This is a genomic window from Bradyrhizobium sp. B097 (genome assembly GCF_038957035.1).
Taxonomy (GTDB): domain Bacteria; phylum Pseudomonadota; class Alphaproteobacteria; order Rhizobiales; family Xanthobacteraceae; genus Bradyrhizobium.
Window position 1 is genome coordinate 8,936,266 of sequence record NZ_CP152412.1, and the last position, 57,075, is coordinate 8,993,340.

The 57,075-nt window shown below is 63.8% G+C and carries 49 protein-coding genes, 1 tRNA gene and 2 pseudogenes (2 of these 52 cut by a window edge); 23 read left to right on the forward strand and 29 right to left on the reverse strand.

Going from position 1 to position 57,075, the window contains the following annotated elements; translation table 11 throughout:
• Positions 1-586, forward strand: partial view of a vWA domain-containing protein gene (locus AAFG07_RS41115; protein WP_342725238.1) — the 3' portion only. Its footprint begins 533 nt before the window's first position; the window shows 586 of its 1,119 coding nt (coding positions 534-1,119); its start codon lies off the left edge, out of view; it ends in the stop codon at positions 584-586.
• 212 nt (positions 587-798) lie between these two features.
• On the opposite strand, the gene AAFG07_RS41120 is transcribed toward AAFG07_RS41115, so the two are convergent.
• Both AAFG07_RS41120 and AAFG07_RS41125 read right to left on the reverse strand, forming a co-directional pair.
• Positions 799-2,415: an alpha-amylase family glycosyl hydrolase gene (locus AAFG07_RS41120; RefSeq protein ID WP_342725239.1), complete on the reverse strand. Its 1,617-nt coding sequence runs from the start codon at positions 2,413-2,415 to the stop codon at positions 799-801.
• 107 nt (positions 2,416-2,522) lie between these two features.
• A complete protein-coding gene (locus AAFG07_RS41125) occupies positions 2,523-3,335 on the reverse strand; it encodes an RMD1 family protein (RefSeq protein ID WP_092120381.1) in 813 nt (270 codons plus the stop codon).
• A 169-nt stretch (positions 3,336-3,504) separates the two neighbouring features.
• Here AAFG07_RS41125 and AAFG07_RS41130 point away from each other — a divergent pair, with 169 nt between their 5' ends.
• Positions 3,505-4,173, forward strand: coding sequence for an MBL fold metallo-hydrolase (locus tag AAFG07_RS41130; RefSeq protein WP_092120384.1), 669 nt, complete (start codon positions 3,505-3,507; stop codon positions 4,171-4,173).
• Here the strand turns inward: AAFG07_RS41130 and AAFG07_RS41135 are convergent, their stop codons facing one another.
• A complete protein-coding gene (locus AAFG07_RS41135) occupies positions 4,174-5,349 on the reverse strand; it encodes a PHB depolymerase family esterase (protein WP_342725240.1) in 1,176 nt (391 codons plus the stop codon).
• Between the two features lie 209 nt (positions 5,350-5,558).
• Positions 5,559-6,965: an MFS transporter gene (locus AAFG07_RS41140; protein WP_342725241.1), complete on the reverse strand. Its 1,407-nt coding sequence runs from the start codon at positions 6,963-6,965 to the stop codon at positions 5,559-5,561.
• Between the two features lie 299 nt (positions 6,966-7,264).
• On the opposite strand from AAFG07_RS41140, the gene AAFG07_RS41145 reads away from it, so the two are divergent.
• Complete coding sequence (locus AAFG07_RS41145) at positions 7,265-8,506, forward strand: LLM class flavin-dependent oxidoreductase (RefSeq protein ID WP_176534773.1); 1,242 nt, start codon at positions 7,265-7,267, stop codon at positions 8,504-8,506.
• 422 nt (positions 8,507-8,928) lie between these two features.
• Here the strand turns inward: AAFG07_RS41145 and AAFG07_RS41150 are convergent, their stop codons facing one another.
• The gene (locus AAFG07_RS41150; RefSeq protein ID WP_342725242.1) at positions 8,929-9,837 is read right to left on the reverse strand and encodes a LysR family transcriptional regulator; all 909 of its coding nucleotides are present in this window, start codon (positions 9,835-9,837) and stop codon (positions 8,929-8,931) included.
• Positions 9,838-10,015: 178 nt separating this feature from the next.
• On the opposite strand from AAFG07_RS41150, the gene AAFG07_RS41155 reads away from it, so the two are divergent.
• The 8 genes from AAFG07_RS41155 (at position 10,016) to AAFG07_RS41190 (ending at position 15,801) form a co-directional block, all read left to right on the forward strand.
• Positions 10,016-10,762, forward strand: coding sequence for a glucose 1-dehydrogenase (locus AAFG07_RS41155; RefSeq protein WP_342725243.1), 747 nt, complete (start codon positions 10,016-10,018; stop codon positions 10,760-10,762).
• Positions 10,763-10,797: 35 nt separating this feature from the next.
• A complete protein-coding gene (locus AAFG07_RS41160; RefSeq protein WP_342725244.1) occupies positions 10,798-11,544 on the forward strand; it encodes an SDR family oxidoreductase in 747 nt (248 codons plus the stop codon).
• A 15-nt stretch (positions 11,545-11,559) separates the two neighbouring features.
• On the forward strand, positions 11,560-12,192 hold the full coding sequence (locus AAFG07_RS41165) for a glutathione S-transferase (protein ID WP_342725245.1): 633 nt from the start codon (positions 11,560-11,562) through the stop codon (positions 12,190-12,192).
• 117 nt (positions 12,193-12,309) lie between these two features.
• Positions 12,310-12,759, forward strand: coding sequence for an ester cyclase (locus tag AAFG07_RS41170; RefSeq protein WP_092120396.1), 450 nt, complete (start codon positions 12,310-12,312; stop codon positions 12,757-12,759).
• A gap of 237 nt (positions 12,760-12,996) precedes the next feature.
• The gene (gene ada / locus AAFG07_RS41175) at positions 12,997-14,109 is read left to right on the forward strand and encodes a bifunctional DNA-binding transcriptional regulator/O6-methylguanine-DNA methyltransferase Ada (protein ID WP_342725246.1); all 1,113 of its coding nucleotides are present in this window, start codon (positions 12,997-12,999) and stop codon (positions 14,107-14,109) included.
• Between the two features lie 169 nt (positions 14,110-14,278).
• Positions 14,279-14,524: a hypothetical protein gene (locus AAFG07_RS41180; protein WP_342725247.1), complete on the forward strand. Its 246-nt coding sequence runs from the start codon at positions 14,279-14,281 to the stop codon at positions 14,522-14,524.
• A gap of 167 nt (positions 14,525-14,691) precedes the next feature.
• A complete protein-coding gene (locus tag AAFG07_RS41185; RefSeq protein ID WP_342725248.1) occupies positions 14,692-15,252 on the forward strand; it encodes a methylated-DNA--[protein]-cysteine S-methyltransferase in 561 nt (186 codons plus the stop codon).
• Between the two features lie 57 nt (positions 15,253-15,309).
• Positions 15,310-15,801: a hypothetical protein gene (locus AAFG07_RS41190; protein ID WP_342725249.1), complete on the forward strand. Its 492-nt coding sequence runs from the start codon at positions 15,310-15,312 to the stop codon at positions 15,799-15,801.
• Between the two features lie 442 nt (positions 15,802-16,243).
• Here AAFG07_RS41190 and AAFG07_RS41195 read toward each other — a convergent pair whose 3' ends face one another.
• Both AAFG07_RS41195 and AAFG07_RS41200 read right to left on the reverse strand, forming a co-directional pair.
• Positions 16,244-17,308, reverse strand: coding sequence for an adenylate/guanylate cyclase domain-containing protein (locus tag AAFG07_RS41195; RefSeq protein WP_342725250.1), 1,065 nt, complete (start codon positions 17,306-17,308; stop codon positions 16,244-16,246).
• 42 nt (positions 17,309-17,350) lie between these two features.
• Positions 17,351-18,190 carry a glucose 1-dehydrogenase gene (locus AAFG07_RS41200; RefSeq protein WP_342725251.1) on the reverse strand — a complete coding sequence of 280 codons (840 nt, stop codon included), beginning with the start codon at positions 18,188-18,190 and terminating at the stop codon, positions 17,351-17,353.
• A gap of 175 nt (positions 18,191-18,365) precedes the next feature.
• Here AAFG07_RS41200 and AAFG07_RS41205 point away from each other — a divergent pair, with 175 nt between their 5' ends.
• A complete protein-coding gene (locus AAFG07_RS41205; RefSeq protein ID WP_342725252.1) occupies positions 18,366-19,328 on the forward strand; it encodes an HWE histidine kinase domain-containing protein in 963 nt (320 codons plus the stop codon).
• A gap of 213 nt (positions 19,329-19,541) precedes the next feature.
• A complete protein-coding gene (locus tag AAFG07_RS41210) occupies positions 19,542-21,314 on the forward strand; it encodes an EAL domain-containing protein (RefSeq protein ID WP_342725253.1) in 1,773 nt (590 codons plus the stop codon).
• 645 nt (positions 21,315-21,959) lie between these two features.
• Here AAFG07_RS41210 and AAFG07_RS41215 read toward each other — a convergent pair.
• Positions 21,960-22,601, reverse strand: a complete 642-nt coding sequence (locus tag AAFG07_RS41215; RefSeq protein ID WP_342725254.1) for a carboxymuconolactone decarboxylase — start codon at positions 22,599-22,601, stop codon at positions 21,960-21,962.
• 267 nt (positions 22,602-22,868) lie between these two features.
• Between AAFG07_RS41215 and AAFG07_RS41220 the strand changes: the two genes are divergently transcribed.
• Positions 22,869-23,273 (forward strand): YccF domain-containing protein, encoded by a 405-nt coding sequence (locus AAFG07_RS41220; RefSeq protein WP_342725255.1) that lies wholly within the window; start codon positions 22,869-22,871, stop codon positions 23,271-23,273.
• A 33-nt stretch (positions 23,274-23,306) separates the two neighbouring features.
• Here the strand turns inward: AAFG07_RS41220 and AAFG07_RS41225 are convergent, their stop codons facing one another.
• Positions 23,307-23,981, reverse strand: coding sequence for a CerR family C-terminal domain-containing protein (locus AAFG07_RS41225; RefSeq protein ID WP_342725256.1), 675 nt, complete (start codon positions 23,979-23,981; stop codon positions 23,307-23,309).
• Positions 23,982-24,072: 91 nt separating this feature from the next.
• On the opposite strand from AAFG07_RS41225, the gene AAFG07_RS41230 reads away from it, so the two are divergent.
• Entirely contained in the window at positions 24,073-25,416 is a 1,344-nt protein-coding gene (locus tag AAFG07_RS41230; protein WP_342725257.1) for an oxygenase MpaB family protein, read from the forward strand.
• A 416-nt stretch (positions 25,417-25,832) separates the two neighbouring features.
• Here AAFG07_RS41230 and AAFG07_RS41235 read toward each other — a convergent pair.
• Positions 25,833-26,589: pseudogene (locus AAFG07_RS41235) on the reverse strand (alpha/beta hydrolase).
• 99 nt (positions 26,590-26,688) lie between these two features.
• Positions 26,689-27,762: an LLM class flavin-dependent oxidoreductase gene (locus tag AAFG07_RS41240; RefSeq protein WP_342725258.1), complete on the reverse strand. Its 1,074-nt coding sequence runs from the start codon at positions 27,760-27,762 to the stop codon at positions 26,689-26,691.
• Between the two features lie 127 nt (positions 27,763-27,889).
• Between AAFG07_RS41240 and AAFG07_RS41245 the strand changes: the two genes are divergently transcribed.
• Positions 27,890-27,966: transfer RNA gene (locus AAFG07_RS41245), tRNA-Arg, on the forward strand.
• Here AAFG07_RS41245 and AAFG07_RS41250 read toward each other — a convergent pair.
• Entirely contained in the window at positions 27,937-29,571 is a 1,635-nt protein-coding gene (locus AAFG07_RS41250; RefSeq protein WP_342725259.1) for a recombinase family protein, read from the reverse strand. The two genes, AAFG07_RS41245 and AAFG07_RS41250, sit on opposite strands and share 30 nt — an antisense overlap.
• A gap of 1,290 nt (positions 29,572-30,861) precedes the next feature.
• Here AAFG07_RS41250 and AAFG07_RS41255 point away from each other — a divergent pair.
• Entirely contained in the window at positions 30,862-31,182 is a 321-nt protein-coding gene (locus tag AAFG07_RS41255; protein WP_342725260.1) for a hypothetical protein, read from the forward strand.
• Between the two features lie 19 nt (positions 31,183-31,201).
• Here AAFG07_RS41255 and AAFG07_RS41260 read toward each other — a convergent pair whose 3' ends face one another.
• Positions 31,202-31,543 (reverse strand): hypothetical protein, encoded by a 342-nt coding sequence (locus tag AAFG07_RS41260; RefSeq protein ID WP_342725261.1) that lies wholly within the window; start codon positions 31,541-31,543, stop codon positions 31,202-31,204.
• Positions 31,544-32,446: 903 nt separating this feature from the next.
• On the opposite strand from AAFG07_RS41260, the gene AAFG07_RS41265 reads away from it, so the two are divergent.
• Positions 32,447-32,671 carry a hypothetical protein gene (locus tag AAFG07_RS41265; RefSeq protein WP_342725262.1) on the forward strand — a complete coding sequence of 75 codons (225 nt, stop codon included), beginning with the start codon at positions 32,447-32,449 and terminating at the stop codon, positions 32,669-32,671.
• Between the two features lie 376 nt (positions 32,672-33,047).
• On the opposite strand, the gene istB is transcribed toward AAFG07_RS41265, so the two are convergent.
• Together istB and istA are read right to left on the reverse strand one after the other, a co-directional pair.
• Complete coding sequence (gene istB / locus AAFG07_RS41270; protein ID WP_176539598.1) at positions 33,048-33,911, reverse strand: IS21-like element helper ATPase IstB; 864 nt, start codon at positions 33,909-33,911, stop codon at positions 33,048-33,050.
• Between the two features lie 8 nt (positions 33,912-33,919).
• A pseudogene (istA, locus tag AAFG07_RS41275) lies at positions 33,920-35,410 on the reverse strand (IS21 family transposase); the annotation flags it as partial.
• A 439-nt stretch (positions 35,411-35,849) separates the two neighbouring features.
• Between istA and AAFG07_RS41280 the strand changes: the two are divergent.
• Positions 35,850-36,317 carry an MAPEG family protein gene (locus AAFG07_RS41280; protein ID WP_342725263.1) on the forward strand — a complete coding sequence of 156 codons (468 nt, stop codon included), beginning with the start codon at positions 35,850-35,852 and terminating at the stop codon, positions 36,315-36,317.
• Between the two features lie 3 nt (positions 36,318-36,320).
• Here the strand turns inward: AAFG07_RS41280 and AAFG07_RS41285 are convergent, their stop codons facing one another.
• Positions 36,321-38,318 (reverse strand): BTAD domain-containing putative transcriptional regulator, encoded by a 1,998-nt coding sequence (locus AAFG07_RS41285; protein ID WP_342725264.1) that lies wholly within the window; start codon positions 38,316-38,318, stop codon positions 36,321-36,323.
• 597 nt (positions 38,319-38,915) lie between these two features.
• On the opposite strand from AAFG07_RS41285, the gene AAFG07_RS41290 reads away from it, so the two are divergent.
• A complete protein-coding gene (locus tag AAFG07_RS41290; RefSeq protein WP_342725265.1) occupies positions 38,916-39,068 on the forward strand; it encodes a hypothetical protein in 153 nt (50 codons plus the stop codon).
• Positions 39,069-39,248: 180 nt separating this feature from the next.
• On the opposite strand, the gene AAFG07_RS41295 is transcribed toward AAFG07_RS41290, so the two are convergent.
• From AAFG07_RS41295 to AAFG07_RS41320, 6 genes are all read right to left on the reverse strand, one after another.
• Positions 39,249-39,668: a CBS domain-containing protein gene (locus AAFG07_RS41295; RefSeq protein WP_342725266.1), complete on the reverse strand. Its 420-nt coding sequence runs from the start codon at positions 39,666-39,668 to the stop codon at positions 39,249-39,251.
• Between the two features lie 122 nt (positions 39,669-39,790).
• The gene (locus AAFG07_RS41300) at positions 39,791-40,261 is read right to left on the reverse strand and encodes a YbaK/EbsC family protein (protein WP_342725267.1); all 471 of its coding nucleotides are present in this window, start codon (positions 40,259-40,261) and stop codon (positions 39,791-39,793) included.
• A 199-nt stretch (positions 40,262-40,460) separates the two neighbouring features.
• Complete coding sequence (locus AAFG07_RS41305; protein WP_342725268.1) at positions 40,461-41,273, reverse strand: pentapeptide repeat-containing protein; 813 nt, start codon at positions 41,271-41,273, stop codon at positions 40,461-40,463.
• 185 nt (positions 41,274-41,458) lie between these two features.
• Complete coding sequence (locus AAFG07_RS41310; RefSeq protein ID WP_342725269.1) at positions 41,459-41,881, reverse strand: PaaI family thioesterase; 423 nt, start codon at positions 41,879-41,881, stop codon at positions 41,459-41,461.
• Positions 41,882-41,906: 25 nt separating this feature from the next.
• Positions 41,907-43,145, reverse strand: a complete 1,239-nt coding sequence (locus tag AAFG07_RS41315) for a CoA transferase (RefSeq protein ID WP_342725270.1) — start codon at positions 43,143-43,145, stop codon at positions 41,907-41,909.
• The gene (locus AAFG07_RS41320; RefSeq protein WP_342725271.1) at positions 43,132-43,833 is read right to left on the reverse strand and encodes a haloacid dehalogenase type II; all 702 of its coding nucleotides are present in this window, start codon (positions 43,831-43,833) and stop codon (positions 43,132-43,134) included. The genes AAFG07_RS41315 and AAFG07_RS41320 overlap by 14 nt, the downstream gene beginning before the upstream one ends.
• Positions 43,834-43,928: 95 nt before the next feature.
• Between AAFG07_RS41320 and AAFG07_RS41325 the strand changes: the two genes are divergently transcribed.
• Positions 43,929-44,831 carry a LysR family transcriptional regulator gene (locus tag AAFG07_RS41325; RefSeq protein WP_342725272.1) on the forward strand — a complete coding sequence of 301 codons (903 nt, stop codon included), beginning with the start codon at positions 43,929-43,931 and terminating at the stop codon, positions 44,829-44,831.
• 210 nt (positions 44,832-45,041) lie between these two features.
• Here AAFG07_RS41325 and AAFG07_RS41330 read toward each other — a convergent pair whose 3' ends face one another.
• A complete protein-coding gene (locus AAFG07_RS41330) occupies positions 45,042-46,451 on the reverse strand; it encodes an MFS transporter (protein ID WP_342725273.1) in 1,410 nt (469 codons plus the stop codon).
• A gap of 377 nt (positions 46,452-46,828) precedes the next feature.
• On the opposite strand from AAFG07_RS41330, the gene AAFG07_RS41335 reads away from it, so the two are divergent.
• Complete coding sequence (locus tag AAFG07_RS41335) at positions 46,829-48,175, forward strand: hypothetical protein (protein ID WP_342725274.1); 1,347 nt, start codon at positions 46,829-46,831, stop codon at positions 48,173-48,175.
• Positions 48,176-48,293: 118 nt separating this feature from the next.
• Here the strand turns inward: AAFG07_RS41335 and AAFG07_RS41340 are convergent, their stop codons facing one another.
• The 4 genes from AAFG07_RS41340 to bioB form a co-directional block, all read right to left on the reverse strand.
• The gene (locus AAFG07_RS41340; protein ID WP_342725275.1) at positions 48,294-49,556 is read right to left on the reverse strand and encodes an adenosylmethionine--8-amino-7-oxononanoate transaminase; all 1,263 of its coding nucleotides are present in this window, start codon (positions 49,554-49,556) and stop codon (positions 48,294-48,296) included.
• Positions 49,553-50,185, reverse strand: a complete 633-nt coding sequence (gene bioD / locus AAFG07_RS41345; RefSeq protein ID WP_342725276.1) for a dethiobiotin synthase — start codon at positions 50,183-50,185, stop codon at positions 49,553-49,555. The genes AAFG07_RS41340 and bioD overlap by 4 nt, the downstream gene beginning before the upstream one ends.
• Entirely contained in the window at positions 50,182-51,336 is a 1,155-nt protein-coding gene (locus AAFG07_RS41350; protein ID WP_342725277.1) for an 8-amino-7-oxononanoate synthase, read from the reverse strand. Before AAFG07_RS41350 ends, bioD begins: the two co-directional genes overlap by 4 nt.
• A 64-nt stretch (positions 51,337-51,400) precedes the next feature.
• Complete coding sequence (gene bioB, locus AAFG07_RS41355; protein WP_342725278.1) at positions 51,401-52,396, reverse strand: biotin synthase BioB; 996 nt, start codon at positions 52,394-52,396, stop codon at positions 51,401-51,403.
• Positions 52,397-52,518: 122 nt separating this feature from the next.
• Here bioB and AAFG07_RS41360 point away from each other — a divergent pair, with 122 nt between their 5' ends.
• The gene (locus AAFG07_RS41360; RefSeq protein ID WP_342725279.1) at positions 52,519-53,157 is read left to right on the forward strand and encodes a GntR family transcriptional regulator; all 639 of its coding nucleotides are present in this window, start codon (positions 52,519-52,521) and stop codon (positions 53,155-53,157) included.
• A 188-nt stretch (positions 53,158-53,345) separates the two neighbouring features.
• Here the strand turns inward: AAFG07_RS41360 and greA are convergent, their stop codons facing one another.
• On the reverse strand, positions 53,346-53,828 hold the full coding sequence (gene greA, locus AAFG07_RS41365) for a transcription elongation factor GreA (protein WP_342729396.1): 483 nt from the start codon (positions 53,826-53,828) through the stop codon (positions 53,346-53,348).
• A gap of 116 nt (positions 53,829-53,944) precedes the next feature.
• On the reverse strand, positions 53,945-57,075 hold the 3' portion of the coding sequence (locus tag AAFG07_RS41370; RefSeq protein ID WP_342725280.1) for a multidrug efflux RND transporter permease subunit. It continues 16 nt past the right edge of the window; 3,131 of the gene's 3,147 nt are visible here — the last part of the coding sequence; the start codon falls outside the window, past its right edge; the stop codon is at positions 53,945-53,947.

A 57,075-nucleotide genomic window follows, 5' to 3' on the forward strand; every position in this document is an offset into this window, starting at 1 on the left:
CGGCAACGCGCAGGATACCGAGCGGGTGTGGCGCGATATCGCGCAGAACGGCAACGGCGAATTCATCCCGATCCCGCAGGATGGCGGCCAGATCGTCACCATCGAGACGCCGTTCGACGAGGACATCATCATCCTGCAGCGCGAGATCAACGGCACCGTGATCCCCTACGGCCCGCGCGCGTTGCAGAAGCGCACCGAATCCAAGACCCAGCAGCTGGCCAGCGTCGCCGCAGCTTCGCCGGCGCGCGCCTCGGAGATGGCAAGCTTCATCAACAAGCGCGCCAAGGTGACGTCAGAAGCGGTCACCGGCGACGGCGATCTGGTCGCCGACGTCGCGGCCGGCCGCAACGACATTGCCAAGGTTGGGGATGAGGATCTGCCCGACAATCTCCGTGCCATGAAGCCGGAGGCGCGCGGCGCCGAGATCGACAAGCAGATCGCCCAGCGCAAGGCGCTGAACGAGAAGCTCGCCGCGCTGGTCGCCAAGCGCGACAAATATGTCGCCGAGCACGGCAAGAGCGCGCCGAAGGCAGCATCGTTCGATCGCGTGGTCGAGGATACGCTGAAGGCACAGATCAAGCGGTAGGGGTTGGTCGCAGGCTCTCTCCATTCCCTCCCCCGCTTGCGGGGGAGGGGCAGGGTGGGGGCTCTCGCTGCGGTGGGACCGGAATTGTCAGCAAGGAATCGTGCCCGCTACGCGCGGCGGGATATTCGCAACCAAGCATCAACAGCCCCAATGTGGAGCGACCCCCACCCTCCCCCGCAAGCGGGAGAGGGAGCCCAGCCGATCTGCTTACCTCACTCGCTCGCGACATCCAGCGGCGGCCCGAGGATCACGCCTTCATTGCCGCGCAGGTCGAGGACGCCTTCGACCTTCTCGCCCTGCCGGTCCATGAAGGTCGACAGCAGAACCTCGTTGCTGAAGCCGATGGCGCTGGAGGAGACCGACGCGGGGGCCGCGCCGAAATTCAGCGCGATCACGGCGACGCCCTCGGCGCTGCGCCGCCGATAGAGCAGGACATCGCCGTGCGCCGCGACCGGCTCGTAGCTGCCATGAACGAGCTGCGGCAGCTTTCGCCGCAACGCGATCAGCGCCTTGTAGAGGTTGAGGATCGACGCGCCGTCGGCCTCGAGGCTTGCGACATTGTCGCTTGCGAAATCCTGCGCCAGCGGCAGCCACGGCCTTGCGGTCGAGAACCCGGCATAGCGCTCGGCGCTCCATTGCATCGGGGTGCGGCAGCCGTCGCGGCCGACGCCGATATCAGGCACGTTCTTCTCGAAGGGATCACGCACCTCGCTGGGGGCGATCGCAACCTGGCGCATACCGATCTCGTCGCCGTAGTAGAGCGTCGGCGTGCCGCGCAGCGTCAGCAGCAGCATCGCGGCGACCGGCGCCTGCGCGGGCCCCACCCGGCTCGCCACCCGCGGCCGGTCGTGATTGCCGAGCACCCAGTTCGGCCATGCGCCCGGCGGCAGCGCCTTTTCGTAATCGGCAATGATCATCTCGACCGAGCGCGCGCTCCACAAGGTCGATAGCAGCGCGAAATTGAATGGCATCTGCGCGCCGCGCAGATCGTTGCCGTAATAGGCGACCAGGCGGTGCAGCGGCAGATAGATCTCGCCGATCAGCACCCGATTGTCGAACTCCTCGGTGACGCGGCGCATCTCGGTGATGACAGCATGCACTTCGAGCTGATCGGTCGAATATTGCGTCAGCACCTTCTCGTGCGGCGGCCGGCCCTCGCGATAATGCGGGTTCGGCGGATTGTCGCGGAATTCGGCATCCTTGATCAGGTGCCAGATCACGTCGACACGAAAACCGTCGACGCCCTTGTGCAACCAGAAGCGCATCACGTCGTAGATCGCGTCTCTCACCTCGCGATTGCGCCAGTTCAGATCGGGCTGCTGGGTCAGGAAGGCGTGATAGTAGTACTGGCCAGAGGCCTCGTCATACGTCCAGGCGCTGCCGCCGAACTCTGACAGCCAGTTGTTCGGTACACCGCCATCCGGCGCCGGATCGCGCCAGATGTACCAGTCGCGCTTCGGGCTATCGCGCGAGCTCTTCGCTTCGATGAACCACAGATGCTGATCGGATGTATGGTTCGGCACCAGGTCGAGGATCAGCTTGAGGCCGGAATCGTGCGCGGCCGCGACCAGCGCGTCGAAATCCTCCATCGTCCCGAACAGCGGGTCGATGCCATTGTAATCCGAGATGTCGTAACCGAAATCGGCCATTGGCGACGAGAAGATCGGCGACAGCCAGACCGCGTCGACGCCAAGCCGCGTCAAATAGGGCAGTCGCGCGATGATCCCCCTGAGATCGCCGACGCCATCGCCATCGCTATCCCCGAACGAGCGCGGATAGACCTGATAGAAGATGCCGCGCCGCCACCAGTCCCTGTCGTCCCGATCCATCCCGTCCCCCCAAGCTCGCAGCCCGGTTGAGGCCGCTCCGCGCCCCGGGGCGGCCTGTCGGTTCAGGGATGACGCATAATTCGGGACGGAAAAATGGCTGCAATGCGTCAGTGGCGGGCGATTGCGAGCTGATAGATGGTGATCAGCACCTCGAACAGGATCAGGAAGACGATGATCAGCTCCAGCCGCAGCGAGCGGCTGGTGTCGATGATATCGGTCAGCACCTGCGCGGTCTCGGCCACGACGGCGAGCTTGCGGTTCAGCGATTCCGCACGCTCCTTCAATTCGTACTCGTCCTCGAGGCGGGCATAGAGCCGCTCGAGATGCGGCTTGTCCCAGAGGATGTCGGGCTTCTCCGACACCTCGACCGGTCCAGCCACGCGATGCCGCACCAACAACGCGTTGCCGATGTGCTTGAGGATCGCGACACGGCCGCCACGGACCTGGCCGCCCTTGGCGAGCTCGCGCGCCAACGGCTCGGTCGTGTCGAAGACCGCCCGAACCTCACGCTCATGCCGCGCCAGCACCACACTCTTGGCCAGCGCTTCGCCGACCAGGATCAGCCGCTCCGGCGACAGGCTTTGCAGATAGATCGGGCCGCCCGGCGGAATCTGGTCTTCCCTGTCGGCCGCAAGCTCGATGATCGCAATCTCCTCCTCGCGCCGCGTAAACAATCCGGTCATGCGCGACTGCAGGCTGCGCAGGAATTCATCCTCCTCCAGCGCGTTGAGACCGATCAGAACGACGACGCCATAGCGGAACAGGATCGCCACACCATTGTCATTGACGCGAAACGCCAGCGGCGTCGTGGCCAGCACGTCGCCGCGCTCGAGGCCGGACGTGTTGATGCGGTCCGCGACGAAGAAGGCGCGGGCGGTGGTCCGAGGTCCGCCGAGCGGTGAGTTGGGGGCCTGGGTCATGAAGTTCCGGACTGCGAGGACTTAACGCATGATCGAGAGCAACCGTTTACCGGCCTGCTCACGAAGTGCCGGAGGTGACCTTATCACGGTCCGTTTTGGGATCACACGCCGGGGCCGACGCATTTCCCGAGCGTGTTGACGGCATTTTCCGGTAGCCTATGGTGCCCCCATGAACGAGACAACCGACACCAAGCCGAAGGCTGGCGCGATCATCGTGCCGGTGACGCTGTTCGAGCAGAACTGCACTATCATCTGGCACGAGCCGACCAAGAAGGCCGTGGTGATCGACCCCGGCGGCGACGTGCCGAAGATCCAGGCCGCGATCAAGCAGACCGGCGTGACGGTCGAGAAGATCTGGCTGACCCACGGCCATATCGATCATGTCGGCGGCGCCGCCGAATTGCGCGACGCGTTGCAGGTCAAGATCGAGGGCCCGCATATCGCGGACAAGTATCTGCTCGACAACGTCGTCTCGAGCGGCGAGCGCTTCGGCATGACCGGGGTGCGCAATTTCGGGCCAGACCGCTGGCTCGACGAGGGCGACCAGGTCTCGATCGGTGACCTCACCTTCGACATCCTGCACTGCCCCGGCCATTCACCGGGCAGCGTGGTGTTCTTCAACAAGGAGCTGCGCTTCGCCCATGTCGGCGACGTGCTGTTCGCCGGCTCGGTCGGGCGCACCGACCTGCCCGGCGGCAGCCACCCGACGCTGATCCAGTCGATCAAGGAGAAGCTGCTGCCGCTCGGCGACGATGTCGGCTTCATCTGCGGCCACGGCGCCGGATCGAGCATCGGCCAGGAGCGGATGACGAACCCGTTCCTGACCGGCGAGATGTAGCTACTTCATCAACCCGGCGGCAGTCAGCGCCCGCGTGATGACGCCGCCGACGTCGACACCCTTGCTCCGTCGCTTGCGCGGCCGGTCGCTCTTGCGGCCGGATACAGCCTCGGGCGCTTCGGCAGGCACGGGTATCGTCATCGAGATCGTGTCGGCGCGCTCGCGCGGGATTCCGGTCGGCGCGATATGCGGCTGACGGACCTTGTCGGTCAGACCGAAGAAGCTCGCGATGTGATACGACGAGGAGATCCCGGCCTCGATCAGGAACGCACCCTCCACGCCATAGCGCTCGTCATTGTCGGCCAGCCCGAGCGGTGTGCCGTGTGCCATGTCGGTGATGCTGAACGATTCGACCAGCGTTTCGCCATCGGCGTTCCACCAGACCTCGCGCGGATGGCCGTCGACATCCGCCTTCGACATCGCCGCAGGCGGCAGGCCGTGCACGTCGAGCCATTGCCGGACGATCGCATCGGCATTGCCGGGATGCACGGTGCGGTCGGCGCTGCCGTGCCACACCGAAATCCGCGGCCAGGCGCCGCTGTGCGTGGACGCGTTGCGGACGAGACCGCCGAGCTCGGGCGCGGACAGTGCGCTCGCATGCATCATCGCATGCAGCGCTTCGCGCAGATCGGTGGCGACGCCGAACGGCAGGCCGGCAATGACGGCGCCCGCCGCGAAGACATCCGGATAGGTCGCGAGCATGACCGAGGCCATCGCGCCACCGGCGGACAATCCCGTTACATAGATGCGCCGCGGGTCGATCTGATGCGCGCCGACCATGTGCGCGATCATCTGCCGGATCGAAGCGGCTTCGCCCTGCCCGCGCACGATGTCCTGCGGATTGAACCAGTTGAAGCAGGTGTTGCCGTTGTTGATCGCCTGCTGCTCCGGCATCAACAGCGCAAACCCGTAATGCTTCGCCAATGTCGACCAGCCGGCGCCGAGATCATAGGACGCAGCGGTCTGGCCGCAGCCATGCAGCACCACGACGAGCGCGGGCGACCGCGCCAGCTGCGCGGGCACGAACGAGTACATCTTCAGATCGCCGGGGTTGACGCCGAATTCGGTCGTCTCGACGAGCGGCGTCGGCACGGCCGGCGCAAGCGCGCCGAGACCGCTGAACGCGTTCATCTTCGGCAGATGACGCAAAAATTCGACGTTGTTGACCAGGGACAACAGCAACTCCTGAGGTGATTTGTTCTTCTGTGTCACCCGATCAGATAATTGCTGCACTGCAAAATGAAAAGGCCGTGTGCTGTCTTTCCCTGCGGAAATGTGAGAATCGGCGTTAACGCGTGATCGCACCGAGGACCGATCGAAATAGTTGCCGTAGCACCTTGTTCGAACGTGAACTTTTCGAAAGTCGGCGCCAGATCCTTGCGGATTCATGCGCTCGCGCGGCGCATCCATGACAGAAATGCGGCTGAAATAATGATCGACAGCACAAACAATGCGCATGCCGCAAACAGCGCCAGATGTGCTGATGTCGCACTTTCAACGGCGAAGAACACCGCGCCGATCGCGGCGACGCCGGCCGCGTTGCCGATCTGCGTCGTCGTGCCATACATGCCGGAGCCGGCGCCGGCACTCGCAGGCTTCACGCTCGACAGCACCGCGCTCGACAGCGGCGCCATCACCAGGCCCTGACCGTAGCCGAAGATCATCAACACCAGCGCTAGCAAGAGCGCCGCTGGCGATGCGATCGCCTGAACCGTCGCGACCAGCACACCGAGGCCAACGATCTGCAGCGCGCAGCCCTCGATCAGCACCAGCGTGCCGCGATGCCTCGCGCGCATGCCGCTGTGCCGCGAGGCAATCACGAAGGTCAGTGCCAGCGGCACGAACACCAGCCCGGCCTGCAATGGCGGGATCTGCAAGCCCTTCTGCATGAACATGGTCATGATCAGGTAGAAGGACAGGTTGGCAAAGAAGAAGAAGAACACCGCGACCAGGCCGCGCATGAAGGCGCGATCCGACAACAGCGACAGGTCGATCAGCGGCATGCCGCCGCGGCGCGCGACGCGTCGCTCGAGCCGCACGAAGGCCGCAATGATCGCGACGCCCACCGCCATCACCAGCCAAATCCACGCCGTCCAGTTGAGATCGTGACCGAACAGCAGCGGCCCGATCAGGCACAGCAGGCCTGCAAACAGCACGATCGCGCCGGGGATATCGAGCCGCGTGCCGGCACGCCGCGACACCGTCGGCATGATCTTCAGCGCGGCTGCGATGATGATGACGCCGAACGGCACGTTGACGAAGAACACCGTGCGCCAGCCGAGGCCGGCGAGATCGAGCGTCACCAGCACGCCGCCGAGCAGGAAGCCGGCCGCGCCGGCGAGCCCCAGCACGATGCCGTAGATGCCGAACGCTCGCGCACGGGCGGCATCGGAGAACAGCAGATGCAGCGTCGCCAATACCTGCGGCACCATCAGCGCCGCCGTCGCGCCCTGTGCCAGCCGGGCGATGATCAACTCGGGTCCGGATTGCGCGAGACCGCACCACAGCGAGGTCACCGAGAAGCCAGCGACGCCGGCGATGAACACGTTCCTTGTGCCGTGGATATCGCCGAGCCGGCCGCCGGTGACCACCAGCGTGGCATAGGCGATCAGATAGATCGCGATCACCGCCTCGATCTGCGCCGGCGTCGCGTGCAGCTCCGCCGCGATTGTCGGGATCGCGACGTTGACGATGAAGGCATCGACGCCGAACATGAACTGCGCGGCGACGACGATCGCAAGCACCCACCAGCGGCGGGAGGTCTCCGCGCGCGTCGAAACGATCTGGTGCATGTGCTGCGGTCCTGCCTGGAATGACGTTGCGGCCGACATCAGCAGATTCCGGTCATCCCATCGATTACCTCAGACGTAGGCGTTCATTCACGGGTGCGTCATCCATGGCCCGTCCTCCCATCCGCAGCACGGGCGCCAATTTGCGTTGATGCGCTGGGAAACATTCCGGAGGGCGGCAATCGCCGCCGATTTGCGCAACAACCATGCGGGCGCCGCAACCCCGGAGCATTGCCTTGCCTCCGGCCACCCCGTAGGTTGGCGGAAAGCCCCCGATAACAATCATCCGGAGAGAACGACCAATGGCGCGCCTCAAGTTCGGAGCCTTCCTCGCCCCGCATCACCCGATCGGCGAGCATCCGATGCTGCAATTCCGCCGCGACCTCGATTTCGTCGAACAGCTCGACGCGCTCGGTTACGACGAATTCTGGTGCGGCGAGCACCATTCTTCGGGCTGGGAGACGATCGCCTCGCCGGAAATGTTCCTGGCCGCCGCCGGCGAGCGCACCAAGCGCATCAAGCTCGGCACCGGCGTGATCTCGCTGCCCTATCACCACCCCTTCAACGTCGCACAGCGCATGGTGCAGCTCGACCACATGACCGGCGGCCGCGCCATCTTCGGCTCCGGCCCCGGCGCGCTTGCCTCCGACGCGCATACGCTCGGCATCGACCCGATGACCCAGCGCGACCGCCAGGACGAGGCGATCGCGGTGATCCGCCGCCTGTTCAACGGCGAGCGCGTTACCGCCAAGACCGACTGGTTCGAGATGCACGACGCCGCGTTGCAGATCCTGCCGCTGCAGGAGGACATGCCGTTCGTGGTGGCCTCGCAGATCTCGCCGTCGGGCATGACGCTCGCCGGCAAATACGGCATCGGCATCATCTCGCTCGGCTCGATGTCGACCCAGGGCCTGATGGCGCTGCCGCAGCAATGGCAGTTCGCCGAGGACGCCGCCAAGAAGGCCGGCACCACGGTGAGCCGTTCCAACTGGCGCGTGCTGCTGTCCTGGCACATCGCCGAGACCCGCGAGCAGGCGCGGCGCGAGGCCGGCGCCGGGCTGCTGCGCTGGCACAACGAATATAACGTCGGCACCTTGATGCGGCCGGGCCTGACCGCGTTCGCCTCGCCGGACGAAGCCGTCGACAAGACCGCCTTCGTCGAAGGTGCTGCCTCCACCATCGGCACGCCGGATGATCTGATCAAGATGATCAAGAACCTGGTCGACGTCTCCGGCGGCGTCGGCTCGATCATTGGCTTCGCCCATGACTGGGCCAATCCGGAAAACACCCGCCGCAGCTGGGACATGGTCGCGCGCTACGTCGTGCCGGAGATCAATGGCTATATCGACGGCCTGCGCAAGTCGCGCCAGTTCGTGATCGACAACCGCGCGGTGTTCGAGCGCGCCGGCCAGGCTGTCATGGCCAAGATCATGCAGAACGACAAGGCCGCCGCCGCGCTTCAGCATACCGGCACCGGCCGCGTCGCGATCCCGGCCGTGAATGCGCCCGACCTCGCAAAGGAAGCGGCGAAGCAGAAGGTGTGATTTGCCGCCCTTCCTAGAGGAAGAAAGAACTACAGCTCGCACCACATCCACCGTCGTCGTCCCGGCGAAAGCCGGGACCCATAACCACAGGATTGGGTTGGTGAGAAAAGCTGTGGCCCCAACGTCCCGCAACAATCACCTTCGGTGGTTATGGGTCCCGGCCTGCGCCGGGACGACACTGAATTTGTTGCACCATTTGTGAGTCATACTTCCGCATTCTCGCGACACGAATTGTCCGAGCTTTGCACTTCATTCCGCCCTCTCTCTTGAAGAGGGCGCAGGGAAAGCCGGGTGCCGATCGCCCGACGACGGAAGCGCTAATTTGCCCGTCAGGTTAGTTTGTCGCAGCTCGGCCAAAGCGGACACCTCGATCACGATCGAATTCCCCCGGCATTCCGAGACGGCGTCGTTCTCTCCCTACGCTATCGCCCCTCGCGCCCCAGCGCCTGAAACTTGATCTCGTCTACCCGCGAGAGCACGAACTGCAGCAACGGAGAACGGTTACCCTCATTGTACCCTATCACCAGATCGACCATGGGTGGCGCGCCCTGGATCGGTCGGCAGACGATGGTTTTCGGGATCAGGTTCTGCGCATAGAGCGGAAGAAGGCTGATGCCGCCGGTGGAGGCGATCAGCGAAATGGCCATGGCTAGATTTTCCGCTTGGTGCGCGGCTTCTATCGCCAACCCGTGACGCCTGAAGAAGTCAGCGATCGCCGCGCGCAGCGTTGGCGCCCTCAGCGGGGAAACGCCGATGTAGTTCAGCCCCGCCAGATCCTTCGGACGGACCGTGGAGCGCGCCGCAAGCGGATGGTCTCGTGGCATCAGGACCAGGATCGGGTCATGGCGGAGCAATTTGAACTGAAGACCCGCCGCGCTTTTCTCCGGACGCATGAACGCAAGGTCGATCTTGCCCCGTGCAAGTGCCGCGGCGAGGTCGGGAGAGTCCTCGCTACGGATGGTGATTTCCGTGCTGGGCAGCTTGCCGCGCAGGATATTCATGACCGCCGGAAGCCAGTCCATCTCGTAGCCGGTAAGAAACCCGATCGAGAAGGCCGATTTCGCCGGCTGGGCGGCGCGCCTCGCAGCTTCCGCGGCGGCCTCGACCTGCAGCAGAGCCACCCGCGCGTGATCAAGAAAAACCCGCCCCGATGGCGTCAGTTCGATGCCGCGCGGTCCGCGCACGAACAACTGCACACCGAGCTCCAGCTCAAGGTCGTGTATCTGGCGGCTCAGTGATGGCTGCGCGGTGTGCAGACGTTTTTGGGCCGCGACCGAGAGGCTGCCCTCCTCAGCCACGGCGACGAAATAACGGAGGTGTCGGAGCTCCATAGCTATCCCTCAAAAGTATAGCTCGAATCCTACGAAGTCTTTCTCAAACAAGCCAGTCCCTCCTAAATCTCCTGCCGTAGAAGCCGCTCTAGCGCGACAGCCTTCCGGGGGCTCCGCTGCGGACGGCCTCGCAAACCAGGCCGATCAAGCATATCGGTCGCATTGGCTGGAGAGTGATATGAGCAATCCCGTTGTCCTGATTACAGGTGCCCTTACCGGTATCGGCCGCGCCACGGCACTCGCCTTCGCCCGCGAAGGCGGCAACGTGGTTGTTTCCGGTCGCCATGACGATGCAGGCCGTGCGCTGGCGGATGAACTCCGTTCGCACGGCGTCGAAGCGGAATTCGTCCGCGCCGACGTCCGGCGCGAGAGCGACGTTTCGGCGTTGGTCGAGCAGACGATCAAGCGGTTCGGCCGGCTCGACGTGGCGGTCAACAACGCCGGCACGGAAGGCACGCCCGGCCCGGTGACTGAACAGACCGCAGAGAGCTACGCAGCAACGTTCGACACGAACGTCCTCGGAGTTCTCCTGTCGATGAAGCACGAACTCCGGGTCATGCAGCCACAAGGCTTCGGCAGCATCGTGAACATCTCGTCGACCATGGGGAGCCGCGGAGCGCCGAACGCATCCCTCTACGTCGCCAGCAAACATGCCGTCGAAGGCTTGACCAAATCCGCCGCGCTGGAGGCGGCTGCCTTCGGCGTTCGTGTCAACGCGATCGCACCCGGCCCGATCGAGACCGCGATGCTCGACAGGTTCACCGGCTCGGCCGATCGCAAGGCCGGGATGGTCGCGGGAATTCCGCTGAAGCGCGCGGGACGCCCCGAGGAGCTCGCGGACGCCATCCTGTTTGCAGCTTCGAGCAAGGCCTCGTTCGTCACCGGCCAGATCATCAGCGTCAATGGCGGCAAGACCGCAGCGTGAACACCCCCGATAGCAATCCAACCAGGAGAACGACCATGACAGACCTCATCAGCCGAACCGCTCTCGTTACCGGTGCCTCTCGGGGTATCGGCCGCGCCACCGCCCGCGCGCTCGCGCTCGCCGGCGCCCGCGTTATCGTTCACTACGGTAATTCCGCCGAGGATGCGCATTCCCTGGTCGCGGAAATTCGCGAAGCCGGTGGGCAGGCCGACGCCGTCGGCGCCGATTTATCCGCATCCGACGGCGCGCAGAGGCTCGCGGCCGAGGTGCGCAAGCTCGTCGTCGGCCAACTCGACATTCTCGTCGCCAACGCGGGAATTGCAGTACCCGCCACTATCGAAGCGCAGACCGTCGAGGATTTCGATCGCATGTTCGCGGTCAACGTCCGCGCGCCATTCTTCCTGGTGCAGCAGTTGCTCCCCTTGTTGGGCGACGGTTCCAGCATCGTGATGACGTCGTCATTGGCGGCGCGGGCCGCGGTCGGGCAGTTGTCGGCGTATTCCGCCACCAAAGGCGCGATCGACACGCTTGTGAAGCATTTCGCCTCGCTGCTCGGATCGCGCGGCATCCGCGTCAATGCCGTGGCACCGGGCATCATCGACACCGACATGTCGGAATTCGCCAAGACGGATGAGGGGCGCGATTACGCGCTCAAGATGCAAGCCCTGCAACGGATCGGTCATGCCGACGACGTCGCCGACGCGGTGACCTTTCTCGCTTCGAATTCCGCCCGCTGGGTGACCGGCGACACCATCCAGGTCGGCGGCGGCTCAAAGCTTTGACTTCGGGAGATGGCCATGAAGCTCTATCAGTCCTCCGGCTCACCCAACTCCCGCCGCGTCAGAATCTATCTCGCCGAGAAGGGCATAACGATGCCCTTCGTCCCGGTCGAGCTCGCCGCGCGCGAACAGTTCTCCGACGCCTACGCGGCAATCAACCCGCGACGCGTCGTACCCGCCCTCATGCTTGACGATGGGATAGTCATAGCGGAAGTGCCGGCGATCATCGGCTATCTCGAGGAAACGCATCCGGAGCCGCCGTTACTCGGAGGTTCGCCCAAGGAGAAGGCGACTGCCACCATGTGGGAGCGCCGGATGGAGCTGGAGGGCTTCGCGTCGGTCATGGAGACTGTGCGCAACGGTGCTCCCGGCCTCAAGGGGCGTGCGATCGCAGGTCCTCACGGCTACGATCAGATCCCCGAATTGGTCGTCCGCGGCCGGCGCCGGATCGCCGATTTCTACGGCGACCTCGAGGCACGGTTATCTGAAACGCCGTTCGTTGCGGGCGACACGTTCAGTATCGCCGACATCACGGCGATCGTCACAATCGACTTCGCTGGCAAGGCCCTCGGATTATCCACGCCAGAACACCACGGGGCGACGCGCCGATGGTACGATTCCGTCGCTTCGCGCTCCAGCATGACAGCGTAGACCTGGAATTCCACGACAAGAACCGGAGTTTGGCCGATTGGATTCAGACGTAGACGCTCTCCGGGGTCGCTGGCATCGCCAATGATCCCTGACGAGTCTGATCAAGGAGCCATCCGAATGAGCAAGCAAGAAGATAACAAGGCGGTCGTCGGCCGCTGGTTCACCGAGTTTTGGGGCAAGTCCGTCAACCTCGGCGTGATCGACGAGATCGCCGCGCCGGACATGCTGCTGAAATATTCGCTGCACGAGCCCCGCCGCGGACGCGACGACATCAGGGCGTTCATGACCGACTTCCGGGCTGCATTCCCCGATCTCAATTTTTGGGGAACGGCTGATCTGATCGCCGAGGGCGACTATGTCGTCGGTCAGTGGGAAGGCGGCGGCACCCACACGGGGCCCGCGTTCAAGGACTTCCTGATCGGCGGTCTGCCGGCCGCGACCGGACGCAAGATGCACTTCACCGGCACCACCGTGCTGAAGGTCGTCAACGGCAAGATCGTCGAGGAGATCGGCCTCGACGACGGTGTCACCGCGCTGACGCAGCTGGGGCTGCTGAAGGCTGCGTAATCGGCGAGGTCGAGCCCCAAAGGCGAAGTCGAGCGAGGCCCGCCGGTTTGCGGGCCTCATTCGTCCGTGCAAGCCGGATATTGTGCACGCCCGCAGGCGTATCGCCATGCCGATCTGCTGAGGCCGGAGTTGCCGGACCGAATTTTGACTGGCCCGCCCGGATTTGAAAGCAAGGACCGTCGTTTGTCCGCTGAAATCGGGTGGCAGTGTCGGCCATCCTGTGGCGTGATGCAATCGATGAACGTGAACCTCAAAAAGACCGGGAAATCGACACCGCTCTCCGTCGCCACCGACCCGCGATGGGCGCGGGTTCTTGCACGCGACAAGACAGCGGATGGCGCGTTCTGGTACTCGGTTGCAACGACCGGGGTCTACTGCCGGCCTTCATGTCCCTCGCGCACCGCGAATCCCGGGAATGTTCAGTTGCATGACACTCTGGAGAGCGCCAAGGCGACCGGCTTTCGGCCGTGTCTGCGCTGCAATCCGGACGGACTATCGATCGAGGCGGGAAATGCCGCACTTGTTGTCAAGGCATGCCGTCTTGTCGAACGGAGGGAAGAAGAGCCTTCGCTCGAAGAGTTGGCTGACGCGGTCTGCTTGAGTCCCAGCTACTTCCACCGCATGTTCAAAGCGGCGACCGGCCTGACGCCCAAAGGATATGCCGCTGCCTACCGCGCCAAGAAGGTTCGCGAAAACCTCGTCTCGGGAAACAGTGTCACGGAGGCGATCTATGACGCCGGCTTCAATTCAAGCGGCCGCTTCTACGAAAAATCCACCGGCATGCTCGGCATGACGCCATCGCGATACCGTGCAGGCGGCGCGAATGAGGAGATCAAGTTTGCGATCGGCCAGACTTTCCTGGGCGCCATTTTGGTCGCGTCGAGCACGAAGGGCGTTGCCGCGATCCTCTTGGGCGATGATGCGGAGACGCTGCTCCGCGATCTGCAGGACCGCTTCCCGAGTGCCCGCCTGATTGGCGCCGACCAGGACTACGAGGCCATCGTCGCGCGCGTTGTCGGCTTCGTGGAAGCGCCGGAACTCGGCCTCGATCTGCCGCTCGATGTTCGCGGCACCGCCTTCCAACAGCGCGTCTGGCAGGCGCTCCAGGACATTCCCATCGGAGAAACCGTCACTTATGCCGAACTCGCGCAACGCATCGGGTCCTGCAAGTCCGTGCGCGCGGTCGCGGGCGCTTGCGCCGCAAACAAGCTCGCTGTCGCCATTCCCTGCCACCGCGTGATCCGCACGGATGGTTCGGCCTCAGGTTACGCGTGGGGCGTCGAGCGAAAGCGCGCTCTGCTCGACCGGGAGGCATCGCAGAAGGTCGAAGTGCCTGACCGACAGCGCTGAACTGAAGCAATGATTTTTCCGGGTCTGTCCGTTCAGTTTGAGAATAACAATCGGAGTGTCGGGTCGCGCGCCGCCTGCTATTTCGTGATGACAAGTGATTCAGGTCCGGCGGACAAACAGCCGCTGATGCTTGGTGCCGGGGCTCCCGGTACAAGGAATGTCCCCGACGATGGATCCTCGCTTCGCACCGAAGAAATGGCTCGATAAGCAAGAGCGTGTCGAGGCGACGTTCGATGCGATTGCAGCCCCGATGCAGTCCGATCTCGCCAGGATCAAGGTGATGGCCCATTTCCGCAAACTCGTCGCAAACGGGTTTGCCGAATGGCGAATGCTGGACAACGGGACCATCCGCCTGCGGCTCGCCACGGGCGAGACGTATCTCCTCGAACAGACCACGATCACGCGCATCGCGTGATCGGCAATACGAGTCCCTGATCTTCTTCAGCCAGGCGCCAATGCGCTTGGCTTTTTTTGCTTCGTCAGCGGCTCGAAACCTTTCTCGATTTGAAAGCAAGCATCGGAGTTTGGCGTTGCGCTCTTTCACATACGTTCGGTCATCAAGACAGATGAAGGAGACGACCCATGAATCTCATGACACACGCTGGGCCCTCGGTCGACCTGGCCACCACCACCGCCGACGTTCTTTTCTATGCGACTGGCAGCTGCGCGTTCGGCACGGTTCTGATCGCACGCAGCGTCAAGGGGGTTTGTGCCATCCTGCTCGGTGATGATACACGCGCACTGGAAGATGATCTGGCGAGACGCTTCCCGCACTCCACGCTCGTTCCGAACCAGGTGATGGTTCGCGACGACCTCGCGAAGGTAGCACGCTACGCCGACAAGCCCTCCGAGGGACTCGATCTCACGCTGGACATGCGCGGCACGCCGATCCAGCGCCGCGTGTGGAACGCGCTTCGTTCGATCCCGCTCGGCAAGACCCGGAGCTACATGCAGGTGGCTCGCCTGATCAACGCCGCCTATCCCCAGGTCACCGCGCGCATCGTCGCGAACGCCTGCGCTGCCAACCCGCTCGCGCTCGTGATTCCCTGTCATCGCGTCATTCGCACCGACGGCGAACTCGCCGGCTATTGCTGGGGCCTCAAGCGCAAGCGCGAGCTGCTCGACAAGGAAGCCAGCGCATGAACCTGCAGCGCAGCCCATGGCGTTGGCGGATGGCCCCTCGCGACCAAGGAGGACGTCATGAAACTGGCCGTGATGACGGATGAGACAATCGGGCTCGTCGTAATCCTTCCCAACGGCCCCCAAATCGTCGACATCGCCAGGAGCGCAGGTGTCTTTGCTCCGCACGATCCGCTGTCGAGCGGCCTCTTGAACGGCGCCTTCAAGGATGGCGTCGACTGGCCGTCGATCCTCAAGCACTGGGCGCGCTTGCAATGGCCCCTCCAGCGGCTTGCTCACATCGCGGTAACCTGCCCGGACCACCCGGGCCTGGTCGTCCAATCGCTTGCCGATCAGAATTTGAGAAACGGGTCCGGCATTCCGATCGTCGCCATCGACATCACGGATGTGCAGCCGTTCGACGAGCGGGATCCGACTGGCTGGCGGGCCATGAAACGGCAGTTCGTGACACCGCCGCTGGAAGCGATTGAAGCGGACTCGACTGCCACATCAGAGACCGCTCAAGTCATCGGCTTCGTGCGTCCCAACAAGGACGAATCCTGGAAGCGGTGACGCATCGCCTTCCGCGCCCGAAAGCAAGGACCGGTGCGGTCTGGTCTGATCGAAGCTCAGTTCCTCGTGTTCGCGCCACACCGGCTCTTGCACGCGGCGGCCTCGGCAGTGCATTGGGCGACGCAGGCACCGGACAGGCCGCAACTCGTCGCGCAGGTATAGTTGGTTGAGTTGCAGGTTGCGACGCATTCCGTTGGCACATCTCTTTGCGCCATTTGACGTCTTTCGAGCAAGGAAGCGGCGTTGCTCGAAACGGTCCCCGACAGCAACAGCACCAGCGCCAGCGTATTCCTCATGTGAAATGCTCCCAGACACGATGCAGTCGCATCATCGGTCGCCGGATTTGCTTTCGCACTCCGGTTCTTGCTTCCAAATCTGAACGCATCGCTGTGGGGTAGGCATCCCAAAGCGCCGCCTCCCGCTTGCAGCAGAGGCGAACACTCTACGCTACTGCTCCGATCCCGACGACGTCGATGCCGTCGACGCGGCCGCGGATCGGAAGCGTTCCGAGATCGCTCACCGGAAACGGCGGCGGCACAGCGAAACGCGCCATCGCCGCGCGCGAGGCGAGAAAGCCGCCGTCGACCTTGCGGCTCAACTCCTCCAGCCGCGCCGCGATGTTCATGACGTCGCCATTGAACACGATCGCGCGCTTGACGTCGCCGATCTCGCCGACGATCACGGGGCCGAAATGCAGGCTGCCGCGGATCTGCGGCACCGCGCCGAATTCGCGCTCGAACTGCGGCGCCGCCTTCCGCAGCGCGCGGCGCATCGCCACGAAACAGCGCAGCGGCCGGCAATCGACCGCGCCGTTATGTTCGGGCCAGGTCACGATGACCTCGTCGCCGATATAGTTGAGCACCTCGCCGCGATAGTCGACCACGGACTGCGTCAGCAGGCGGAAGGTGCGGTCGAGAAAACGATGGATACCGATGCCGCCGAGTCGCTCGGCAAGCCCGGTCGACCCCGCGATATCGACGAACAGCACGAAGCGGTTCTCCTCGACCGGGGAGTGATAGCGCCCGGTGACGAAGTTCATGAAGGCGCGCGGGCCGATCAGATTGGCGATACTGAAGCCGAGATTCACCAGCACCGAGATTCCCGCGGAATAGGCGAAGCTCCACCAGAAATCCTCGAACGAAGCCTGCAGTGGAGCGCCCGCGACACGCTCGCCCGCCTGCAGCAGCTGGATGCCGATGATAATGGCGGCGTAGATGGCGCTGCGTGCGATCAGATTGGTGAGAAAGGACAGTCGGTTGAGCCAATCCCAATCCTCAAGGACGAACAGTTCGATGGCCCCGATGATGGCGGCAAGCAGGAAGCCGTAGGTGGCGCCGGCGATCAGCGACGTGGCTCCGCCCCCGCCGCGGCTCAGCCCGACCGCGAGGCCGGACAGGATTCCGACGACGACCACGGCAGCAAGACGTTGCAGCTTCCGCTCGAGCTTCGCGCTGATGCGAGGCAGTGACTGCGGAGCGCCTTTCGTCGGTTTGGTCAGTGCGGACATGGCGACTTTCTCTTCGCGTCATCGCGAGCTCGAGCGTTCGGCCTACGTCCCCTGATCGAACGCCTTGCGCAGCGCGACGTAGCCCGCCTGCTGCTGGCTCCAGTTGCGGCCGCCGGTCATGGCGCCGTCGACGACGAGGTCATGGCCGTTGATGAAGCTCGATTCGTCACTCGCCAGGAACACCGCGGCATGCGCGATGTCGTCGGGCAGGCCCGCGCGCGGGATCGGCTGCGCCGCCTTGTAGACCTCGCGCATGACAGCCGGGGTCTGCTCGGCGGCTTCAGTCGACAACCCCAGTGCCTTGCCGAAAATGCCGGTGGCGATCGCGCCGGGCGAGATCGAGTTGACGCGGATGCCGGACTCGCCGAGCTCCATCGCCACGCATTTGGTGAAATGAATCACCGCGGCCTTCGCGGCGCCGTAGACCATCGACGAGGAGAAGCCGGCGAGCCGGCCGGCGATGCTGCCATTGTTGATGATGCTGCCGGAACCCTGTTGGCGCATGATGGGCGCAACATGCTTCATGCCGAGCATGACGCTGCGCACCAGCGTTGCCATCGCGGCGTCGAACCGCTCGACGTCGAGGCCCTCGATGCCGCCGGTCTGCGCCGGGCCGCCGGCATTGTTGAACAGGCAATCGATCCGGCCGAACCTCTCCACCGCAAGCGCGATCAGCGCCTGCATCTGCTCCTCGACCGTGACGTCGGTCTGGCGAAAGATGCAGTTGCCGCCGAGCCGGCGCGCCAGTGCCTCGCCCTCCGGCGCGCGGCGCCCGGCGATCACGATCCTCGCGCCCTCCGCAACAAAGATCTCGGCGGTGCGCAACCCGATGCCGCTGGTCGCCCCAGTGATCACCGCAACCTTGCCGTCCAGCCGTCCCATGCCGATCCCCCCGACGTTCAATGTTGCGGATATTCCCCAGCCGCTCCTGACAACGCAAGCGCAGGTGCGGTTAACGGCCGGCGAGGTCCGCCTGTGGCCAGAAGGCCACAACTGCGGTTTTTCGGTCGCAGCGGCCTTATTTTGGGGCGCCTGTTCACGTGAACTGGAGCGACCGATGGTGAAGTGGATCGACGATTTCAGGGCGAGTTGGCGGGGCGATGCGCAGCCATCGTTGCTGCTTGCGGTCGGCTTCGCCGTGTTCTGTCTCGTTTTGGCCACGGCCGCGCGCTTCGGGCTCGCCCAGATCAGGCCGGACGTGTTCTTCACGCCCTATTTCCCGGCGGTATTCTTCGCGACCGCACTTGGCGGCTTCCGGATCGGGATCGCCACCGCGCTGGCCAGCGGCCTGCTCGGCGTCCTGCTCAATTTCAGCGGCGCGCACGCCGATCCGGCGCGCTTTGCGCTGCTGATGATCTTCTGGGTGGTGTGCGGCATCGCGATCTGGGGGGTGGAGCACTACCGTTCCCTGGTCGCGCAGCAGCGCGAGGTTTCCAAGCGGCTGATCGAGGAGGAGCAGTACCGCAAGATCGTGGTCGACGAATTGCAGCACCGGCTGAAGAACAAATCCTCGACCATTCATGCCGTGCTGCATCAGGCGCTGCAGGACCGGCCCGATGTCTGGCAGCGCATCGACCATCGCATCCGCGCGCTCGCGGCGACCGACGATCTGATCGCGCGGGTCGACGGCTATGGCTGCGATATCAAGGATTTGCTGCGCTCGGAGCTCGGCCCCTACGGTCATGTGCGGTTCAATCTCAATGGCGAGCAATTGTTCCTGCCTGCCAAGCTCGCCGTCTCGCTGGCGCTGATCTTCCACGAGCTCGCAACCAACGCCGGAAAATACGGCGCGTTCTCCTCGCCGCGCGGATTTCTGCAGGTGTCATGGACGGTGGACGATGGGCGTCTCAACGTGATCTGGGACGAAACCGAGGGACCGGTGGTCGAGGTCATCGGCGAAGCCGGCTTCGGCACCAAGCTGTTGAAGTCGGCGCTGCGGCCGTTCGACGGCAAGACCGAGATCAGTTACCTGAAGACCGGTGTTCACTGCATCATGCAGTGCAATCTGCCCAACTGTTGATAAGTCTGCTTTTCGGTACACGCGCTTTATTTGCGCGTGCCGATGCAACCGCGCGCGCCGCAATCGCTTTCACCGGCGGCCGATGCCGATATTGATACTCTGTTAATGACGATTGCCGCGACGGCTTGCGAAAGCAGCCCGGGTCTCTTTCTGTCACGGCATTTCGCAAGTCCGCTTAACCAAAACTACAACGGACTTTGCCAAGGTCGGCACATGCATAGTTTCACCAAAAACGATTTTCAGGCGGGCACGGTAGAGACCGGGCAGGACGACATTTCCAGCAATGAATTGCGCATCCTGCGCGATCTTCTCCAACTGCTGCCGGCCGGCGTGACCGTCCAGGATGAGCAGGGCCAGTTCATTCTGGTGAACGAAGCGGCAGCGAGCCAGTTGCAGCTGGCGGCCAGCGCGAGCCAGCCATCGCCGGTCGACGAGCGCCATGCCGCCAATCTGGACCTGTTGCGCAGCGGCCGTCCGGTGGTGCTCGAGGAAGTCCTCGCCTGCGGCGCAGCCAAATACGTGTTCCTCACCGCGCACCGGCCGGTCCAGATCGCCGGCCGCAATCTCCTGATTTCGACCTCGACCGACATCAGCGAGCAGAAGGCGTTCGAGGATCAGCTGTTCCGCTCGGCCTATTACGATGAACTGACCGGCCTGCCGACCCGGCGGGTGATCGAGCATCGCGTCAACGGCCTGATCCGCGACTCCGCGCAGAGCCATTTCGCGCTCGCCTTCCTCGACGTCGACAACTTCAAGCACATCAACGACTATTACGGCCACGCGATCGGCGATGCGCTGCTGGTCGAACTGTCCAAGCGGCTCGGCCACGCGCTGCGCGAGACCGATATCCTGTCACGGATCTCCGGCGACGAGTTCCTGCTGCTGCTGAACCCGATCAGCGGCAACGACGAGGTCGCCGAATTCATCCACGTCATGCAGGAACGGCTGAAGGCGCCGTTCTTCATCGAGGACTCCGAGATCTTCGCCTCGACCTCGATCGGCGTCAGCCTCCACCCCATGCATGGCAGGAGCTACGAGGCGCTGCGCCAGAACGCCGACATCGCGATGTACCGCGTCAAGAACAACGGCAAGGGCGCGACCGCGTTCTTCGACAACAGCATGGAGCGCGAGGCGCTGGCGCGGATGAAGATCGAGCAGTCGTTGCGGCTGGCGATCCTGGAAAAGCGCTTCTGCTGCGCATTCCAGCCCAAGGTCGATATCCGCACCCAGGAGATCAAGGGCATCGAGGCGCTGGTGCGGCTGCGCGACGACGAGGGCGTGATCCAGGCGCCGGGCACCTTCATCAACCTCGCCGTGGAGCTCGGCCTGATCGACGAGCTGACGTTTCTGGTGCTGGCGGAGATCGTCAAGTCAATCGACCTGATCAACGACACGTTCGGCCCCACGGCGACGATCAGCATCAATGTCGCCGCCAAGCAGGCTGGCAACGTCGAATTCATGCGCCGCTTCGCACGCGCGATCGAGGAGACCGGCTTCCCGAAACGCTTCATGATCGAGGTGACCGAGGACGCGTTCGTGACCCGGTCGCATTTCCAGGACCAGATCCTGCCGATCCTGCGCGGCATCGGCGTCGGCATCTCGATCGACGATTTCGGCATCGGCTATTCGTCGCTGTCGGCGCTCGCCGACATCACCGCCGACGAGATCAAGATCGACCGCTCCTTCATCACCGACATCCATCAACGGCCGCGCAGCCAGGGCATCCTGCGCGCGATCGAATCGCTGAGCGAAGCGCTTGGCATGACCGTGATCGCCGAGGGCATCGAATCCTATGAGGAGCTCACCTATCTGCAGGCGGCGACCAAGATCCGCTACGCCCAGGGCTATTACTTCGCCAGGCCGATTTTCCTCGAGGACCTGAAGCCGGCGACCCCGGTCGCCAGCGAGGCGCGCGCCAGCATGGCGGCACGCACGGCCCAGGAAGGTCGCCAGAGCTACTCGCGCGCCAGCGGTTTCAGGCGGTAAGGCAGATCAGAGGGCAATCGCGACGGGACTGCACCCTCTCCCGCTTGCGCAGGGCTATCGTATATTGCGCTCATAGAACGAGACCGATAACCGGATGCGATAGCTTGTCCCAGGGGCGCGCTGCCAAAATATCGAAAACAACCCCATGCAAAGGTGCCGGCAGCCGCCGGCCTTCGACACGGCAACTTGACACGTCGGGCAAATCAGCGGCATTATTCTATTATTCAGAAATCGTGCAGGCGACCGGTACGCTGCGGCTTGTCGGCTCCAGCACTCCGTCTCTGGAATACTGGATCACCCGTGTGCGCGGGTGATGACAGCGCGTGATGTGGGGCGCCTTGAATCGCGAACCCATCCTCATCGTCGTCCTGGCGAAAGCCAGGACCCATTACCCCGAATGAGAATTGCTGCGCGACGCTGGGGCAGCGTTCCCGTTAACAAGCAAATACGGTGGTTATGGGTCCTGGCTTTCGCCAGGACGACGATCGTATGTGTCACCCCGCACTGTCATCGCCCGGTCCATGCGCAATTGCGCACAGGCCGGGCGATGACGGCGGGGGACGAGGATATAGCCCCATAGACTCTTATGCGATTGCCCTACCCGCAAGCGGACGAGGTAGGATAGCGAGACAGCTGCGGACGCAGCTACTTCTCCAGCACCGGGAGCGGAGGCACGCTGTCATTGGCGGAGCCGGCCTGCATCGTGATCAGCGTCATCGAGACCAGGTCGTAATAGCCCATGATGCCGATGATATCCATGATGCCGCGCTCGCCGAATTTCTCCTGCGCCGCCTTGTAGACCGCGTCGCTGACCTTCCTGTCGCGATAAAGCGCAATGCCGAGATCGTAGAGCGCGGCCTCGTCGTCCTTCATGCCGTCGGGCCGCGTGCCCTTGGCAATGGCGTCTGCGATCTTCGGATCGAGCCCGCCCTTCATCGCCAGCGGATAGTGCGCGGACCATTCGTATTGCGCGGTCCAGTGCCGCGCCGTGATCAGGATCGCCATTTCGCTCAGCCGCGCCGGCAGCGAGGTGTTCCAGCGCAGATAGTCCGACAGGTTCGACAGCTTCGGCGCCAGATCGGGGTTGCGGATATAGGCGCGGTAGGGCGGCACAGTGAACTTGGCGTTGCGCGGCGGCGCGCTGATCAGGTCTGCCCAAGACTTTTGCGGTGGTGACAGTTCCTCGGCCTTGAGCGGCGCGAACCGCACGGCGTCCTCGGCTCGCACAGCGGCCTGCGCAGTCAACGCCAGCACTGCCAGAACGCCCGCCCCAAGTAATTTTCTCATTGTTGCTCTCCCTTTCCGATGCAGGCTTCTCGTCGTCCTGCACGGCCGCGCGAGCTTAGAGCGTTTTCGAGCGAAGTGGACCCGGTTCGCGTGAAGAAAACGCGTCAAAACAAGAATCTAGAGCTTCGGTTCTGATTCAATCAGGACCGAAGCTCTAGCCGCGATCAAAGAGATGCAACGCGGCGAGCGCGCATTTGGCCGCACCTACCGCCACGCCCGACATCAGCCTATATTGGGGGCGTCCGAAGCGGCGCGAAGGTGTCAGCCATGCAGCCTGTGTCTATCCTCCTGAACATCCTCTGGATCCTGATCGGCGGCGCCTGGATGGCGTTCGGCTGGCTGATCGCCGCTGTCATCATGGCTGTCACCATCATCGGGCTGCCCTGGGCACGCGCGGCGTTCAACATCGCGGTCTACACGCTGCTGCCGTTCGGCTCGCGTGCGGTACGCCGCGACGAAGTCACCGGCATGTCCGATATCGGAACCGGACCGCTCGGCGTGATCGGCAATCTGATCTGGTTCATCCTGGCCGGCTGGTGGCTTGCGATCGGCCATGTGATCACCGCGATCCTGCTCGCGGTGACCATCATCGGCATCCCCTTCGCCTGGGCACATCTCAAGCTTGCCGGCATCGCGCTGTGGCCGATCGGCAAGGTGATCGTGCCGGTGTAAGGCGCAGTCCGCAGGCGGATCGCGAGGCGTTCGTCAGCGCGCCAGCGCGTCGACCTGCGCTTCGAGCGCTTCGATCACCATCGTCAGCGAGGCCGCCTTGCCCATCGTCCGCGAAATGATCGGCGCGCCGGACTGGAAGCCGGTCAGCCCGGCGATCATCATCACGGCGCGGACGCGCGCCTGCGCCGTCGTCAATCGCGCGCTGGACGCTGCGATGATCAGCTGGGCCACGAGCTCGATTCCCGGCCGCCACAGCCCGGCATAGAGAACCTCGAAAGCCCGCCCGGGATCCGCCAGCTCGCGCTGGACGAACAGGCGATTCTGCTCGCTCGCCGATGTCAGCAGGAAGCGCGCCAGCGCCGTGAGCAGCAGCTTCAACTGCGCGCGGGCGCCGTCCGGATCAGGCGGTCCCTCCAGCGACGCGGCAGCAGCCTCGCCGACCGCTGCCATGCTCTCGCGATAGCGCGCCAGGATTTCATGCGCGCAGGCGAGATAGAGGCCTTCCTTGTTGCCGAAATAATAGTTGAGCGCGGGCAGGTTGATGCCCGCCTCCTCGGCGATCTGCCGGGTGGTCACCCGGGCGAAGCCGCTGTTGCCGAACGCCGCGAGCGCGGCGTTGAGGATGCGGTCGTGGGTCTCGTCACCCTTCTTGTAGGGGGTCGTGGCCGATCGCGTCGGCGGCGGGAGGGGGTTGTTTCGTGCGCTCATCGGAAAATCATATCACACGATATTATTTATTGCATTTCCTATCGCTTGATATAAATTTGCGGCAGCCAATGAAGATCAGGGAGAGCCGCGGATGCAGGCCGGAACGCTGGAAAAGCTGCGCAGCAACGTCGCCGCGCAGAAGGAGAGGAATCCCGGGATCTACGGCAAGGTCGACTTCTCCATCGTCCCGGAACGATTTACGCAAGATGCCGGCAGCCCAAGCGTGCTCCCCGCAAAATTCGACGCCGCCCGCGCGGCGTTACTGGCCGATCCCGACCGTATGGCGTTCATCCGCAGCTACACGATGATGGGCGATCCGCCCGCCGACGCCTATGCGGCGCTGATGCGCGAATACGGCTTCCGCCGGCTGGTCACCATGCTGGTTCAGGCCTGCGATGCGGGCGTCGAGACGGTGGCCGATGCGCCAGGCGAACTGATCGCGCTGATCCGCGACATGGAGCGCACGCCCGCCTGGCTCGACATGAAGCTGGTCGAGGAAGGCGCGCGGATCGATCGCAACGCCGCCGCCAATCTCAGCCCCTTCATCATCCGCGGCGCGTTTCTTGCGACCTTCATGAACAAATACGCGGCGCTGCCGATGGCGATCACCAACGCATTGTCGAGCGGCACGTCGGCGCGGCGCGTCAAGGAGACCGCGACGTTCTTTGCCACCTCGGTGCTTCCAGGTGCGCTCGGGCGGTTCGGCGCGGGCTTCAAGGCAGCGGCAATGGTGCGGCTGATGCACTCGATGGTGCGCGCCAACGTGATGCGCCGCGCCGACAATTGGGACATTTCGGTCTATGGCATCCCGATTCCGCAGGTCGACCAGATGCCGGCCGGACTGATCCCGATCTTCCTGCTTGCGCAGAAGGTGCTGGCCGACGGCCGCACGGCGTTCACGGCGGAGGAACGGGCCCGCGTCGAGCTTGCGCGCTACCGCTGCGTCCTGCTCGGCCTGCCGGAGGACCTGCTCGCCGATACGCCGAAGGGTATTGTCGACCTCATGCTGCTGCGCTCTGCGACGCTGCGGGCCGGCTATGACGACAAGACCTGCGGCGAACTGGTCCGGGCCACGATGGCGGCAACCTTGCGCTCCGACGAATCCTTCGGCAGCCGTCTGTTCGAATTCTTCGAACGCAGCTTCGCGAAGACGTTCTTCCTGAACAGCTTCCTGAACGGCGACAGGGCAAGAGCCGCATCGATCGGCGTACCGGTCACAGCGGGGGATCGCACCGTGACGGCCCTGGTCGGGATCTTCCTGTTCAGCCGGCTTGCGCTCTACCGGCTGGCGTCGCGCATTCCCGGCCTCCGCGAGGCTGCCGACCGGCGGCTGGTCAAGCGAATCGAAAGTCTGCTGAAGGACTACGGCCACGCCGAGTTCACGACGGACGCCGCCGCCTATCGGCCGGCGCAGGCGTCGGCCGTGAAGTCCTAAGGCGCGTGGACCGGGTCGCCGCGCGACATACGCACCGGCGACCTCGGTGCCTAGAGCCAATCCTTCGTCGTCTGGGAACAAGCCTGGTAGTCGCGCCGCCAGATGAAACCACCGCCACTACAGGGGGGACGTGGGCGCGAGGTGGCGGGGCACTCGTTCCTGACCCGTGCGCTGGTGCCCCAGCCGTCGATCACACAGGCACCTCGTGAGGTCCTGTGGCAACCGTCGCCACATCCCTCTGCGGCGTTGGCGGGGGTCAAGCTGAGGAACGCGCTGGCTGTCAGAAGCGTGATCAAACCTGCTCTCATGATGTTCTCCATCGAGCTGTCGGTTCTGATGCTCCATTCGCGAGACGAGCGTAGGCAATCCTCACGCCGCTTGCCACCGATTTCACGCACAAATTCCGGTGTGCGGTATCAGCGCGCCGCCTCGCAGCCGGGGATGTCAAACACCGCGGTCAGGCCGCAGGGCGAGTTGAGCATCTTGCCGCCCTCGTGGCCGACGCCAGGCACATCCCACACGCTGTGGTTCGGCGTGCCGTTGTCGCGGGCCTGCATCGCCGCGGTAGCGCACGCCGATGCCCTCACGGAGCAGTACTTGATCGCCCTTCACCGCGATCGCGTAGCGCTGCACCACCTGGCCGCCGCCGGAGTGGCCGAACACGACGACCTGCTTCAGGCTCGGAAACAGCCTGCGGTCGCCGAGCCTGGCCAGGATCGCATCGAGCGCCTCGAACGAACTCGCAGGATTCGGCGCGACCGCGGGCTCGCCGCCCTGCCAGCCATAGAGGCTCCAGCGCAGCGTTTCCGCCGGCAGCTTGAACGCCTCGACATCAGGCTCGATCAAAAATTGCGGCGCGATCATCAGCGTGCTCTTGCCGATATCGCCGGCCGCGGCCTGCGCACTCAGCGCCGCGCGGAAATAGTCGTCGGCATTGCGCAACACCCCGTGCAGCACCAGCACCGCGCGGGTGACGTCCGGCAGCGGATTGGACCAATCGGCCGAAAGATAGACCGGAAAGGTCGCGCTGCCGACGGCAATGCGACCGCTGGCGACCTCCTTGACCGGCTTCTGGTCACGCTCGATCTGCGCCTGCGTTGCCGACGCGATCGGCGCGTGGGCCGTCGTCGCAATGAGCAGCGCCAGTGCCGCAAGCCAGGCTCGATGATGCATGGTTCAACTCCATTGGTGCCGCCGATGCGATGCAGCTGGATCATGGCGCGTTGGGCGCCGATTCACCCATGAATTTTCGGAAAGCTTCCCGACCGCACCTCAGGCGGCGAGCCGCCCGCGATTGTTCGCGGCAAGGATCGGGCGGATCAGGCGGCCGAACCGCTCGGCCTCCTCGTCATGCAGATAGCCGGACAGGCAGAAGGAGTGGCAGCCGACGTCGATGAATTGCTGCAAGGTCGCGGCGCATTGTTCGGGATTGCCTACCACGGCGATGCCGGCGCCGGGCCGCACCTTGGTGATCCCGGTCCACAGATGCGGCATCAGGAGGTCACCATAGTCGCGCGCGAGTTGCTGCACGCGCTGGTTGGCCTCGGACCTGACATAGAGCGTCTTCATCTCCTGCTTCTGCCGCTCGGTGGCGTGGCGCACCAACTGGTCGGCCGCCTGCCAGGCATCCGCCTCGGTCTCACGGCAGATCACCTGCAGCCGCATGCCGAAGCCGATCGCATCCTCGCGGTCATGCGCCCGCGCCATCCGCCGGATCTCGGCGATATTCTCCGCGATGCGCTCCGGCAGATCGCCCCAGAACAGATGGACGTCGGAATGCTTCGCCGAGACCTCCCAGGCCTGCCGCGAGCCGCCGCCGAGATAGAATTTTGGAAACGGCTGCTGCAGCGGACGCGGCCGGATATGCGCACCCGAGATCGTATGAAACTTGCCCTGGAAGTTCACCGGCCCCCGCGTCGTCCACAGCGCCTTCAGGATCGAGACCTCCTCCTCCATCAACGCGTAGCGTTCCTCCTTGGCGTAGCGCACGCCTTCGACCTCGCTCTCGTTCTGACCCGCGATCAGGTTGATGCAAATCCGCCCGCCCGACATCTGGTCGAAGGTCGAGATCATCTTGGCCATCAGCACCGGGTTGATATAGCCCGGCCTTGCCGCAATCAGCGGCTTGATCCGCGCCGAGCGTGCCGCCATGAAGGCGCCGGATATCCAGGCCTCCCAGCACACCGAGCCGACCGGGATCAGGAGATATTCAAACCCGGCATCCTCGGCCGCCTTGACCACGCGGTCGCAGAGTTCCGGCGACCCCGCGACCTGCGCCTCCATCAGCCCGTAGGCCGTGGTGTCGCCATGCGTGGGCAGATACCAGCCGAATTCCAGCGCACGCATGGCAAACTCCCTCGAAAGACGGCCTTTTTCCGCAAGGCCTGTCATGGCGCAGGCAGTTTACAGCCCTGAACCGGCCGGACAACGCCGTTGCCGACCCGGAGCCAATCAGCTAAATGGTGGCCGGTACGCACCCGTAGCTCAGCTGGATAGAGCGTTGCCCTCCGAAGGCAAAGGTCACACGTTCGAATCGTGTCGGGTGCGCCACTTCGGTACAAAACTGGGCACTCCAAATCCTGCCGATTTTGCGCCGGATGCGGCGACGAGAGTGCGCAAGAGCACGCTTTTCGATCCCATGATGCGAACTTCTTTCGCGTCCACCTCAATGCGCTGGGCCAGCGCGCGCAGGTGATCGCGGCGATAGCCGCCCGATTCGGTCCGCATGCGCCCGCGGGCCAGGCTGGCGAAGGTTTTCAGCGCCTGGGGTGTGATGCTCGGCTCAGCCCGATCCAGCGCGCCCTCGGCCCGCTCCGCGTCGGCGCGGGCCTGGTCGCGGATCGCCTTCAGCTCGGTCACACGCTCGTTGAGCATCGGGTCTGAGACGTCGGCGATCCCGTTTTCGATGGCGTCGTACAGCCGCTTGAGTTTGGCTTCTGCTTCGGCCCCACGCTTGCGCAATTCGGCGATATGCGTCGTTCGGCGCTCGGCGCGCACCTTCCGGCGATGCAGGACGGCCGACAGGACTTCCTCGAGACGTTTGGGCTGCAAAAGGCGCTCCTCGATGTGCTCGGCCACCACGCTGTCCAGTTTTTCCATCGGAACAGTGCGGCCCTTGCATCCGGTCTCGCCCTGCCGGGCCTTGGTCGAGCAGGTGTAGTACCTGTATCTCCCGCTCTTCCCGGTCCTCAGTGTCATCGCGCCGCCGCAGGTGGCGCAAAAGCAGATGCCGGTAAGGAGGGTCGGTCCACTGACGATGCGCGGCGCGGTGAGAGCCGGGCAGCGCGTCTTCAGCAGCGTCTGCACGGTCTCGAACTCGGCAACGTCAATAATCGGCGGCACGGCCATTTCGATCACCTCGGCCTCCGGTTTGCGCTCGCGGGTCTTCCAATGTTTGGTGTTGAAGCGGTGGCGGCCGATATACGTCGTTCGCGTCAGCACCTTGTGCACGGCATCGACCCCCCAGCGTCCGCCGTCCCGGGTTCGGATGCCGGATTCGTTCAGATGCTTGGCAATCGATTTGACACCCATCGACCCGGAGGAGCCGTTTCCTTCGCGCGCGAAGCGATAGATCAGCCGCACGGTCTCGGCCTGGATGGGATCGATCTCCAGCGTCTTCTTGGTGCGGTGGCCGCGCTGCTCGGCGGCATCCACGATGCGGTAGCCGATCGGCGGCAGCGCGCCATTCCAGAAGCCTTGCCGGGCGTTCTCCTTCATCGCCCGCAGCGTATGCTTGGCGTTCTCCTTGGACTGATATTCGTCGAACAGCGCCATGATCTGGCGGATCATGTTGCTCATCGGATCGTCGCCGAGCTCCTGGGTGATCGACACCAGACGGACACCGTTCTTGGCCAGCCGGCGGACGTAAAACTCAAGCTGGAACTGGTCGCGGAAGAACCGGCTGAAGCTGTGCACGAGGATCACGTCGAACGCCGGCGCCCTGGCCGTCGCCGCGTCGATCATGCGCTGGAACTCCGGCCGCCGATCGTCGGTCGCAGACGCGCCCGGCTCGACATAGTCGGCGACGATCTCCCACCCACGCGATGCGCAATAGCCCTTCGTCTGGCGGCGCTGATCCGGGATGGAGAGATCGCTAGCGGCTTGCCGTCCCGTCGAGACCCGCAGATAGAGAGCCACCCGAACCGTTGCAGCCATGGTGATGTCCCCTCAGTTCTTTCCAAACAACTCGTCGAACAGGTCGCCAAACCAAGCTTCGAAGACATCAATCTCCGTTTCGGTCACCGGCACGTCCTTCGGCCAGTCGTCCGTCACCGCCCATGTCACCGAAGCGCGCTTGGCCCGTCGTCGACCAGGACGCGCGGGCGCACGCGCATAGTCGTAGAGGTCGTCAAGTGGGGCGCTGTCCGGCGGACGCCGTAGCTGCGATTTGTGAGGGGGAGCCATGGCGCCACTGTGGCAAGCCGGACCGATCCACAGAACGGCCGATGTCTACGCCAAGTCACGCTGCAGCCCTGCGAACTTGCACTTTCTTTGCAGCATGAGCGCGATCGCGCAGAGCAGGCCATGAACGCATGGAAGCAAAAGAGCCGGGCCAGCGGAGCGCAGTCAAGGCCGCAAGCCGGCGGAGCCGGTCGCGCGCAGCGCGAGCCTTGACGGCGCTCTGTTGGTCCGGCAGCGGCCTCCCATGCGATCTTGGCCGGACATCCCGCCGAGCGCGCGCAACAAAACGCCATGCTACGAACGATGGCGCTCGGAACGTTGATTTTGAATGCTTTTTCGGTTCGAGCGGCACCAGGCCACTTCATGCGGTGCCGCTGCAGTGCCATCCAAAACAATGTGCAGGCAAAGGCTTACGACCCCCAACGGCACGGAGCGACATCGTCGCTTTTATCTTGCCGTCCTAATCGGTCGAGATCCGCGCCCAGCTCTCGGTCGGTAAAGTCGGGTATTGTCGATAGCGGTCGAGAAGGCGGACTTGGCAATATCGACGCGAATGGCCCCATTGCAGACATTGGGGTCCGCTGTCATTCTCCCCGGATGGTAGGCGGCTGGGAAAAAGCTCGACGGATGGATTTGCGGCGCTCCACAGGCACGCGCGCCGACCCACGTCCGCCTCAAGCGGTGCGCGGAGGCGATTACCTCATAGCCCATGCCTGTTTCGAGTGTCGGAAATCGTGGAAGGTGCGGGCGGACACGGGCGCGACTTGTCCGCAGTGCGGCTCTTGTCTCCATGAGATGGGTCGGTCGTTCAAAGCTCCGAAGCAGTCCGACGCCGAACAATGGCAGAAGGTGCAAGCCCTCTGGTCAGCAGGTTTCCGCTTCTGGAGCTATCGGAGCCACCCCGACGCTGAACCATTGCCAGAACGATTGCGGGACGTTGATGAATTCATACGCCGCAACCCAAAGCACCCGATGCGCATCGCGGGCTAACGTGCGCCCTTGTGCAATTGCGGTCATCGCGGACAGCAGGCAAGGTCGATCGCGATGCACGAGGCGATACTCAAACACTATCTGGACGGCACGGGGAATGAGATGGCGCAAGAAAGCGTTGCGGCCGCAGGCAATACGGAAGTCCCAGCGTATCTCGCACTGATCGAACTTGGATATTCCGTTGATCGTATCGATAAGGACGGCGAGGAGCGCTGGATCGCGAAGAAAGGAACGCTCCAGCTTATGGCCGATTGCCCGTTAGAACTCCTCGGCCTCTCCCTATTGAGAAGCGAGCGTGGGCCACGTTGGCAGGCGAGTGATAGCGAGATTGCTGAGTTTCTGACACGGTTCCACCCGTCCGCTGGACGGCCATGATCGGCGCCACGCTTGCCGATCAGTGGTGTCGTTCAACGACTATCAGTGCAAGCTCATCAGCGAGATGCCACTTTGAGGCGAAATAGCAATACCCGCCTGGGTATTGGTCAAGGAAAGCCTGACCGAAATCTGCAAGTCGGGGCTTCACCTCAGTTTTCCAGAACTCGAAGCGATGGGCTGGATCTATCCAGTAAGGCGGTCTCCCCACGTCAGCGACGACGAAGGTCGCCCCTGCCTTTAGCATTTCTATTACGTCAGCCGCATTCAGGCGCGACGAGACGCGTCGTGCGTTCAGAGTGCCCTTTTCGTTCCATAGCTCCTCCAGCGGGAGCTTTGTGATGATCTTCTTGGCGATGTCCATTTTCCCCGCCATTCACTCGGCTAACAAATCGTACCACATGCTTGGTTCATATGTCCGGATCTGGCCCATCGCGCCGTTCCCGGGATTAATCGAAAATGGCCGCCATCGAAGGATGACCGGACCACCCGCGAAAATCGGGAAGACAGCCGCCATGAGGCGTAGCGCAAGATCGCAGTCCGTCGCAGGTTATCCGGCCGGCTCGCTTCACCGGCCGTTGCATCATAGCGCCACGGCGAGGCAATAGTGCCCATCTTCATCGGCCGGGGCGCGCCATTTGGCTACCATCCAGAATAAAGCTGCGAACTCGGACGAACCTCCCACGCATCACGTCAGCATTGACTGAGGCGTTCTTCTTCCGGGAGTAGTGGCGGTGGACCGGCAAGTGGACGGGTTCTTGCCGATTTACCCATCGGATCAACCGGTCGCATCCGAAAACGGTCGTTCGTCGTGCGAGCGAAGCGACTCGTCCACCGACGCTCAATGAGCGAAGGCGGAAGCAATCCATATTGCCGCGCGCGTTGGCGGTCGTGGATGGCTTCTGGGCAGGAATAGAGCGCAACCTTGGTGTACACTCATCGGCCGGTTTAGTGCACTGTCATGTAATTTCGCGATAGGCCAACAAGCCCGCAAGCTCCTTGCTCGGCAAATCGACACCGCCATTTGGTCCGGCCGGCTCGAAGCCCCCTTCTGCAGCGAAAGACCCAACCTCGGGACGGCGCGCCGTCCTTTGGCGCACGCGGGATCTGCAAGATGAAGGCCTTCCTGGGCACATTCGAAGCACCTCCGAGCAAAAGTAACGCTTCCGTAACGCCTGACTGACGCCACCGACGACGACGACAAGCTTCAAGTGGCGTCACACAGCGACGTGCCGGGACATCCCGGTCGCAAAATCGGAGTACCATCATGCGCGCTTATGCACAGCTTGAATCGGGCGACGATCATCTGCGCCTCGGTGCGATCTTCAGCCTGCCTGCCATGTGGCGGCAGCGAGCCTGTTTCAGGGCAGAGTTGCGCGCGGATATCAGAGACAAGCCCGATTTTCTCCGCGATATCGGCATCGGCCTGCACGAAGCGCGAGCCGAAGCGTCGCGGTTTTTCTGGGAACCTTTGCTACTGATGCACCGATAGTCCAAGATCGCAATCCGATTGCGGCGGCGGACGTGGGCTCGACCAAGAGCCTGAGTATCGATGCCTCCGAGATACACCCTAAGATCAAAAATCTCCGGGTGCAGCATTTCCACATTCGTCTTTTTCAATGGCGGTTGATCGGACGATCTAACGCTCCCATTGCGTGCATTTTTCCATAGCGCTTCTGTAGCGCCTGGCTGACGCCGGCGACGACTTCGACAGGCTTCAATGGGTGTCACGCGCATCGTGCGGCCGCACATAGCGGGCCGCAAGAGTCCTTACGAGGTAGTTACCGATCTCGGACCGATGCAATTCCAATGATTGCGATTGCGACTGCTTCGCACTCTAACATTCGCGAGACCAGGGCTGCAGATTGTCAATCGGCGTTCAAATTTGACCCCTCATCGGCGTCCAATTTTGACCCCTTTGCGCGGCGGGCTTTGCTGGTAGCGCTCGTCTCGTCGGAGCTGGCCGGGATAGCGGAGGCGAGACGAGCGCGGGTGGCGTGATCGTCGTCTCGGCTCTTGAACCGCCAGCTGTCGTTGCCGGTCTCGACAATGTCGCAGTGATGGGTCAACCGGTCGAGCAGCGCGGTGGTCATTTTGGCGTCGCCGAACACGCTCGGCCATTCGCCGAAGGCGAGATTGGTGGTCACGATGACAGAGGCGCGCTCATAGAGCCGGCTGACGAGGTGGAAGAGAAGCTGGCCACCGGACTGGGCGAAGGGCAAATAGCCGAGTTCATCCAGCACGATGAAGTCCATCCGGGTCAGATGCTCGGCGAGCCGTCCTTGCCGTCCGTTGCGGGTCTCGGTCTCGAGGCGATTGACGAGGTCGACTACGTTGAAGAAGCGGCCGCGAGCTCCGGATCGGATGCAGCTTCTGGCGATGGCAATGGCCAGGTGGGTCTTGCCTGTGCCGGTGCCGCCAACCAGCACGACGTTGCGTTGTTGGGCGATGAAGCCGCCGCCAGCGAGATCATTGACGAGAGTCTGATTGATCGGCGTGCCGTCGAACTGGAAGTCGGCAATGTCCTTGGCAAGCGGCAGCTTGGCAATGGTGAGCTGGTATTTGATCGACCTGGCTTGCTTCTCGTTGATCTCGGCGTTGAGCAGGTCGCCGACAATGCGCTGAGGTTCGTGCTGGCGTTTGACGGCAGTTGCCATGATCTCGTCGAAGGCAGCCTTCATGCCGTAGAGCTTGAGTTCGCCCATGAGGTCGAAGATTTGGGTTCGTTCCATTAGATGGTCCTCCGGAGGTTGTCGTAGCGGGCACAATCGGCGATCGGCGCATGACGGAGCGTCAGTGCGGCCGGCGTCATGATGTTGGCCGGTGGGGCGGGTTCACGTTGACGGGCCAGGATATTGAGCACGACATCGGCGGAATGGACGCTGTGACTGAGCGCTTCGGCACAGGCTGCTTCCACCGCGGGCAGACCGTCAGTCAGCACCGCGTTGAGGATGTCGACCATCTGCCGATTGCCATCGTCGGTGCTGGCAAGCTTGCGCCGGATCCGCTCGATCGCGGCCGGCAGCACCCAGTCTTTGAAGGGAGCACCGTTGCGCAAGGCGCCGGGTTTGCGGGCGAGCACCGGCACATAATGCCAGGGGTCGTAGACGGTATCGCCGCGGCCAAAGGATCGCGGGTGCTCGGCAACGATGCGTCCATCCTGACGGATCACAATGCGATCGGCATAGGCTTGAACCTCGACCGGTCGTCCGACTGCGCTGGCTGCGACCGAGTATTTGTTATTGTCGAAGCGCACCAGGCAGGTCTTGGAGACCGATGCCGTCACCGCATGGAAGCCGTCGAAGCGGCCGGCATAAGGAACGAGTTTGGGGCGTTCGGCTTCGAACACTTCCCAGATCGTCTGATCGACCAGTTCCGGATGGCGATGAGCCTTGGCGTAGGCGATGCATTTGTCGAGCAGCCAGGCGTTTAACTCGTCGAGGTTTTTGAACCGCAGCCGCGGCGTGAAGAAGCGTTCCCTGACTAGCCCGACCTGGTTCTCGACCTGGCCCTTCTCCCAGCCCGACGCTGGCGTGCAGGCGACCGGATCGACCAGATAGTGGCTGCACATCTGCAGGAAGCGGCGATTGTAGAGACGCCCTTTACCGACGAAGATCGTCTCTACGGCGGTCTTCATGTTGTCGTAGATGCCGCGGGTGCAGGTGCCTTTGAACAGGGCGAACGCCCGGTCGTGGGCGTCGAACACCATCTCCTGCGTCTCCCGCGGATAGGCCCGCACGAACAGCATGCGGCTGTGACAGAGCCGGACATGGGCGGCCTTCACCATCACCGTGGTGCCGCTCAGCAAGACCACCTCGTGGCTCCAGTCGAACTGGTAGGCTTCGCCGGGGGCAAAGCACAGCGGGACATAAGCGGCCGCGGTCGATTGCCCGCGTTCTTTGCTCCACCGCCTGGCGTAACGCCGCACGGCATCGTAACCGCCGTCGTAGCCGCCCCCGCGCAGCTCTTCGAAGATCCGGATCAGCGTCAGCTGTTCACGAGCCGGTTTGGTCGCGTTCGCCGCCAGCAGCCTATCGAGCTCCGATGCCCACCGCCCCAGCTTTGGCCGCGGCTGCACCTGCCGCTCGTACTCGAAGGAGGTCTCTCCGGACCTCAGCACCTTCCGGACCGTGTTCCGCGACACCTTCAGGTCGCGGGCGATCTCCTTGATCGTCTTGCCCTTGATGAAGTGCTCGCGCCGAATCCGCGCAATCGTCTCCACGACCAGCATCCCCGACCACCTGCTTCATTCCAAAGCAGGCAGCGCAACAGACCAACCTACAGGGGGTCAATTTTGGACGCCGATCCCCCGGCTTAGGGGGTCAATATTGCAGGCCGAATGACACTGCAGATCGCCGGAACAATAGGCCTCGTGAGCGGAAGCCGTAACGTCACTCTCGTGTGGGCAGCGGCCAGCTTCGGTCTACCATCTCTCGCGGAGGGCTACGTCGCTGCGTGCGTCATCCCGGTCCTCGCATTCCCTCTCATTGTCAAGCTTTGTCTCAGGCTACCTTCCTTCAGCCGTTTCCTCCCGCAAAACTGATGACCCAAGCCGGCATCCTTCGATCAGCACTCGCACGGGAAGCACGGTCCTGCGCGAACGGCCCCTGCATTTGGCTGGGAAACGCGCTAGGTCATAGATGCGGTCCGCGACCTATGGGGGCAAGGCATTGGACAAGTTCAATCTGAACGATCCTCTATTCGCTACCTACGTCATCGCTGCCAGCCTGACGATCCTCAAGGCTGTGGCTATGTCGTGGCTGACCGTATTCCGCATGATCGGAGTTAACGGCGGCTACCGTTCGCCGGAGGATATCAAGAAGACGCCCATGAACCCCGCGCCAGATCCGGCGCAACTCCTGCCGAATGAGCGCGTCGAGCGGGTCCGCCGAGTCCAGATGAACGACCTCGAAAGTCTTCCGTACTTTCTGGTCGCGGGCTTGCTCTATATCCTGACCCAGCCATCGCTGAGATTAGCCCAGTGGCTGCTCTACGGCTACGTGATCTCGCGCCTTCTACACTTCATTGCTTATCTCACCGGCCAGATTCACGAGATCCGGGCGACCCTGTGGACGGTGGGCTCGCTCATCCTGATCTTCATGAGCATTCGCACGCTGCTGGCCGCGGTCGGCGTCTGATGGCTAGTCGGCAACGCCAACCATGCGCTGCACCGTCAAGTAGCGCTCGAGGGCCTCGTCCTGCTTGAAGAAGCGCACGGCACGAAGCTCGCCGATTGTCGTCTTCTGCACGGCGTCACGTTCGCGAGTGACGTCGCAAGCCTCCTGCAGACGGCCGACTGCCGCCAGGTTTGCTGCCAGCATGCGATGACCTGTGCCGTTGCTTGGATTTTGCTGGACCGAGTTGCGCGCCCAGGAAATGCCTTCCTCGTGGCGCCCGAGCGCAAAGCATGACGCGGCCAAACCTGTCATCCAGAAATGGAGCATGTTGTCGTAGGGGCTGAGGACGATTGATCGTTGGAGGCATGCGACGGCATTTTGGTAGTCCCCGCCCATGCTGTCGATCATGCCCAGAATGCCCCAGGCAAAGGCGGAGCTTGGATTGAGGCGCACGGCTTCCAGGCAGTGGATGCGCCCCTGCTCGTTGTCGCCGACAGGACCGAACAGCGTGAAGCCGTAGACTGCGTGGGCAAAAGCATCCGTGCCGTCCTGTTCGACCGCGCGGCGCGCAAGACTGAGCGCCTCGACGAGCGTTTCCGGCAACGCCGTCGCTCCAAGGGGTGAAGCCATGACGAGGCCCCAGGCGAGCGCTGCAAGCGTAGTTGTGCGCATTTGATCAAGGGTGAGGGATTGCCGCAGCAATGCAATCGCCATCATGATGTCGTCACGCGTTCCACCCCATAGGTGCGGAAGAGCTCGCAGGTATATGTCGTAAGCTGAAAGATTGGCTGGTGGCTTGCGGCGCGCATGTTTGATCTCGGCGTCCCGTACGGCGGGGTCGACCACCGCGGCGACGCTGGCGCTGATGTCGTCCTGTAGATCGAAGACATCGACGATAGAGCGATCGTAGCGCTCCGACCAGACTTGAACCTCATCGTAGGCATGGGTCAATTCGGCCGACACACGAATGCGATTGCCTGCTTTGCGGATGTTGCCGCTGAGGACGTATTGAACACCGAGTTGTCGCGCGATCTGCCGGCTGGTCAGCCCCTTGTCCTTGAAGGCGAAACTCGACCCGCGTGCGATGACCACGAATCCGCGGAAGCGCGACAAAGCGGTGATGATGTCCTCGGTAACACCGTCAGCGAAGTAATCCTGCTCCGGATCGTCGCTCATGTTCCGAAACGGCAGAACCACGATGGATGGCTGATCCACGGCCATCATCGGAGCCGGCGCGGGTGGAAACGATATCTCGATCTCGCTGACAGCTGCCGATTCAATCAGTGTCTGCGCTCTGCGCAGTTCAGCGACGAGCGCCTTGGTTGCCGCATCCGGCTCCGTGTTGAGCTCTCGCTTCAGAAGCGCAACGACGTCCTGATAGTATTTGAGCGCTTCAGCTTTGCGCCCGGTAGCCGACAGGGCTTGCATGATCAGCCGATGCGCATCCTCGCGCATGTTGTTGAGGGCGTTGGCGCGCTGGCCGGCCTTCAAAGCCTGGTCGGCGCGACCGGCAGCCAGCTCTCTTTCACCAAGCCCGGCCATCGCGCTCAGAGCCAGCTCCTGAAATCGCTCGCGTTCGACAGCCAGCCAATCGCTCCAGCCTTCTTCGCCGACATTAACGTCATCGATGAGGCGCCCCCGGTAGAGATCCGCTGCCGCACTCAAGGCCTCACGGCCACCATCCCGGACCAAGGCCTCAAACCGGCCGACATCGCACAGGATCACCGTGGCATTCAGCGATACGAGCTCGCCATGGCCCTCAAGAGCTTCATGGCCCAGAATCTGGCGTAGCTTGAAGAGTGCCTGTCGCAGGTTCTGCTTCGCTTGCGCGTCGAAGTGAGAACCCCACAGCAAAGTCGAGAGCTTCTCGCGCGGCTGCGGCTCGGGCGCCGTGCAAGCCAGATAGGCGAGCAATCCCGAGAGCTTCTTGTTCGGCAAGCTGACGACACCGTTTGGACCAGTCAGCACGAAGCGCCCCAAAAGCGAAAGCGTAAATTTTGGGCACGATGCGGGTTCTATCATTCGGCTTCCAAATGTTGAGCAGCAGCGGCCTCAAAGTATACATCTTACACAGATTGGCGACTTTGCGATCACTATTAACGCAGCGATGACGGCGAGCTAGCGCTCGTGACGACGACTGGAGGGTCAAATCATGTTGCGGCGAGACGCCGGTCGGCATTCGACGCAGAGCGATTTCACTGGGAAAGCCGTTATGCCGTGCATCACCTCCTGGCGGTCGTCACTATCCTGGCCATGGTCCTGACCGGGGTCGATGTAGCGCTGTCTTCCTTCGCTGCTCCGAGAGCCAAGACGGTTTTGCGCTCCGCCCCTTCCGTCGCACCTCTCCTTTTCGGAGGCGACTGATCGAATTCTAACTTCGAAACGGCCATCAAGCAGGGTGGTCGCATTGACCAGCATCGTGCAACTACGGTCGCAACCGCATGTCTTTCGACCAAAGAAGACCCCGCACCTGCGCGAGCATGATTGGCGGCGTCCTGATGGCGTGTGCGGCGCCTGAGCATGAAAGCCTCCCTGTGAACATGGCAGCTTCGGGCGACTGACTGGAACAGGCGAAGACGGCGTCAACCATCAATAGGCAGCTGCGATCGAGAGGCTGACATGACTGCAATCGCAAGCGCGATATCCGGCGCACTCCTCTCGATCATCGGAGTCGATGTGCTCAAACATATTCTGTTTTTCTGTGGAACCGGAATCCTGCTGTTCGTTCTCTCGCTCGCTTACGGCCTGGATTTGAGTCCGGGTCTTTTCTGATCCTCGCTGCGAGTTTGCAGAAAGCGAAGGGCTGCTCATGCTGCGGCGCGAGGCATGATTGTATCTATCGAATAAGCAGCCGTTGGCGCTCCGATGGGGTAGTACCCCCTACTTCTGTCCGCTCCGATGTCCGGCCATGGTGCCGGCCGATCTGCCGGTTTCCGGCAGACCGGCCTCGCCTCAATGATGAGCCGACACGCTCTTCATGTATTGGGACATCAGATCGGCACCGGCAAAGTGGCCTATATCCCCCAGGCTGACCATGCCGACCATCCGTTTGCTCTTGTTGATGACAGGCAGCCTGCGGATCTTCAGCGTCTCCATGTGCTGCACTGCTTTCGCCAGATCGTCGTCTTCCCGGCAGCAGTGGATGCCTTCGGTCATCACATCGCGCGCTGTCGTGCGCGTAGAGTTGAAGTCCTTGCTCGCAAGACCTTTGCAGACGAGGTCGCGATCCGTCACCATCCCGATCAGGCGATCGTCCTGCCCGACCGGAATGCAGCCGACGTCGTGCCCCTGCATCAATTTCGCGATTTCAGTGATCGGGGTATCGGGGCTGACCCAATCGACGCCCTTGTGCATCACATCCTTGACCTTCATGGAGGACCTCCCTTGCAAGGCAGCAGCCCCCTCGCTTGCAACTATACAGCAGATCGGGCGTGACCGCATGCGTGCTGCGCCTTGGTCAAGGCGCAGCGACAGGTGGTCCGGCCATCATGCCCTCAGTCGTGCGTACTGAAGCGGCCGTGCAGGGAACCGGCGGTCAAGCGCGCGAATTGCGCACGACCGAGATGGAGCAACGTCTCATGATCGCCGGCTTCGATATAGATCTCGGGCTGCATCTGGATGCTGTCATCAACGATAACGTCGAGCCCATAACAGATGCCGGCAGCGGGAACCGCCCCATGCGCACAGTCCGCGAACAGCCTATCGATCTCGCTTTCAGCGGCCATCGCAATATCATCGCCGAAGCTCGCCCTCAGATCCGCCAGCCTGAGGTGATGCGATGCCGGCAACACGGCGAGCAGGTAGCCGCCATTGCGGCGCAACACGATGGCCTTGGCCAGGCGATCACCCGGGACGTGACATGCCTGGGCGGTCAGGGCTGACGACATCGTCAGCACATGGGGGATTTCGTCGTACGCGATGTTTTCCGCTGCGAGATATTTGTGCAGTGTGGGAGAAATGGTCATGGCGTCACCTCCGGTGCGACATGCAACCATCCACCGTGGTCCCTGCCCACCGCACGATGAGCGGCTGCGCGGTTCTCAAGGCAAAATATATGTCCTGGTGCAGGACACCGCAATTCGATCGCTAGAGCCGTTGGCTCTAGATTTTTGTTTTGACGCGTTTTCTTGACGCGAACCGGTATCCACTTCGCTCGAAAACGCTCTAATCTGGACGCCGCGCCAGGTTCAAGTTCCGGGCCTTGTCCAGATTGCGGGCCTCTGCCAGCGCGGCCGCGCTCGGCAAGAGGGCCGAGGCGAGGTCGGTCTCGGTGAAATCGGCGCCGGCGAGATTGGCGCCAGATAGGTCGGCTCCCGCAAGGTCAGCCTTGCTGAGGTTGCAGTTCGCCAAATTGGCGTTCTGCAACTGCGCGAATTCGAGATCAGCGCGCGCAAGATTGGCGCCGCTCAGATCCGCATTCCGGAGATCGGCGGATTTGAGCACGCCACGCATCAGGCCCATCGATTGGTTGCGCATATCGGCGCTCAGATCCGCGCCCGCGAGCTTGGCCCCGATCAGGCTGGCACCGGATAGATCGGCGGTGATGCGAGCGCCGCTCAAATCGGCGCCGTCAAGCTTGGCGCGCTGCATCTGCGTGCCGAGCAGCGATGCCTTGACGAGGGACGCCCCCGTCAGATCTGCGTCGATGAGCCAAGCCTGGTTCAGCACGGCCCGATCGAAGCGCGCGGCTTTCAGATTGGTTCGGTTGAGCTTGACGAGATGAAGGTTGCCGCCGGAGAAGTCGAGGCCCGAGAGATCGAGGTGCGACAGCCGCTTTCCTTCCAATTCCACAGTGCGACGGTCCCCTTGAGGCACGGCCTTGAGGAGCGCGTCAACCTCGGCGCGCGTCATCTCCGACGTCGTCATCTCAGGACTGTCGAGGTCGACGCTGCGCAACATGTCCTGCGACGTGGCGGCAGTCGGATCAACGAGCAGCGCCGCCATCGATACAAAGGCAAATGCGAGATGAAACCGCATCGCCGTTTTCCCGCTTTTGAGGTATCGCCTCTCGCATCCTCGCGCCGGCCGCGCCGTGGAGATGCGCTTCCGGCGTTCGGAGTATGAAACCGGATCATGATCCTGGCAATGCCCGTGGCCGTTTCGTACGAAGGAACGGGGCCTCGGCAGCGCGACAACGACCCGACGCGAACCGGCCGCGCTTCTCAGCTTCGGCTCAGCAGTTGCCAGGTCGATGTGGCATGCGCGATCGGCTCGCCTGCTGCCGTGGAGGCCTGGGACTGCACGAAGAAGGTCTTCCGGCCGCGCTTCAGGAAGGTCGCGTGACAGGTCACGCGCCCTTCGCGGACCGCGGCGAGATACTGCACCTTCATCTCGAGCGTGGTGCCGGCACCCGCGACGAGGTTGACGAGATGCCCCATCGAGATGTCGAGCGCGGTCGCGAGAACTCCGCCATGCAGCGTGCCTTGCGGGTTGAACAGCGGCCTCTCGACGTCGAAGGAGACGATGCACGCCTCGCTTTGGTAGGCGATCTCGAGGCCGAAGAAGCGCGACAGGAAGAACGACCCGAATTCCTGCCGCTGGTCCGCGACGGCGCGACGCATCATCTGCTCGGCGATATCTCTCATGACGACACTCGCTTGATCACGATATTCACCTCGGCGATCGCACGAAGCTCCGTCCAAAGTCTCCGAACGCGCCTTCGACCGCGAATCTCTCCAGCCGATCGTCGGTCCAGCCGCACCATTCCGCAAGCACCTCGCGCGTGTGTTCGCCGAGCATCGGCGGCGGCGTGGAAGGTGCCGGCGGCTCGTCACCGAACCGCGTTGGCCTCGCGATGAACCTCACTTCCCCCGCGGCGGGATGGCTGACGGTCTGGACCATGCCGCGCTGCGTGAGTTGCGGCGTCTCGCAGACTTCGCCGACCGACTTGATCGCGCCGCACGGAATACCGGCCACGGCGAGCGCCTGCAGCCAGTCGGCGCGGCTCCTGCGGGCGAAGATGGGGGCGAGGATCGCGACGAGCTCGTTCCGGCTCGCCGCGCGCTTCGGGGCAGTTTCGAAACGCGCATCATCGCGCAGGTTCGGCCGGCCGATGACGTCGCAAAACGCCGCCCAGAACTTGTCGTTCGCGACCCCGACATTGATCCAGCCGTCACTCGCCTCGAACGGTTCGTACGGGCTGATGGTCGGATGGACGTTGCCCCGGCGCCTCGGGCTCTCTCCCGTGGCGAAATACATGCCGGCGTTGAACGTCAGCAGCGATGCCATGGCGTCGAGCATGGAGACGTCGACCCGGCCGCCCTCGCCCGTCCGGCTCTTCCGCATCAGGGCGGCGAGCACCGAATGCGACGCGTAAAGACCGGTGACGAGATCGGCGATCGAGGTGCCGACCTTGGTCGGTGGCCCAATCGGATCGCCGGTGATGTCCATCACGCCGGATTCGCCCTGCAGGATCAAATCGTAGCCGGGGCGCAATGCATCCGCACCGGTGCGGCCGAACCCCGAGATGCTGCACAGGATGATGTCGGACTTGCGGGCCCGCAACGCGTCGAAGCCGAGCCCCCATTTGTCGAGCGTGCCCGGGCGAAAATTCTCGATCACGACGTCGGCCGCGGATGCAAGATCAAGCGCCGCGTCGCGCCCCGCCGGCGACTTCAGATCGATGGCGCAACTGCGCTTGTTGCGGTTCACCGACAGGAAATACGCGCTCTCGCCGCCGATGAAGGGCGGCCCGTAGCGCCGGCTTTCGTCGCCCTGCCGCGGATCCTCGATCTTGACGATGTCGGCGCCGAGATCGCCGAGCTGCATCGTGGCAAACGGACCGGAGACCACCCGACAGAGATCGAGAACCTTGACGCCCGACAGCGGCTCGCGATCAGACGATCGCATCGGCGAGGTCCTTCATCGACGGCACCAGGATATCGGGCTGGTGCGGCGTGATGCCGAACGGGCGGCTGCGCCGGTCGATGAAGGCCGTCCGCATGCCGGCGGACTTGGCGCCGATGCAGTCGAAGGCATGATTGGCGACGAACAGCACCTGATCGGGCTTCACGCCCATGATCTCGGCCGCTTTCGTATAGGTAGCGACATGCGGCTTGAACGAATTGGCCTCGGCCACCGAGATCACGCGATCGAACGGGACCTTGTGATACTGCTTCGCGGTCTCGAGCATGTCCGGATCGCCGTTCGAGAGCACCACCAGTTTGTACTTGGCTTGCAACCGCGCGAGCGCTTCCGGCACTTCCGGAAACGGCACCAGCTTCTCGATCTCGCCGACGAGATAACGCACATCATCCATCGTGTAGTCGATCTTGGCGCGGTCCATCACGTGCGACACCGCGCGATGCCCGATCTCGCGATAGGGCGTGTGCTCGCGGTGCAGCAGCGCATCGATCATCGAATTCTCGAAATGCGTGCGGCGCCACCATGTGACGAAGGAATTCGGATCGCCTTTCCAGCCCTTCTTCGCGAGGAACGGCGCCGCGATCCTGGTCAGGCCGCCCTGCATGTCGACGACCGTGCCGTACTGATCGAACATGCAGATCTTCACTTCGCGTTTGATCGTCTCGGAATTCATTGGTGCCTCCTTGGTTCAGATCGATTGATACGCGCCGCATTGCCATAGATGAAATGGATTTGTGATCTCTCGCTATTCACGATATGAATGATGCCATGAACCTCCGATCCATCGACCTCAATCTGCTCGTCGCGTTGGATGCCCTGCTGACAGAGCGTCATGTCACCAAGGCGGCCGACCGCGTCGGCCTCAGTCAACCTGCGATGAGCAACGCGCTCAACCGGTTGCGCGCGATGTTCGAGGACGAACTGCTGGTGCGGACGACGAGCGGCATGAAGCCGACGCCCCGCGCCACCGAACTGGCGGAGCCGCTGCGCCAGGTGCTGCGCCAGGTCGAGCGCGTGATGGCGAGCGACGCCGGCTTCGATCCAAACCGGACCGAGCGCACCTTCACGATCAGGATGTCGGACATCCTCGCGTGCCTGCTGCTGCCGCGACTCGCCGCGGCGCGGCCGCCGGATGCGCGGATCTCCTACAACACGATCCATCTGCCGCCCGCTCTCACGATCGATGCGCTGGAGCGGGACGAGATCGACGTTGCCGTCAGCATGGGGCTCGAGCATTCCGCATCGATCCGTTCCGAGACGCTGCTGCGCGACCGCATGGTCTGCCTGATGCGGAGCGGTCACCAGATCAAGCGCGGGCGGCTGACCTTCGAGCGCTTCATCGCGCAGGAGCACATGAAGGTCTCGATGAGCCCGACCGACCTTCGCTTCGTCGACGACGTGCTCGCCGAACGCGGCCATCGCAGACGCATCGCGCTGAATGTGCCGCATTGGCTGGTCGTGCCTCATGTCTTGAAGAGCACCGATCTGCTTGCGGTGATGCCGCGGCATCTCGCCGCCGTGCTGATGGACGACGGTCTGCGGATGGAGGAACTGCCGTTCGAGTCCGCGCCGTTCGACTGGATGCTGTACTGGCATCGCAGATACGATCAGAGCAATGCCAACGGCTGGCTCCGCGATCGGCTCAGGGCGGCCTGCTCCGATCTAGGCTAGGGCATGGTGAAGTCAGGTTGCATTGGCTTTGCGGCAGACTGGCTTCACCTCTCCCGCTTGCGGGGGAGGTCGCATCGCATCGGAGATGCGATGCGGGTGGGGGCTCTCTCCACGACATGACTCGCTGAGGGAGCCCCCACCCCAGCCCTCCCCCGCAAGCGGGAGAGGGGGCGCGCCGTCAACGCGATTGATACCCAATCTCTTCATGCTCTAGGCCCCGATGTCCGCCGGCCTCCGCGCGATCGACGATGGATGTCCTGCCTCGGCGTTCGTGACGGCCGACGCGTCCTCCAGCGAGCGTCCCTTGGTTTCGAATCCGAACATGAGAAACACCACGGCCTGGAACACGAGGATGCCGGCCAGGGTCGTCAACACGCCGGTCAACCCTTGCCAGGCGAAGATCGCGACCACGACGTACTGCACCAGCGCGGTCGCGATGCGGCCGGATGTGGCGCAGATCGCCGTGCCACGAAGCCGGTAGCGCGTCGGGAACAGTTCCGGGACATGCATCGCGAACCCGGTCGCCAGCATGACGTAGATCGCAGTGACCAGCAGGAAGCCGACGCCTGCGAGCGCAACACCGTCCGGCATGTACGGATAGGCGATGCCGAGCGCGGCAGCCGCCATCGACGAGCAGACGATCGACAGCCTGCGTCCGAGCCGGTCCGCCAGCACGAGCCCGATCAGCGATCCGACCGGCCCGCCCAGCGCCATCACGGTGGTGTAGCCCAGCGAGGAGACCACGCTGTGGCCGCCCTTGACCATGAAGGTCGGCAGCCAGCCGATGAACCCGTAGAGACTGAAGCCGACGACGATGTGCAGCAGGCTGCCGAGCAGCGTGCGCGCGAGATACGGCGGCTGGAACAGGCGCCAGACCGCACCGGGCGGCTCTTGCGGCGGCGCGCCGGCGGCGACGGGAGCCAGCGTTCCCTTGCGCGCGGCCTCCGCTTCGATCGCCGAAAGAATTGCCTCGGCCTCGTCGGCGCGGCCGTTGGCGGCGAGCCAGCGCGGCGATTCCGGCATCGACTTGCGCAAGAGCCAGACGATCATCGCGAGGAGGCCGACGAGGGCGAACATGTAGCGCCACCCCAGCGTCGGGATCACCCACAGGCCGATCATGGATGACGCGAACAGCGAGAAGTTGGTGATCACGGCGAGCAGCCCGATCCAGCGGCCGCGCGAGGCGGCCGGCACGAACTCCGTCAAGGTCGCATAGCCGACCACGATCTCGGCGCCGAGCCCGATGCCGATGATGAAGCGCAGGCCGATCAGAACCGTCATGCTGGGCGCGAAGGCCGCCGCGATCGACGCCAGGCCGAAGATCGCAAGGTTCATCTGGTAGGAGAAGCGGCGACCGAAGCGGTCGCCAAGGATGCCGGAGAACCAGGCACCGATCGTCATGCCGACAAAGGTCGCGGAGACGAATGCGGCGTTGAGCTCCAGCGTCGACCAGCCTTCCTTGAGCACCGCGCCCAGCACGCCGCCGGCGAGATAGATGTCGAATGCATCGAGGAACATGCCGGCGCCGATCAGGGCCAGGATACGCCAGTGGAATCCGCAGATCGGCAGCCTGTCGAGGCGCGCGCCCGCGTTGATGTCGATGTCGGCGGATCGCGCCATTCCAAACCTCCCTGCCCGGCCTTGTGCGAGCCGGATGTTCCGATCATCGATTGATGACGCGCAGGGGGTCGTCGTCCAATTCAAAACGAAAATTCGACTATTTGGCGCAGTGATGAAGCTGACGCGAGCGGCACGATCGCGACGCAAGGCGCCAGCACAACTTGATCCAGCCGCGAGGTCGCTCGCTTTGAAGCCGCAGCCGATCGCTGTGATTCGCGTTCCATCCTGACACCGAGCTGACGCGCATTCGCCGTCGTTAACGCTTTCATCGACGCGCGATCGCAAAATCACGGTGTTAGCCCAAACATTCACAACGGGTTCATGTCGGCGCCACTATTCGACTCCAACGCTGGGGGAAGAAGATTGGAGTATGTGCCATGCGCCGCATCGCCGGACTGCCTTTCGCTTTAGCTCTCAGCCTCTGCTGTCTCTCACCACCTCACGCTGCGCGCGCGCAGCTTGCCATCGGCATCGGCATCAGCGTCGATGCAGCACCGCCGCCCTTGCCTGTCTACGAGCAGCCGCCGATCCCCGGCGACGGCTACATCTGGACTCCCGGCTATTGGGCGTGGAGCGACGATATCGGTTACTACTGGGTTCCCGGCACGTGGGTGCTTCCGCCCGCGCCTGCATTGCTCTGGACACCAGGCTACTGGGGCTGGAACGACGGCGTCTACGCATTCCACGCCGGTTATTGGGGAGCGACCGTCGGCTTCTACGGCGGCATCTCTTATGGCTTCGGCTACACCGGCATCGGCTATGAGGGCGGCTATTGGCGCGGCGGCAACTTCTTCTACAACAGCTCCGTCAACAACATCTCGAATGTCTCGGTCACCAACGTCTACAACAAGACCGTCATCAACAACACGACCAACGTCAGCTACAACGGCGGAACCGGCGGCACCACAGTGAGGCCGACGCCGCAGCAGCTCGCCGCCCAGAACGAACACCACGTAGCCGCAACCGGGGAACAGACGCGGCACGCCGAAGCGGCGATGAAGGATCCGGCGCTGACGCTCGCCAACAACCATGGTCATCCGGCGGTCGCAGCGACCGCGCATGCAGCACGGTTCAGCGGCGCCGGCGTGATCGCCGCGCACCCGGGCAAGCCGATCGCGGCGCCGCCGCCCCGGCATGCGCAGCCCACGACCGGACATGCTTTGCCGACGGGCAATGCTCTGCCGCCAACACACGCGCTGCCGACAGGAAATGCCCTGCCGCCAGGACACGCTCTGCCGAGCGGAAGCGCTCTGCCGGCAGCACATGCATCGCCGACGGGGCACGCCCTGCCTTCCGGAAACGCGCTGCCGCAAGCACAGACAACGACGACAGGACACGCCCTGCCCACCGGAAACGCGCTACCGCCGGTACACGCGTCGACAACGGGACACGCCTTGCCCGCGGCAAGCGCTTCGCCGGCTGTACACGCACTGCCGACGGGACACGCTCGGCCTGTTGCCGTCAACCATCCCGCTCCGGCACCGCACGTCGCAGCGCCAGCCGCGCATGCGCCGAGACCGCAGATCGCACAGCACGCACCATCTGCGCCACGCCCGGCCGCGCGTCCGCCGGCGCCGCGCGTCGCGCAAGCGGCTGTGCACCGGGCTCCGCCGCCGCCCCGGCGTCCGCCGCCACCGCATGTGTCACGGCCGGCTCCGCGGCCCCATCCTGCGCCACGGCCGCAGCATCCCGCTGCGAGGCCAGCGCCACACAGGCACGCGTGATCCAGCCTGTCGGCGTGCCCGCAAGGGCACGCCGATTTCGTATGAGAACCCATCGCGTAGAGAACGGCACGCGATGCAAATCGTCAGTCACGGGATTTCAGGCGTGCAAGGCGTACGGTCAGGCCAGCTCGTCGGCTGCGTCCGCGATCGCGGCGTAGATCTCAACGAGATCAGCCTCCGTCACGCAGTAGGGCGGCATGACATAGATCGTGTTGCCGAGCGGGCGCAGCAGCAGGTTTCGGCGCGCGAAGAAGGCCTGAAGCTTTGGGCCGATGCCTGCGAGATAGCCGGCATCGCTCGCCTTCAAGTCAAGCGCGGTGATGGTGCCGGTGCGGCGGACGTTCTCGAAGCGTGCGTCGGCGCGGAATGGTGCGATCAGGCGCTCCTGCATCGCGGCCAGCGAGGCTGTGCGCTCGACCGTGCCGCGTTGCCAGAGTTCGAGGTTTGCCCTTGCGGCGGCGCAGGCGACCGGGTTCGCCGTATAGGAACTGGAATGGAAGAAGGTTCGCGAACGATCGCTGGAATAATGCGCGTCGTAGATCTCGGCGCGGCAGAGCGTCACCGCGAGCGGCAGCGATCCGCCGGTCAGGCCCTTCGAATAGCAAGCGATGTCCGGCGTGACGTCGGCCTGCTCGCACGCGAACAATGTGCCGGTGCGACCCCAGCCGGTCATCACCTCGTCGGCAATGAACAGCACATTGTGGGCTTCGCAGATGCGCTTCATTTCCTTCAGCACCCAGGGCGGATACATCAGCATCCCGCCCGCGCCCAGGATCAGCGGTTCGACGATGAACGCGGCCGCGCTCTCCGTCTTGCACGCGGCTTCGAGCGCATCGAGCGTCGCCTGCTCGTGGCCGGCAGCCGGAAACGGGATTGATTCGACATCGAACAGCAGCGGCTCGTAAGCCCTGTTGAAGACGCCGCGCGCGCCGACCGACATCGTCCCCACGGTGTCGCCGTGGTAGGAGTGCTGCATCACGATGATCCGCGTGCGCGGCACGCCGATATTGTGCCAGTAGCCGAGCGCCATCTTCAGCGCCACTTCCACGCTGGTCGAACCGGAGTCGGAGAAGAACACATACTCCAGGCCACGCGGCGCCAGCTTCAGGACCTGCGCCGCAACGTCTTCGGCCGGATCGTGGGTGTGGCCGGCAAAGATGATCTGGTTGAGCTGTTCCGCCTGGTTCTGGATCGCGCGTACGATATGCGGATGGCAATGGCCGTGGGTCACGACCCACCAGGATGCGATCGCATCGATGATCCGGCGGCCATCCGCGGTGTAGAGACAGGCGCCCTCCCCGCGCACGATCCTTGTCATCTGGTCGTGCAGCGCGTGCTGGGTGAACGGGTGCCAGATCGGCGATTTCCGAGCTGATGTCATGAGTTGAAATCGTCGCGCTGGAACGACGCCTTGAACGCTGTTTGCAGCGTGTCTGCTGCGAGCGGAGACAGCCAGGGCAACCGGCCCAGCCGGCGCACTTGCCCGATCTCGCAGATGGCGCGCTCGCTCTCGGGATTGCTCTCGCCGATGAACGCGATCCCGAGAACATCGATGTTGCGCTTGCGCAGCGCCTCGACCGACAACAGCGAGTGATTGATGGTGCCGAGCGCGGTGCGGGCGCAGAGCACGACCGGAAGCCGCCACCGCTCGAATATGTCGATAAAGAGCGTGTTGTCATTCAGCGGCACCATCAGCCCGCCAGCGCCCTCGATCACGAGCGGACGGTCTCCGGCGTCAGGCACGTCGAGCGCGGCAGGATCGATGCGGACGCCGTCGATCGCGGCGGACTGATGCGGCGACGCCGGCGTGCGAAGGCGGTAACGCTCCGGCACGACGCGATCGGCCGCAAGACCTGCAAGCCGCGCCACCAGTTGCGCATCGGTCTCTTCCTCAAGGCCGGACTGAACCGGCTTCCAGTAGCGCGCGCCGAGGAAACCGGCGAGGCCCGCGGAGAAGATCGTCTTCCCGATCCCGGTATCGGTGCCGGTCACCACGATCCGGCTGATCATTGCGCCCAGCCCTGCGTCTCCGCGGCGAGCGCATCGAGCAGCGCGCGCACGTCGTCCTCGTCGACATTGAGGGTTAGCGCAACGCGCAACCGCGCGGTGCCCGCCGGCACGGTCGGCGGCCTGATGCCTCTGACGTCGAAGCCGCGCGCCTGCAGCGCAGAGGCAAGCTGCATCGCGCGCGCATTGTCGCCGACGATATAGGGCACGATCTGCGAACGCGACGGACTGCGCCAGCCGCGCCGATCGAGCTCGCGATGCGTGAACGCCACCAGGTCTGCGAGGCGCTGCTGATGCTCGGGCTCCTCTCGCAAGATCAACAGCGCCTCACGCACGGCGACGGCCACAAGCGGCGACGGCGCGGTGGCGAAGATGAACGGGCGGCAGCGATTGACCATGAAGTCGCGCAGCACGGTGGAGGCCGTGACCAGCGCGCCTGCGGCGCCCAGCGCCTTGCCGCAGGTATGAACGATCACGAGATTCTCGCGCCCTTCATAGGGCACCGTCAGCCCGCGCCCCTGTTCGCCATAGACGCCGGTGCCGTGCGCCTCGTCCACCATCAGGAACGCATCGTGCCGTTCGGCGAGGGTTATGAGGTCGTCGAGCGGCGCGACGTCGCCGTCCATGCTGTAGACGCTTTCGACCACGATCCAGACCCGGCCCGTTCCGCCCTCGGCGCGCCAGCCGCGAATGGTGTCCTCGACCGATCCGGGGTCATTGTGCGCGCTGAACCGGAACTCGGCTCGGCCGGCCCGCGCGCCTTCATGGATGCTGGCGTGCACCAGCGCATCGAGCACGAGCAGGTCGCCGCGCTGCGGCAGCGTCGTCAGCACGGCGAAGTTGGCGACATAGCCGCCGCCGAAGAAGAGCGCGGTCTCGGCGCGGAAGAACGCGGCGGCCTCGGCTTCCAGCCGTTCGTGCTCCTCGCAATTGCCGCGCAACAGCCGCGACCCGCCGGCGCCGATCGGCGTGCCGGCCTCGAGCGCGGCCGCGACGGCCTGCTTGATGCGCGGCGCGCTCGCCAGCGCCAGATAGTCGTTCGATACGAAATCGATGCCCGCGCGCGGCTTGAGACCGCGCAGCCGATCGTCCTTGCTCAGGGCGTGCAAGGCCGCGGCGTAATCAGCGGCCTTGGCCGCATGGATTGCGCTCATGCTTCACTCTCAGGATGGTGGTTGGTCGCGCGGCGAATGACGCCGCGCACACCGGAGGTTACGGTCAGGCGAGGCGGGATGTGATGCCGAGCCGGTCGAGCAGATCGGCGTCGCGATCGCGCTGCGGGTTCTTGGTGGTCAGCAGCACATCGCCGATGAAGATCGAGTTCGCGCCGGCGAGGAAGCACATCGCCTGCAGTTCATCGGTCATGTATTGCCGCCCGGCCGACAACCGCACCACGCTGTTCGGCATCATGATCCGCGCGGTCGCGACCAGCCGCACCAGCGCGATCGGATCGGGCCGCTCGGCGGTGTCGTTGACCGGCACGCCCTTGACCTCGTTCCACAGATTGATCGGCACGCTCTCCGGGTGGCTCGGGAGATTGGCGAGCAGCATCAGCATGCCGAGCCGGTCCTCGACCTGTTCACCCATGCCGATGATGCCGCCGCAGCAGACCTTGATGCCGGCGTCGCGCACATGCGCGAGCGTATCGATGCGATCCTGCAAGGTGCGGGTGGTGATGATCTTGTCGTAGAACTCCGGCGAGGTATCGACGTTGTGGTTGTAGAAATCGAGCCCGGCGTCGGAGAGCCGTTCGGCCTGATCCGGCGTCAGCATGCCGAGCGTGACGCAGGTTTCCATGCCCAGCCCCTTCACGGCGCTGACCATGTCGCAGACCTGATCGAGATCGCGGTCCTTGGGACTGCGCCAGGCCGCGGCCATGCAGAAGCGGGTGGCGCCGGCGTCCTTGGCGCGCTGCGCGACCGCGACCACCTCATCCCGCGGCATCAGGCGGGTGGCCTTCAGGCCGGTGTCGTAATGCGCGCTTTGGGAGCAGTAGCCGCAGTCTTCCGGACAGCCGCCGGTCTTGATGCTGAGCAGGCTCGCGGTTTCGACGTGGTTCGGATTGAAGTTGGCGCGGTGGATGCCCTGCGCCTGGAACATCAGATCCGCGAACGGCAGGTTGTAGAGCGCCTCGGCTTCGGCCCGCTCCCAGTTCTTGCGGGGCGGTGCGCTGCTGCGGCTGTCGGTCCGTTCGATCTCAACGACATCAACCATCGGGCTTGCCTTCTCGCTTGTGTAAATCATAGATAAATCTGTATATTATCTATGATATTGGACTTAAAATGATGCTAGCTGAGCTCGATCATGAGCGCACCCGTTTTTGTGATAGATAATCTATGACCAGCGAGGGCGAGAACACGACGACTGCCGGGCGCATCGCCGAGGCGATCGGCGAGCGCATTATCAGCGGCGCCTTGCCGCCGGATGCCCCGCTCAGGCAGGACCATGTCGCGCGGGAATTCCATTCCAGTCACGTCCCGGTGCGCGAGGCTTTCAGGCAATTGGAGGCGCAGCATCTCGTCGTTGCCGTGCCGCGTCGCGGGGTGCGGGTTGCTCCGCTCGACACCAAGTCGGTGAAGGAGATCGCCGAGATGCGCGCCGCGCTCGAGGTGGTCGCGCTGCGTAATGCCGCCGCCAAATTCACATCCGCCCATCTGGCACGCATCGAGGTCGCGCTGATCGAAGGCGACAATGCCGAGACGGTTCAGGAATTCGAACTGGCCAATCGCGCCTTTCATCACGCGCTGGTGGCGCCTTGCGCGATGCCGCGTCTGCTCGCCAGCCTCGACGGCCTGCAACTTGCCAACTCACGACTGGTGTTCGCGATGGCGCGCAACGCCGGCTGGCGGCCGCGGCCGAGCCAGGATCATCGCGTGATCCTGCAGGCCCTGCGCGCCCGCAACATCGAGCAAGCCTGCAGCCTGCTCGCGCGGCATATTCAGACGATCGAGCGGCTTGCCCTGCCGGCGGCGTGATCGAGATCTGGTTAAGCTGGCGACCGCGAAGCTGGTCTGCTCCCTCTCCCGCTTGCGGGGGAGGGCTGGGGTGGGGGTCTCGCCACGAATCCCATTGTGGAGAGACCCCCACCCGCCGCGCTACGCGCGTCGGCCTCCCCCGCGTGCGGGAGAGGCGAACCGAATATGCGGACGCGCTGATTTCGCACTTAAGCGATCGCGACGATCTCCAGCTCCTGAGCGCCCGTCCCGACGACGTCGCCCACGGCCTTGCCCATCAGCTGCCTTGCCACCGGCGAGACGAAGGAGATCGAACCGGCCTTCGGATCGGCTTCGTCCTCGCCGACAATGCGATAGGTCTGCACCCGCCCATCGGCGCGGCTGAAGGTCACGGTGCTGCCGAAGGCAACGGTTTCGGCCGAGGCAGGGTCGGGCACGACCTGCGCGGTGCGGAGCCTTTCCGTCAGATAGCGTGTGTCGCGCAACGGTACTGCCGACTGCCGCCGCCGTTCATTGACGTCGTCCAGCTGCTGCGCGGTCTCGTAGGCCTCGCGTGCCTCCAGCAGCTGGCGCTCCAGCGCCTTGCGTCCTGCTTCGGTCACCAGATTGGGATGCGGCGATATTGGGCGGTCCGGCAACAGCGTTTCGGACGCGGTCTCGGCACTTTCTTCCTTGGTGAAGGCAACGCTCAATCCAGAACTCCATCGATGGAGCGGGCAGTATAGCCCCGCCTCACCCGCGCCGCCAATGCGCGATGGGGTTAGGCTGATCGTCATCGCAAATTGGCTCGTTGTTCACGCTTGAGGCGCTAATGCGATGCCGGCTGCTCCGTCTTGCCCCGACGACCGAAGCGGTTCTTTACACCCTCGCGCCAGCCCTGGAAGGTGACAAACAGCATCGGCACCAGGAAAATGCCGATCGAGCTCGCGGCAAGCATGCCGCCGAACACCGCGGTGCCGACCGCACGGCGGCTGATTTCCGCGGCGCCGGTCGCGACCACCAGCGGCACCAGGCCGAGGATGAAGGCGATCGAGGTCATCATGACCGCGCGGAAGCGCATCTGCGCGCCCATCGTCGCGGCCTCCGCAATCGGCCTGCCGGCCTCGCGCTGCTCCTTGGCGAATTCGACGATCAGAATGCCGTTCTTGGCGGCGAGCGCGATCAGCACCACGAGGCCGATCTGGCCGTAGAGGTCGAGGTTGAGGCCCGCGAGCTTGATGCCGAGATAGGAGCCCAGCACGCCGACCGTGACTGATAGCAGCACCGGAATCGGGATCGTCCAGCTCTCATACAGCGCCACCAGGAACAGATAGGCAAACAGCACCGCGAGCGCGAGGATGATGCCGGTCTGGCCGGAAGCCGCCTGCTCCTGATAGGCGGTGCCGGTCCATTCATAGGAGTAGCCAGAAGGCAGCGTCGTCTTGGACAGGTCGGCCATCGTCGCAATCGCGGTGCCCGAGGACACGCCAGCCGCCGGGCTGCCGTTCACCGTGACCGAGCGATAATTGTTGTAGCGCGTGATCACCTGCGGGCCGGTCACGATCCGCAAGCTTGCGATCGAGCGGATCGGCACCATCTCGCCGCCGGTGTTGCGCACATAGATCTGCCAGATGTCGGGAATGTCGCCGCGGTCGGCCGCATCGCCCTGCACGTTGACCTGCCAGGTGCGGCCAAACAGGTTGAAATTGTTGACGTAGATACCGCCGAGCGTGGCCTGCAGCGCGGTGAAGACGTCGGCCATGTTGAGGCCGAGCGCCTGCGCCTTGGCGCGGTCGATGTCGAGATAGACCGATGGGTTGGTCGCGGTGAAGGTCGAGAACACGCGGGTCAGATTTGGATTGCGGTTCGCAGCGCCGATCAACCCGCCCATCACGCTGCTGAGGGCAGCCGGATCCTGCCCTTCCAGCGCCTCGAGCTGATATTCGAAGCCGCCGGAGGTCGAGAGCCCGATGATCGGTGGCAGGTTGAACGGCAGCACCGAGGCCGAACGGATCTGCGATCCCGCGATGAAGGTCTGCCGGATCGCGGCCTGCACCGAGTCGGTGACGGCCTTGCGGTCGGCGAACGCCTTCATGCGCGCCACCATGAATGTCGAATTGGGCTCGCTGGCGCCGTCAAGCAGCGAGAAGCCGATGATCGACAGCACATGGTCGACCGCCGGGTTCTTCTTCAGGATCGCTTCGACCTGCTTGGTCACCTCGCTGGTGCGCGCCACCGACGCGCCGTCAGGCAATTGCACCGCGATGAAGAAGGCGCCCTGGTCTTCCTCGGGCAGGAATCCGGTCGGCGTGATCTTCGACACGCCGAACACCGCACCGGCAAACACCAGCACCGCAACCAGCGACAGCACCGCCACGCGGACCAGTCGCTGCACCACGCCGGCATAGCGGTCGCGGACCCAATCGATGCCGCCGAGCACCCGTCCCATGATGCCGCGGCGCGGCCCGCCATGACGCAGGAATACGGCGCACAGCGCCGGCGACAGCGTCAGCGCATTCAGCGCCGAGATCACCATCGCGGCGCTGATCGTCACCGCGAACTGGCGGAACAGCGTACCCGAGATGCCCGGAATGAACGCAATCGGCACGAACACCGAGAGCAACACCAGCGAGATCGCGACGATCGGCGCCGTGATCTGGGCCATCGCCTTCTTGGTGGCGTCGGCCGGCGACAGCTCCGGCTCCTCCTCCATGACGCGTTCGACGTTCTCGACCACGACGATGGCGTCATCGACCACGATGCCGATCGCAAGCACCATCGCCAGCAGCGAGACGGTGTTGGCGGAATAGCCGAGCGCCAGCAGCACCGCGAAGGCGCCGATCAGGCTGACCGGAACCGCGACCGCAGGGATCACGGTGGCGCGCAGATTGCCGAGGAACAGGAACACCACGATCACGACGAGTACGAAGGCCTCGCCGAGCGTCTTCATCACTTCCTTGATCGTATCGGAGACGAAGGTCGTGGAGTCGTACTGCACGAGGTAGGTCAGCCCCGACGGGAACCGCTCCGACAACTTCGCAAGCGTGGCCTGCACGGCCTTGGCCGTGGTCACGGCGTTGGCGCCGGGTGCAAGGTAGATGCCCATCGGCACACCGGGATTGCCATCGATCCGCGATTCCGAATCCATGTTCTGCGCGCCGATTTCGACGCGGGCGACATCCCTGATCCGCAGCACCGATCCGTCCGGATTGGCCCGTAGCACGATGTCGCCGAACTGCTTGGATGTCGTCAGGCGGCCTTGGGTCTGCACGTTGAACTGGAATTGCTGGTCGTTGCTGATCGGACGCGCGCCGATGCGGCCGACCGGTGCCTGCACGCTCTGGGCGCGGATCGCGGCGATCACGTCCGACGGCGCCAAATTGAGGCTGGTCAGGCGCTGGGTGTCGAACCAGATCCGCATCGAATAGTTCAGCTTGGCGAACAGCGAGGCCTGCCCGACGCCGGGCGTGCGCGAGATTGCGTCCAGCACGTTGATGATGGCGTAATTGGTGATGAACAGCGGGTCCTGCTCGCCGCTCTTGCTGTAGAGCACGATGAACTGCAGCACCGCCGAGGATTTCTTCTGCACGGTCAGGCCCTGCGCCTGCACCTCGGTCGGCAATTGCGCGAGCGCGCTCTGCACCCGGTTGTTGACGTTGACGGTGTTGATATCCGGATCGGTGCCGAGCGCGAACGAGACCGTCAGCGTATAGCTGCCGTCATTGCCGCTGGTCGACTTCATGTAGAGCATCTTGTCGACGCCGACGACCTGCGCTTCCAGCGGCTGGGCGACGCTCGATTCGACGACTTCGGCCGACGCGCCGGGGAACACGGCCGAGACCGTGACCTGCGGCGGCACGATGTCCGGGAATTGGGCGACCGGGATTTGCATCAGCGCCAGCGCGCCCGCGATCGTGATCACGAACGCGATGACGATCGCAAGCCGCGGACGATCGACGA

Bases quoted from the DNA above. Each gene is read 5' to 3' on its own strand.
- AAFG07_RS41290 (WP_342725265.1), top strand. From the start codon at position 38,916: ATGACTGCAATCGCAAGCGCGATATCCGGCGCACTCCTCTCGATCATC.
- AAFG07_RS41185 (WP_342725248.1), top strand. From the start codon at position 14,692: ATGAATCTCATGACACACGCTGGGCCCTCGGTCGACCTGGCCACCACC.
- AAFG07_RS41305 (WP_342725268.1), bottom strand. From the start codon at position 41,273: ATGCGGTTTCATCTCGCATTTGCCTTTGTATCGATGGCGGCGCTGCTC.
- bioD (WP_342725276.1), bottom strand. From the start codon at position 50,185: ATGATCAGCCGGATCGTGGTGACCGGCACCGATACCGGGATCGGGAAG.
- AAFG07_RS41215 (WP_342725254.1), bottom strand. From the start codon at position 22,601: ATGAGAAAATTACTTGGGGCGGGCGTTCTGGCAGTGCTGGCGTTGACT.
- AAFG07_RS41150 (WP_342725242.1), bottom strand. From the start codon at position 9,837: ATGGAGCTCCGACACCTCCGTTATTTCGTCGCCGTGGCTGAGGAGGGC.
- AAFG07_RS41220 (WP_342725255.1), top strand. From the start codon at position 22,869: ATGCAGCCTGTGTCTATCCTCCTGAACATCCTCTGGATCCTGATCGGC.
- AAFG07_RS41340 (WP_342725275.1), bottom strand. From the start codon at position 49,556: ATGACATCAGCTCGGAAATCGCCGATCTGGCACCCGTTCACCCAGCAC.
- AAFG07_RS41255 (WP_342725260.1), top strand. From the start codon at position 30,862: ATGCACGAGGCGATACTCAAACACTATCTGGACGGCACGGGGAATGAG.
- bioB (WP_342725278.1), bottom strand. From the start codon at position 52,396: ATGGTTGATGTCGTTGAGATCGAACGGACCGACAGCCGCAGCAGCGCA.
- AAFG07_RS41230 (WP_342725257.1), top strand. From the start codon at position 24,073: ATGCAGGCCGGAACGCTGGAAAAGCTGCGCAGCAACGTCGCCGCGCAG.
- AAFG07_RS41160 (WP_342725244.1), top strand. From the start codon at position 10,798: ATGACAGACCTCATCAGCCGAACCGCTCTCGTTACCGGTGCCTCTCGG.
- AAFG07_RS41285 (WP_342725264.1), bottom strand. From the start codon at position 38,318: ATGATAGAACCCGCATCGTGCCCAAAATTTACGCTTTCGCTTTTGGGG.
- AAFG07_RS41190 (WP_342725249.1), top strand. From the start codon at position 15,310: ATGAAACTGGCCGTGATGACGGATGAGACAATCGGGCTCGTCGTAATC.
- AAFG07_RS41195 (WP_342725250.1), bottom strand. From the start codon at position 17,308: ATGTCCGCACTGACCAAACCGACGAAAGGCGCTCCGCAGTCACTGCCT.
- AAFG07_RS41330 (WP_342725273.1), bottom strand. From the start codon at position 46,451: ATGGCGCGATCCGCCGACATCGACATCAACGCGGGCGCGCGCCTCGAC.
- AAFG07_RS41250 (WP_342725259.1), bottom strand. From the start codon at position 29,571: ATGGCTGCAACGGTTCGGGTGGCTCTCTATCTGCGGGTCTCGACGGGA.
- AAFG07_RS41350 (WP_342725277.1), bottom strand. From the start codon at position 51,336: ATGAGCGCAATCCATGCGGCCAAGGCCGCTGATTACGCCGCGGCCTTG.
- AAFG07_RS41300 (WP_342725267.1), bottom strand. From the start codon at position 40,261: ATGACCATTTCTCCCACACTGCACAAATATCTCGCAGCGGAAAACATC.
- AAFG07_RS41315 (WP_342725270.1), bottom strand. From the start codon at position 43,145: ATGCGATCGTCTGATCGCGAGCCGCTGTCGGGCGTCAAGGTTCTCGAT.
- AAFG07_RS41295 (WP_342725266.1), bottom strand. From the start codon at position 39,668: ATGAAGGTCAAGGATGTGATGCACAAGGGCGTCGATTGGGTCAGCCCC.
- AAFG07_RS41210 (WP_342725253.1), top strand. From the start codon at position 19,542: ATGCATAGTTTCACCAAAAACGATTTTCAGGCGGGCACGGTAGAGACC.
- AAFG07_RS41155 (WP_342725243.1), top strand. From the start codon at position 10,016: ATGAGCAATCCCGTTGTCCTGATTACAGGTGCCCTTACCGGTATCGGC.
- AAFG07_RS41325 (WP_342725272.1), top strand. From the start codon at position 43,929: ATGAACCTCCGATCCATCGACCTCAATCTGCTCGTCGCGTTGGATGCC.
- AAFG07_RS41120 (WP_342725239.1), bottom strand. From the start codon at position 2,415: ATGGATCGGGACGACAGGGACTGGTGGCGGCGCGGCATCTTCTATCAG.
- AAFG07_RS41130 (WP_092120384.1), top strand. From the start codon at position 3,505: ATGAACGAGACAACCGACACCAAGCCGAAGGCTGGCGCGATCATCGTG.
- AAFG07_RS41145 (WP_176534773.1), top strand. From the start codon at position 7,265: ATGGCGCGCCTCAAGTTCGGAGCCTTCCTCGCCCCGCATCACCCGATC.
- AAFG07_RS41335 (WP_342725274.1), top strand. From the start codon at position 46,829: ATGCGCCGCATCGCCGGACTGCCTTTCGCTTTAGCTCTCAGCCTCTGC.
- AAFG07_RS41240 (WP_342725258.1), bottom strand. From the start codon at position 27,762: ATGCGTGCGCTGGAATTCGGCTGGTATCTGCCCACGCATGGCGACACC.
- istB (WP_176539598.1), bottom strand. From the start codon at position 33,911: ATGGAACGAACCCAAATCTTCGACCTCATGGGCGAACTCAAGCTCTAC.
- AAFG07_RS41180 (WP_342725247.1), top strand. From the start codon at position 14,279: ATGGATCCTCGCTTCGCACCGAAGAAATGGCTCGATAAGCAAGAGCGT.
- AAFG07_RS41260 (WP_342725261.1), bottom strand. From the start codon at position 31,543: ATGGACATCGCCAAGAAGATCATCACAAAGCTCCCGCTGGAGGAGCTA.
- AAFG07_RS41165 (WP_342725245.1), top strand. From the start codon at position 11,560: ATGAAGCTCTATCAGTCCTCCGGCTCACCCAACTCCCGCCGCGTCAGA.
- AAFG07_RS41125 (WP_092120381.1), bottom strand. From the start codon at position 3,335: ATGACCCAGGCCCCCAACTCACCGCTCGGCGGACCTCGGACCACCGCC.
- AAFG07_RS41170 (WP_092120396.1), top strand. From the start codon at position 12,310: ATGAGCAAGCAAGAAGATAACAAGGCGGTCGTCGGCCGCTGGTTCACC.
- AAFG07_RS41265 (WP_342725262.1), top strand. From the start codon at position 32,447: ATGCGCGCTTATGCACAGCTTGAATCGGGCGACGATCATCTGCGCCTC.
- AAFG07_RS41200 (WP_342725251.1), bottom strand. From the start codon at position 18,190: ATGGGACGGCTGGACGGCAAGGTTGCGGTGATCACTGGGGCGACCAGC.
- AAFG07_RS41310 (WP_342725269.1), bottom strand. From the start codon at position 41,881: ATGAGAGATATCGCCGAGCAGATGATGCGTCGCGCCGTCGCGGACCAG.
- AAFG07_RS41320 (WP_342725271.1), bottom strand. From the start codon at position 43,833: ATGAATTCCGAGACGATCAAACGCGAAGTGAAGATCTGCATGTTCGAT.
- AAFG07_RS41205 (WP_342725252.1), top strand. From the start codon at position 18,366: ATGGTGAAGTGGATCGACGATTTCAGGGCGAGTTGGCGGGGCGATGCG.
- AAFG07_RS41225 (WP_342725256.1), bottom strand. From the start codon at position 23,981: ATGAGCGCACGAAACAACCCCCTCCCGCCGCCGACGCGATCGGCCACG.
- AAFG07_RS41140 (WP_342725241.1), bottom strand. From the start codon at position 6,965: ATGCACCAGATCGTTTCGACGCGCGCGGAGACCTCCCGCCGCTGGTGG.
- AAFG07_RS41360 (WP_342725279.1), top strand. From the start codon at position 52,519: ATGACCAGCGAGGGCGAGAACACGACGACTGCCGGGCGCATCGCCGAG.
- ada (WP_342725246.1), top strand. From the start codon at position 12,997: ATGAACGTGAACCTCAAAAAGACCGGGAAATCGACACCGCTCTCCGTC.